Genomic DNA, 57,671 nt, shown 5'->3' on the forward strand with positions numbered 1-57,671 from the left:
GCTAGTATTTAGACCCCCAAGAACATCCTTAAAATCTTGGGACACAAAAAAAGCACCGGAAGTTGTCAAGAAAAAATCAGACTTAAGAGCACGAACCGTTTTATCCAAAATCACAGAAACCGACACGCCAATCAAGGAGAGACTCATCCCTACCTGATAATAATCAGATAGGGTTGGGTAGAACACTACATCTCCATCTGTATACCCACCTTTCACCACTTCATGACACATTGAATAATAGTTCATCTTTCTTCCTAGCATGTCAAGCGGGTGCCTTTTGGCCTAAGATCTGTATTTCGTAATCGTATCGGCAATCTCGCCAGGGCCAGTGTCAAAATAGAAAGCAATACATACGACCGCCTCAAAGCCAGCGGTCGTCACCTAGAATTTTCATTTTAATGACCGCCAAGCTCAGAACCTTCTGCCTAGTAAACTCCATCATCCAGCAAGAACAAAACCATTCAAAGCCTCGACCAATTTAGAATGCGTGAGCACTTCTTCATCTTTCCGGTTGCGAACTAGAGTAAACACATCTTTTTTTGGAGAAAGGACTTCTACCACCTGGCCCTTATAGTTTGTAACCTCAACAAACCCACTAACTACACCATTGAGATTCTCTATCTCCGATAGGAGTGTAGGATACTTCATCAACACGCCAGCCTCATCAGTGCCGGCTTCAGTCCCCGGATTATCAAAATACACTTTAATTTTAGGACAAACGCTCCTACTCCAATGAAAGATAGGAATCATACGCTGAATAATTTCTTTAAATTCACCCTCAGATTCGCTTCCCGAAAACTCACACCGATGTATAGGAATACAAAGATACAAGTTCTCTCGCTTACCGTCCAGTCGTCCTTTCAAGCTTCCGTGATAAGTATTGGGCACAACCAACACATGAGTAAAGCCATACTTATTCGGAGCAATATCGAATATTGTAGTCTTATCTTGGCTCAAAGAGTCAGGCGCCCGCTCAACAACCTCCACAGAAAACGCCCTGTCACTTACGCCCTCAGATATAACCAGCAAATCTTTCCTATCTGCACTTTTCAAACAATATTCATAAACCACTTTTGGAAGCTTGTGCTGAAAGAAATAGCAACCAGCGTATTCATCCACGCAAGCAAAGGACTGCAATAAGTCATCTTTAGAGAACATACCAACCTCATTCATCGTCTCGCCCTCATGCCCTATGGCGATCAGGTCGCGAAAGCGAAATCGACCGAAAATTGCTAGCCGAGAAATAGTCTTCGAATCATCATCTAGCCTGAAAGCTTCGCGCAAAGCCACTTCCCCTGGGCTCGCTGGCTTACGGCATGCACTGCCTGTATTCAATCTTCTCGCAAAAATTCATACCTGACAATACTCGTTAGAGTCAGAGCTCTCCAAAAAAATTGACATCCATGAGTCCATCACATTCCATAAATCGATTCCTTCTGTGGGACTTTCTGGCTTTTCATGCCACCAGATAAAAGCCTCGCCTTTGAATGAGCCATCACCCAAAGCCAAATAATCACCAGCCCCGCTAGAAAAAACTCCTAGCATATCAGGAAGCGCCGGATAATCTTCATCGCACAAATCCTTGATTGGAACAAAATCTTGCAACCTTGATGGCCCCATAGTACAACCAATATAAAACCCAAAGCCATTATGCAATCTTGAATAGAACTGCCTGAAGCTCGCAGGAAGGCTGGGATAACCATCGAGATCTGACCCTTCAACGCCTAGCGGAGCCCCCCCCATATAGAAATACAAATCACCACCCTCGCCATATACATACATGAGATACGGCCTATCACTCACTGCCAAAACAGTTCCTAACACACATTTGTCGAGCCACGCGCTTACCCAAGGCAAAAACTCAGAAAAATCAGCCCATTCCACAGGAATATGATTTTTTCCACTATCTAAAAAACCAAACCCAAGCCACTGCTCGGGAAAGTCGACTTCAAGAGGAACATCGTCAGCTGAAAAATACACATCATAACCCTTTAGCTCGCTTGCAATACGCAGCTTTAATGAATCAGACCAATCCATTTTCATATCACCTCAATACCCCAAAAGCAAACCATTGATATATTGCTGTAATTCCGGCTCCAATTTAGCGGCCTTATCCATCATGGCGGAACGAAACGCCGGATCAACAGATATATTCCCCTTCTTGTACAGCTCCACTCGCCCTTGGCATCCTGACGGCTGCTTACGATTGCCCAGTTCGATCAATTGGAAATGAGACGACTGAGGTACAGCAGGCAGCCATCACAAACCGAAATGTTAAAGAACCTTATGCTATTGAATAGTTTTTTGGCCAAGCACTAAAAACCGCAAGAAGCAAAATACAACCCAACCAAGAATCAGCCCCAAGGGGCATAAATGAAATCGCCATCAATTTTCGTGAACTCTAGCCCTGCAAGATTTCTCTCCAAGTAACCGCGTTTGAATTCTGAAGAGCAGACCATTTGTTTTATCTCCACACAATAAAAAAGATCCTCATCAACACCCCCCTTATAACAAACTTCTCGATCCTATCATAAACCACAGGCATGCCTTGGCGCTCGCTCTCAGGCCTCAACAGCCCCTCATCCATGAGAGCAAATTTGGATTTGCCCACATCTAGAATTGAACATCTGCTCTGGACAAAAAACAGACTATAACCCTTACTTGCCTCACGCCCTTTGCGCAACTCAATCGCCAAAGGCACACTAAAATATTTGCAATTATACAAATCACAAAGACTCACAAAATCTAAAGACACGATGTATTATTCAAAGAACGCATCGCCATAAAATACATCCAGATCAATTTTAGCTTGATATGCATCTCCAAACATATCTCTACTGGGATTCTCTGAAACCTGATTAAACTCCGGCAGTTTAGGAGTCCATTCAATATCAAAAAAAAGCGGAACCCCATGACCTTCATCAGCATTAATCATATAAAATTCTTTCATAACACCTCACAACAACCTACCCGAAACAGGATCGACTTTAAATAGACCATTCTGGAGACCTGACCTTGCCCAATCCTGAATATTTTTTATACCCAAAATTAGTTGCGCATCGCTCAATTGAGGAGCCAGTTTGTTAAGCTCAAGTAGCTTTTTACCCACTGCCGTTGTATACGCATCATGATTCGTCCAATGCCCAGGCAAATCAATATACTGAACGTTTTTCTTGTCTGGCAAAAAAATTCCGTTTGATGCGCCGTCACCATCAAAACCCAAACCCTTTAAACGCTTAAACATAGATCCAAATATAGGCTTATTCATCAATTGCTCAGGTATGAGATGGTGATTAGCCATCCCACCACCTGTTCTATGCCCCATATTTTGACCTAGCTTAGTAGAACACCACCCCAGCGGATCAATTTCTAAGGTAGGCTTTGCAGCGTACAAATAAATATTAATTCCACCTGCAAGTCCTATCGGATCTTGCAAAAGGAACCGTCCTACCTCTGCGTCGTAGAAACGGAACGTATTGTAGTGCAGCCCTGTTTCAGAATCGAAGTACTGCCCCTGGAAGCGCAGATTCTGCTCGACCTGATCGATTACCAGCCTTTCAATTGTCCCCCACGAGCGATACGTCGCCTGCCAAACAATCGTGCCATCACTGTCCGTCAGCTCCAGCGGCGTACCAATCTGGTCAGTATGGAAGTAGTAGACCTGCTGCTCTTCCCCTTCTGCCTGATCAACCCGCACCAACGGCGCATAGCTACCCGGCTCATACAGGTACAGAATGCTCTGCCCCGGCGTCTCCTCACGCAGCATCCGCAAGCCTTGCCAGAGGAAGCGCTTCTGTTCGACTTCGCCGTTGATTTCCGCCTGCTTGGCTATTCGCCGCCCCAGGCTGTCATAGCGATACTCGCCTCGGCTCTCCAGCTTGCCATTGACCAATGTCTCCGCCCGCACCAGCCGGTTCTCGCAGTCATAGCTAAAGCTCTGCAGCTTGCTGTGCCCCGAGCGCTTCTCGATCAGGTTGCCCCACGGATCGTAACGGTACTCCTGATCCCGCCACTGTTTGATCCGGTTGTCCTTGACCTTGTCGAACTGCCGCGCATTGAAGTCCAGCCGGTTGGCCGCCGCGTCGTAGCGGAATTCCTCGCTGCCCACCAGCGAGCCGGTATCGCGGCTGCGCAACTGCCCGTTGGCTTCGTACTCGTATTTGATCTCACCCCGCAGCTTGTCCAGCGTGCGCACCAGTTCACCCGCCGGGTCGTACTGATAGCGACGGTGGATCGGGTTATACGCATGCTCCACCAGCAACGAGGTATTGATCCCGGTGTTGTGCACCTGCGAGAGCTTGTCGGCCGGCAAGTTCGAGGCAAACTGCCAGGCCTTGCGCCCCATCGCGTCATAACCGAAGCAACTGGTGAGCTTGCCCTGAGTCCGGTACACCTCACGGTGAAGGTCATCACGCTCCATATCGCTGATCACCTGACCGTCCAGGTTCAGCTGGTGCAGATGCCCGCTGCCGTAGTACAGGTGGTTGACCTTGCGGCCATCCGGCAGGGTCAATGTGGTCAGATTGCTGAGTGGATCGTACTCGTAGCCGAGCGTGCCGTCGGGGGTAATTTCTTTGGTCAGCCGCCCCAGCAGATCGTAGGTGTACTCCAGCTTCTCTTCCGTGATCCCAAGCTGCTTGCCGATCCCGGTCGGTTGCCGCTCGATGCTCAGCAACCGGTCGCCGTCGTCGTACGCGAAGGTCTGGCTCGCATCGCGATTGATCTTGGCGACCAGACGGCCAATGGCATCGCGCTCGAACAGCGTATGACGTTCCGGGCGTTCGGCATTTTCACCGTAGCCAATCTCATCCAGTCGCATGAGATGGCCGCCGACGTTGTAGCTGAAACGCCGGGTCAGGTTATCCACCCGCACTTCTTCAGTCAGCCGGTCCGAGGCGTCGTAGGCAAAGCTGTACGTGGCGTTGTTCTCATTGACCAGCGCGATCAGGCGCACGGCCTTGTCGTACTCGTAGCGTACCCGCTGGCCCTTGGCATCCTGGCGGCTGCTCGGCAGGCCACGGGCCGTACGCATCAAACGGGTGGTCTGGCCTTTGCCGTCGGTGTGGCTGATTACCTGGCCGTAGACGTTGTAGGTGAAGGTTTCCGCAGTACCGTCCGGGTGCCTGATACGCAGCACTTCGCCGTCGGGCTTGCGCTCCAGGGTGGTGGTCTGGTTCAGCGCATCGGTCACCGCAACAAGGTGCTGACGCTCGTCGTAGCGGTACCAGGTGCTCTTGCCCGAGCAGTCCTGATAACGCTCGACCTGGGCCAGGGTATTCCACCACAGGTACTTGGACTTGTAAGTTGCATCGATGATGGTATGCGGCAGGCCGTCATCGCTGTTCAGGTACTCGGTCATCTGGCCGAGGGCATCGAATTCGGCGAGCAGGTTGCCCTTGTCGTCGTAGCGCGCTCGCCAGGTGCTGCCGTCCGGATAGCTGACCTGGGTCACCAGCGTGGTCAGGTGGTGATATTCGTAGGTGGTCTTGCGGCCCAGCGGGTCGGTTTCTTCTAGCAGGCGGGCGTATTCATCGTACTTGAAGGCGAGCCGGTTGCCGTCCGGCAAATCCAGGCCAACCATGTTGCCCTGCTCGTCCAACTCGATGGCGTAGCGTTCACCACCGTAGTCACGGCTGGCGAGTACGCGGTGGTCGGCGTTGTACTGCACTTCCAGCTCGCGGCCGAGCACGTCGGTGGCCCAGCTGGTGCGGGCGTCTAGGTCGTAGCGGAAGTGGTAGTGCTCGCCATCGCTGGTCCAGTGCTCGACCACGCGTGGCTTGTCGCCGAGGGTTTCCCAACGGTAGTGACAGCCCAGGCCCAGCGCGTTGCTGTGGGTCACCATCAGGCCTTCGGCGTAGCTGAAGCTGCGCACCGTGTCGCCGTTGCGGTTGATCACCGCGCTCAGTTGGCCGTGTTCGTCGTAGCGGTACTGGGTGAGCGTTTCCACCGCTTCGTTGTTCACCACGCGCTTGATGTCGGTCAGGCGACCCAGCGGGTTGTCGTAGTGCAGGTGCACGCGGGTGCCGCCGGTGGCGCTGATGTCGGTCAGCGTACCGTCGGGCGTGCGGGTGAAATGCAGGAAGTGGCCGAGGGCGTTCTCGATGCGTTGCAGCGGCACTTCGCTGTTGGTGTCTGGCACTTCGCCGAAGTAGAAGAACAGGTTGTCGAGGGTTTGCAGGATGTAGTGGCCGCCCTCGGTGCATACCAGGTACACCTGCTCGTGCGGGTTGTAGATGCGCTGGCCCGGTTGCAGGGTCACGAACGGCACTTCGCGGCCCTGGTTGTCGGTGAGGTAGATGAACGAGCCCTGGCGGCGCAGGCTCTGCTCCCAAGGCAGCACCCAGCCGCGACCGAGCACGCTATCGACAGTCAGGTCGCTGGCGTAGAAGCGTGACCACTCGATCGGCATCAGGCCAGGCAGGCTGAAGTCGATTTCGTCGGGGATCAGTTTGCGGCCGGTGGTGAGGTCGACCGGGTTGCCGACCAGGCCGCCGATGGCCCTGCGGGCGACGGGTTCTACCACGTAGCGGCTGGCCACCTCGCCGGCGACGAAGCCGGCGGTGAACTTCAGGGCGCAAGGCATGACGGCTTTCATGCCGGCCTGGGTACCCGCCTTGATCAACTGCGCGATACCACCCGCGGCACCGGCGATGGCCATCAGCACATCCACGGTGGTGCGCAGCCACTCCGGGATCTCGTCATCCACTGGCAGATAGCGAGGCCGGCCAGCAAGGCCACGCCGAACCCACAGGTGAAGGTGGCGATGGCCACCGTCGCCACCAGTGCGATGCCCAGGGCGGCCCCGATCAGGAAGCCCCCCAGCGCGCTGCTGTGCGATATCTCGTCGCCGAACCTGGCCGCTTCGAACATGAGGGATTACTCCTGTTCGCCGGACTCGGCGCTGGTTACGGACGGGGCTCGCGGCGTGAAGCTGGCCAGCAGAGTGGCCCAGTCCTGTTACACAGATGGCAAATTAAGGAATCTTTTTTGCCGACACCTTCGTAGCAGTTGCTTTCCAAGACAATAACAAACCTAATTTCCCAAACTTCTCATTAATGGCATTAAGGCTCTCCGCCTGAACCACCCAGACAAATATCGATTCGGAAACTCTCTCTAGCACACCGCTATTTCGATCTTGAAGAATCCAGTCCCCCAATTTCACTCCTGACACATCCAGCTCGATATGAGAAGCATTGAGAAGATTGACTTCATAAACCATGCGAAGAAGCCGCCCCTTATATCTCTCCTGACCACCATGTCGACCAGGCACCTCTTTTTTGAATACCCCGGAGTTCTCAAACGGATAAATCGAGATAAAATTCTCTCCCGCGGCATAATTAAAACCCTTGCTTACACTCGCGCACTGGTAAGCAATACCATAGAACGAAGACTCAGGCGACTCCCGAACAATCTCCTTGAGAAAATCGACATAGGAATCAAGCGAGGATCGCTCACTGCTTGATTGAGCATCTATATGAGGAAAATTTGAGAAGCTGTCGGTATTATAACCATAAGACGCATACCACGGAACTACACCATTACTCTCATTGTAAAGCCTGAAAGAAGACGCGGAGCCGGCAGCAATTTTTTCAGCTAGATCTCCCAGCGACACCTCGACTAAGTCATGATCACCAAGGTGGTCACCATCAGAAAGGTACTCGTAGTACGCAGCGCCCGTGATCGGCAAATTAATAAGTGAGAAATATGCCATTCCCAGCTTCAAAGCCAACTCAGGCGAAATATTTTCAGTACCGTATAAAGCCATTGCCAAGCACATAAAGCACCTATATACCCGAAATAAAATCGTCCAGTATAGCTTTCATGTCAGATGCACTATACAGGTGTTCAAGAACCACAACCTCCCCTCGTTTACTGCTCGGCAGATTGTTCATGGCAGAATTATTTCGAGAGGTCAGGGTGGGTAGTTTTTTCCCCATGTCCGTCTTCGATGCCAACTCTATCGCGTGAACCTTGCCATTGACATCAACAGCCATAACATCGGGCCTTCTTGCAGAAATGCCGCGACCGCTAGCGAAACTATAAGACCTATTTAGGTAAACATCTGTAAATTTTCCACTCATTGCCAGCTTATTTGTAATTGCTTCAGAAAACTGATCATGACCCGGTGTGCCATCTACTTGACCACGCCCATGAATTTTTGTGTTATTAACCACCCGTACCGGGCATGGCGCGAGGCCGGCAGGATCAATCCACATAATCGGATTGAGATTATACCTAAATAGGTTAAATCCACCTCGAAGCCCTATCGGATCGGGCGACATAAATCGACCAACATCAGGCGCATAATAACGGTATGTATTATAATGAAGCCCTGTTTCAGAATCGAAATATTGCCCCTGAAAGCGTAAACTCTGATCGACTTCACTAACGGCTACCTGCTCTACAGATCCCCACGAACGATACGTCGCCTGCCAAACGATCTTCCCATCACTGTCCGTCAGCTCCAGCGGCGTACCAATCTGGTCAGTATGGAAGTAGTAGACCTGCTGCTCTTCCCCTTCTGCCTGATCAACCCGCGCCAACGGCGCATAGCTACCCGGCTCATACAGGTACAGAATGCTCTGCCTCGGCGTCTCCTCCCGCAGCATCCGCAAGCCTTGCCAGAGGAAGCGCTTCTGTTCGACTTCGCCGTTGATCTCCGCCTGCTTGGCAACCCGTCGCCCCAGGCTGTCGTAACGGTAGTGCCCGGTACTCTCGAGCTTGCCATTGACCAATGTCTCCGCCCGCACCAGCCGGTTCTCGCAGTCATAGGCAAAGCTCTGCAGCTTGCTGTGCCCCGAGCGCTTTTCGATCAGGTTGCCCCACGGGTCGTAGCGGTACTCCTGATCCCGCCACTGCCTGATCCGGTTGTCCTTGACCTTGTCGAACTGCCGCGCATTGAAGTCCAGGCGGTTGGCCGCGGCGTCGTAGCGGAACTCCTCGCTGCCGATCAGCGAGCCGGTATCACGGCTGCGCAACTGCCCGTTGGCTTCGTATTCGTACTTGATCTCGCCACGCAGCTTGTCCAGCGTGCGCACCAGTTCACCCGCCGGGTCGTACTGATAGCGACGGTGGATCGGGTTGTAGGCATGCTCCACCAGCAGCGAGGTATTGATCCCGGTGTTGTGCACCTGCGAGAGCTTGTCAGCGGGCAGCATCGAGGCGTATTGCCACGCCTTGCGTCCCATCGCGTCATAACCGAAGCAACTGGTGAGCTTACCCTGGGTCCGGTAAACCTCGCGGTGCAGGTCGTCGCGCTCCATGTCGCTGATCACCCGGCCATCCAGGTTCAGCTGGTGCAGGTGCCCGCTGCCGTAGTACAGGTGGTTGACCTTGCGGCCATCCGGCAGGGTCAATGTGGTCAGGTTGCTGAGCGGGTCGTATTCATAGTCCAGTGCGCCACCCGGAGTCAGCTCCTGCGTCAGTCGTCCGAGCAGGTCGTAGCTGTAGCTCAATGTCTCTTCGGTGATGCCCAACTGCTTGCCCGCACTGCTCGGCTGGCGTTGAATGCACAGCAGCCGATCGGCATCGTCGTATTCGAAATCCTGTCGGGCATCGCGGTTGACCTTGGCCATCAGCCGGCCAATGGCATCACGTTCGAACAGCGTGTTGCGCTCTGGCCGCTCGCCGTTGTCGCCGTAGCCAATCTCGTCCATGCGCACCAGATGGCCGCCAGCGTCGTAGCCAAAGCGCCGGGTCAGGTTATCCACCCGCACTTCTTCGCTCAGCCGGTCCGAAGCGTCGTAGGCAAAGCGGTAGGCTGCACCGTTCTCGTTGACCAGTGCGGTCAGGCGCAAGGCCTTGTCGTACTCGTAACGGACCCACTCGCCCTTGGCGTCCTGGCGGCTGCTCGGCAAGCCGCGCGAGGTGCGCTGCAGGCAGGTGGTCTGGCCTTTGCCATCGGTATGCGTCAGCACCTGGCCGAGGGTGTTGTAGGTGAAGCGTTCGGCAGTGCCATCCGGGTGATGGATGCGCAGCACTTCACCGTCGGGTTTGCGTTCCAGCGAAGTGGTCTGGTTCAGCGCATCGGTCACCGCGATCAGGTGCTGGCGTTCGTCGTAGCGGTACCAGGTGCTCTTGCCCGAGCAGTCCTCGAAGCGCTCGACCTGGGCGTAGGCGTTCCACCACAGGTACTTGGACTTGAAGTTGGCATCGATGATCGTGTGCGGCAGGCCGTCATCGCTGTTGAGGTACTGAGTCTTGTTGCCCAGCGGGTCGATCTCGGTGATCAGGTTGCCTTTGTCGTCGTAGCGCGACTGCCACACGCTGCCGTCGGGGAATCGGGTTTCGGTGACCAGTGGCGTGGCGAGGTGATGTTTGTAGCTGATCTTGCGGCCCAGCGGGTCGGTTTCCTCGACCAGCCGAGAGAATTCATCGTATTTGAGCGCCAGGCGATTGCCGTCGGGCAACTTGATGCCAACGAGATTGCCGGAGGCGTCCAAGTCCATGCCATAGCGTTCACCGCCAAAGTCACGGCTGGCGATGACGCGATTGTCCTCGTTGTACTGGATCTCCAGTTCACGGCCCAGCACGTCAGTTGCCCAACTGGTGCGCTGGGCGAAGTCGTAACGGAAGTGATAGTGCTCGCCGTCGCTGGTCCAGTGCTCGACTACGCGCGGTTTACCGCCTTCGGATTCCCAGCGGTATTCGCAGATCAGGCCCAGGGCATTGCTGTGGCGGGTCATGAGGTTTTCGGCATAGCCGAAATGGCGTACCGAATCGCCGTTGCGGTTGATTACTTCAGTAAGCTGGCCGTTATCGTCGTACCGGTAACGCACCAGCGTTTCGACGGCGCTTTCACCGACCACCCGCTTGACGTCGGTAAGGCGACCGAGCGGATTGTCGTAGTGCAGGTGAACGCGAACGGCCCCTGGTGCAGTGATGTCCGTCAGGCGACCGTCAGCACTGCGGGTGAAGTGAAGATAGTGGCCCAATGCGTTTTCCAGGCGCTGCAAAGGCACACCCGTATTGTCATTCGGCACTTCGCCAAAGTAGAAAAAGACGTTGTCGAGCGTCTGCAGGATGTAATGCCCGCCCTCGGTGCGCACGAGGTGTATGTGCTCATGAGGGTTGTAGATGCTTTCGCCCGGTTCCAGGTCGATGAACGGAACGCTGCGGCCTTGATTGTCGGTGTGATAGACAAAGCCGCCACTACGGCGCAGGCTCTGCTCCCAAGGCAATATCCAGCCTTGCCCCAGAACACTCTCTACGGTGCGATAGGCATCAGGCCTGGCAGAACGAAGTCTGTTTCATTGTCCACAATCTTAGCGTATGGCCCAGGTCACTTCCAAAACACCTCAGCACATGCGCAAACCGACGATTTATTGGAAAAATAAAAAGCGCAACTTTAACATCAAAAGCTGCGCCCTTAATTATAATATTTTAAAGAGCAAAAACAGTAAGCACGCTATTCATTCCTCAATGTTGCTGCAGGAATTTTTCGATTAAAGCAAACCCCGAAACGCCCATCAATATATAATTTTGGTATTCTTCAATAGCCAAAACCCTAACTGGACTCCCTCGTCGATAAAGAGTGCCCGCCATATTAAATTCAAAATCTATCAGCGCCACATCAGAAACCACACCGCGCTGTAGAATAGGCCACTCACCCGCCTTCAGTTTATCCACAGCCGTAAACATTACCGTAAAGCTTCCTCTGTGATCTTTGAACACCAAATACTTGGCATCCTCAGACACCTCCTCATTACTGCTGATAGACAACACAGCGAAAGCAAATACCTTTTTAAATTTTTGTTCCTTGCTTTCTGATCCAAGCCAAATTATTTGGCTGATTGCAAATCTACCATCTTCCATCGGAATGGAAAAATAGTCACCCGCTTGCATACATTTTACTCTTGTCATAAGCCTAGCCCCTTCATCTTGGCCAAAGCATCAGATAATACATCACTCCCCCAACTAGGGCTATGTCCAGCCACATCATAAATTGAAGCATTAGGATTGGAGGGGCTATACGACCTGATTCTATTCAATAAGTTTGTAAACTCATTGGTCGACAACGCGCCCCCATTAAGATCCATAATTTTTTGCTCTAAGAATTTGGCCTCAGCCTTGGTCAAATTATTATCAAAAATTACATGCTGCTGCAAGTGAGACTTCCCTGGAGTCGCAGCATGCACACCTAAGCGGGCTGTCGCATCACCACGCCCGACATACTTGATAACTCCGTTATCTGTTAATACGTAAAGGCCTTGCCCATTTACAGGGTCGTATTTAGCCCCAGTGCCCCCAGCGCTACGCTGAGACGGTTTCCCCATACAAGGCGTCAATCCAGCGGGGTCTATCCAATTGGTTGGATTCAGCACATAGCCATAAAGATTAGTACCACCACTCAAGCCTACTGGGTCTTGAATAGTAAATCTTCCGACTTCGGGATCGTAATATCTGAAGGTGTTGTAGTGCAGCCCCGTCTCACTATCAAAATACTGACCTTGGAACCGTAGGTTTTGCTCGACATTCTTGAGCAGCAGACTATCTATCGCACCCCAAGAACGATACGTCGCCTGCCAAACGATCTTGCCATCACTGTCCGTCAGCTCTAGCGGCGTACCAATCTGATCCGTATGGAAGTAGTAGAGTTTCTGCTCTTCTCCCTCTGTCTGGTCAACCCGTGCCAACGGCGCATAGCTACCCGGCTCATACACATACAAGATGCTCTGCCCAGGCGTCTCTTCCCGCAGCATCCTCAGCCCTTGCCAAAGGAAGCGCTTCTGTTCGACCTGGCCATTGATCTCCGCCTGCTTGGCCACCCGCCGCCCCAGGCTGTCGTAGCGATACTCACCCCGGCTTTCCAGCTTGCCATTGACCAGTGTCTCGGCCCGTACCAGGCGGTTCTCGCAGTCATAAGCAAAGGTCTGCAGCTTGCTGTGCCCCGAGCGTTTCTCAATCAGGTTGCCCCACGGATCGTAGCGGTACTCCTGGTCCCGCCACTGCTTGATCCGATTGTCCTTGACCTTGGCAAACTGCCGCGCATTGAAGTCCAGCCGGTTGGCCGCCGCGTCGTAGCGGAATTCTTCGCTACCTACCAGCGAGCCGGTATCACGGCTGCGCAATTGGCCGTTGGCTTCGTACTCATACTTGATCTCACCACGCAGCTTGTCCAGCGTGCGTACCAGTTCACCCGCCGGGTCGTATTGGTAGCGTCGGTGAATCGGGTTGTAGGCATGTTCCACCAGCAGCGATGTATTCACGCCAGTGTTGTGCACCTGCGAGAGCTTGTCGGCGGGTAAGGTCGAGGCAAACTGCCAGGCCTTGCGCCCCATGGCGTCGTAGCCAAAACAACTGGTGAGCTTGCCCTGGGTGCGGTAGACCTCACGGTGCAGGTCGTCACGCTCCATGTCGCTGATCACCTGGCCGTCCAGGTTCAACTGGTGCAAATGGCCGCTGCCGTAGTACAGGTGGTTGAGCTTGCGGCCATCCGGCATGGTCAGTGTGGTCAGGTTGCTGAGAGCATCGTACTCATAGTCCAGCGCTCCGCTCGGGCTCAGTTCCTGTGTCAGTCGCCCCAGCAGGTCATATCTGTAGCAGAGCTTTTCATCGGTGATACCCAACTGTTTGCCAGTAGCTGTCGGCTGGCGCTGAATGCTCAGCAAGCGGTCAGCATCGTCGTAGGCGAAGTCTTGCCGCGCATCGCGGTTGACCTTGGCCAGTAAACGGCCAATTGCGTCGCGCTCGAACAGCGTGCTGCGCTCGGGGCGCTCACCGCTTTCGCCGTAGCCGATTTCGTCCAGCCGGACCAGATGCCCGCCCGCGTCGTAGCTGAAGCGTCGGGTCAAATTGTCGACCCGCACTTCTTCGCTCAAGCGGTCCGATGCGTCGTAGGCGAAGCGGTACGCCGCGCTGTTTTCGTTGACCAGTGCAGTCAGACGCAGCGCCTTGTCGTATTCATAGCGAACCCACTCGCCCTTGGCATCCTGACGGCTGCTCGGCAGGCCACGTGAAGTGCGTTGCAGGCGTGTGGTCTGGCCTTTGCCATCGGTGTGGGTCAACACCTGGCCGAGGGTATTGTAAGTAAAGGTCTCCGCAGTGCCGTCCGGGTGGTCGATGCGTAGCACTTCGCCATCCGGTTTACGTTCCAGCGTGGTGGTCTGGTTCAGTGCATCGGTCACTGCAATGAGGTGCTGACGCTCGTCATAACGGTAGTAAGTGCTTTTGCCGGAGCAGTCCTGGAAACGTTCGATCTGGGCATAGGCATTCCACCACAGATACTTGGACTTAAAGTTGGCATCGATGATCGTGTGCGGCAGGCCATCGTCACTGTTGAAGTACTGGGTCTTGTGGCCCAGCGGGTCGATCTCGGTGATCAGGTTGCCTTTGTCGTCGTAACGAGACTGCCAGACGCTGCCGTCGGGGAAGCGGGTTTCGGTGACCAGTGGCGTGGCGAGGTGATACTTGTAGCTGATCTTGCGGCCCAGTGGGTCGGTTTCCTCGATCAGCCGGGAGAATTCGTCGTACTTGAGCGCCAAGTGATTGCCATCGGGAAGATCGATGCCGATCAGATTTCCAGTGGCGTCGAAATCCATACCGTAGCGCTCACCACCGAAGTCGCAGCTGGCGATGACGCGGTTGTCCTCGTTGTACTGGATCTCCAGTTCACGGCCCAGCACGTCGGTTGCCCAACTGGTGCGTTTGGCAGGGTCGTAACGGAAGTGGTAATGCTCGCCGTCGCTGGTCCAGTGCTCGACCACGCGCGGCTTGCCATTCTGGGATTCCCAACGGTACTCGCAGATCAGGCCCAAGGCATTGCTGTGCCGGGTCATTAGGTGATCTGCGTAGCTGAAATGACGAACAGAATCGCCATTGCGGTTGATCACTTCAGTGAGCTGGCCGTTATCGTCATAGCGGTAACGCACCAGCGTTTCGACAGCGGTGTCATCGACCACGCGCTTGACGTCCGTCAAACGCCCGAGCGGGTTGTCATAGTGCAGGTGGACACGCACGGCTCCTGGCGCGGTGATGTCCGTGAGCCGCCCTTCGGCACTGTAGGTAAAGTGCAGGTAATGGCCCAGCGCATTTTCCAGACGCTGCAAAGGCACATGGGTATTGCCATCCGGCACTTCACCAAAGTAGAAGAACTGGTTGTCGAGCGTTTGCAGAAGGTAGTGGCCGCCCTCGGTACGCACGAGGTAGATACGCTCGTTGGGGTTGTAGATGCTTTCGCCAGGCTCCAGATCGACGAATGGGACGCTGCGGCCCTGGTTGTCAGTCAGATAGACGAACCCACCACTACGACGCAGGCTTTGCTCCCAAGGCAGTATCCAGCCCTGGCCCAGAGCACTTTCGGCGGTAAGGTCGCTGGCATAAAAACGCGACCACTCGATTGGCATCAGGCCAGGCAGTACAAAGTCTGTTTCATTGACCAGCAGCTTACGGCCGGTGGTCATGTCCACCGGGTTACCGGTAAAGCCTTCGATCGCTCGCCCTACAGCCGGGCCGATGATGAAGCGCCCGGCGAGGTAGCTTGCTGCAATGGTAGCGCCAGTCTGAAGTGCACACGGGCCAGCGGCTTTGAGGCCGGCCTGAAGCCCCAGGCGACCGACTGCCAGTACCGATCGCCCCATCGAGGCAACGATCATCAACACATCGACCGTGACGCGCAGCCATTCCGGTACCTCATCATCGACGGGCAAGTACCGCTGAGTACCGCCACCAATGTAGACGTTGTTCGAACCGCCCGAAATCTTTGCGCCACACGTCAGCTTGTCACCTTTGCGGGCCGCTGCAACGCCATTGATGAATACGTTGGTGGAGCCTTCTGCAACCAGTACCGGCGCCGGATGCTTGTCACATTTGGCGGTACTCAAAGTGGCGTGGGCCGCATTGCGATTGTTGATGAATACGTCTGTCGAACAACCGGGTAGCTCTATCTGTCCAGCGGGCGAACTGAACATCGAGCCTATCTTCTCCCCCAACATCGGCAGCATGCCGGCACCAATGCCGATCAATGCCCCCAGCAAGAAGCCGCCGAGGCCGGCGGTGCAGATAGTGAAGGCAGCAGCCGTAGCGATTGCCAGGCCAATCACTGCGCCAGCAAGAAAACCTGCCAGGGCACTGGTGTGTTCAATCTCGTCGTGCAGCCGCGCAGCCTCGAACATAGGTTCAACCCTGCGTGGTGTTTTCTGGGGAGCTTGGTTGGCGTGGTTCGAAGCTGTTCAACAGCCCAAGCCAACTGTCGTTCTGCTTGCCATTGAAGTCGGCCTGACTGGTTGTGGAGAAAACCAGAATGCGCCCAGGCGCGACCTCGAAAGCCGCCTGCCGTTGATAGACCGGCCTGCCATCCTTGAGGTAGTAGCCATCGACCTGAATACCTGCCTGGGGCTGGCTTGAAGACAGGCTGGCTGGCTTCTTGCCGAGGATGGTGTAGCCGCGCAATTTGGATGCGATCAACTTCACCTGTCGCTCGATATAGGCTTTGAGGTCCTCGCCAGGCATCAGGTTGTCACGCGAGAGCGTAATATTCAGCGGGGCTGGGATACTGTCCCCCAGGATAAACATATTGACCGTGCGATCCTGGAAGCCTTCCGGCAACGTGATAGATCCTTCCTGCAGCTGATAGTCCATTGTCTGAGTGTTCCATGAAAACGTGAAAAAGATATGAGCCTTACTGAGCGGTCACTCCGGCCAGCATGGCGTCGAATGCGATCAGCCAATCGGCCAGTTGCGATTGGTCCGGGTTGATTACCGTAGACACATTTAGCCATTGCCGTTTGTTGCCGTCCGCCGAAGCGATAATCATGCACACGGCACGGCCGTGACGGCGCTCCTGGCCTGCGTTGAACTGGTAGTCGAGACTGATTGCCGGGTGGCCAGCCAACAAGGCTTCGGCTTGACGCACCAAGGTCAATTCTGCATGGCGCTCACGCAGCTTTTTAATAAACAACTCGACCGCATTATCAATTTCAAGCCCCTCTGGGGCAGGGCGGCGGCGGGCGCTGAATTGTACATAGCAACCGGCAAACTCCAGCGTTGTCTCAATATCACGAAAAGCGAAACCTTGAGGCATCAACAAATTCAAGCCGGCAATACGCAGTGCGTTCTGCTCTACATCCATTGGTAGTTGCGGCGGCGGCGGTGCAACCTCTAGCGTAGCTTGCACTGCAATGCGTGCTTCCTCAGCCTGTTGCCGGGCAAGCGCCTCCGCGGCCTCTCGCCTCTGCGAAAGTCTGTCGTAGATATTTCCCCTGATCATCACGCTTCGCCCTACTCGTTGATGTCGACCCGGTCACCTTTGACAAAGGTGTTCTTGCCCAGAATGTCGATGCTGTCTGCTTCGATAGTGATGCCATCCGGTTTGAGGGTTATCTTGCTAGTGCCGACTTGCAGCAGGATGCTCTCTTTGGCGCTCACCTGGATGAACTTGTTATCCACCTGCAAGGTGTAAGCCCCCTCCTTGACGTTCACCACCGTATCTTTCTTGATAATTTCCGTGTGCGTGCCACCTACTGTAATCGTCCGGTTGTTCCCCACATCATGGGTCTCATCCAGCTCGATCTCGGTATCCATGTTGCGCTCGGCATGCATGATGATCTGCTCGGCGCCGGCCTTGTCCTCGAAGCGGAAGAAGTTGGCGGTACCGCCGTCGCCCTTCATCGACCGGGTCAGGAAGCCACTCTGGGTCTTGTTCGCCGGCAGCGACCATGGCGGGGTGTTGGTGCTGTTGTACAGGCTGCCCATGATCAGCGGCCGGTCGGGGTTGCCGTCGAGGAACACCACCACCACTTCGTCGCCTACACGTGGGATCTGGATGCTGCCGAAGCCACCGCTGGCACCGGACTGGGCGACGCGTACCCAGCACGAGCTGTGGTCGTTGTACTTGCCATTGCGGTCCCAGTGGAACTGGATCTTCACCCGGCCCAGTTCGTCGGTGAAGATCTCCTCACCCGGTGGGCCGACGATGATCGCGGTCTGCGGGCCGGCGATGGTCGGCTTGGGCGTGCTCAGCTGCGGGCGGAACGGGATCTTCTTGCGCACGCAACTGAAGGTGTTGAAGTAGCTGGCCTGCTGGCCGGTAAGGTAGTTGTTGTGGCCTTCGCTTTCCACGCTCATCAGCAGGAACTGGCGGTCTTCTACCGGGCCCTGGTCGTGGATGTAGTGCTGCAGCAGCTCGAAGGTGTAGCCCGGCTTCATGGCCCGACAGTTACTGGCACCTTCGAACTTCTTGCCGCGCAGCTCCAGCGCCTCGATGCGCAGGCGCAGCAGGGTTTCGCCCTCGTCGTAGGTGCCGTGGGTGTACTGGCCGGGGAAGTCGTAGATCTCGAAGTTCTCGACATCGCCCTGCTTGTTCACGCTGTTCAGCGCCACCGGCAGGCGGTTGTTGGGCTGGCGGTAGTCGAAGGTCTGCGTGGCCATCTTGCCGGACTGCAACTGGCGGTTGCCGCTCCACTGGGTGATGGAGTCGGCAGTCTCGGTGACCGAGGCGCTGTGGAAGCGGATTTGCGGTTGCTCGGGGATGTCCACCAGCGTGCTGGAGTCATCGCAGATGATCATGGTGTGGCCTTCGGCGGTGTGCTCGAAGTAGTAGAACATCCCCTCTTCCTCCAGCAGGCGCTGGACGAAGTTGAAGTCGGTTTCACGGTACTGGGTGATGTAGGTGTAGCGCTTCTGCGGACGGGTCAGGCGGAACTCGTGACGAGAGAACGCCGGGCACAGGGCGAACACTTCGGTAACCACTTCCTCGACCGTGTTGCCCTGGAAAATCCGCGTGTCGAAGCGGTTCTTCAGCATCGAGAACCACGGGTTGAGGGTTGCGGTATAGCGCGCCATGCCGCCGTCGCTGCCAATGCTGGCAAAGCGTGTGAGGTAGCCGGTTATGTAGCGCGGGCCGCCTTCGGCCAGTTCGATCTCGATGCTGACATGCTGGCCCATCATGGACTTGAGCGGCACGCCGGAGTCTTCGCAGACCAGCAGCAGTTCGTAGTTGAACGCCCGCGACAGGGCTTCGGTGCCCTTGAAGGTTTCCAGCAGCAGTTCCTGCTCGGGGTTGGCCAGGTTGTGAAACTTGAACAGGCGGCGGTTCTGCGGCGACAGCAGCGCGGAGGCCAGGTCCATGATCATGCGAAATCTCCTTGAAAACACGGCCAGCACGCGCTTGCGATGCTCAGCTGCAACCCTGATCTTGCGGGCGTATTCTGCATGCGCGCATAACGCGCGTGCTCTGCGGAATCATGCGACTGCCTGCAGAAAGGAAAGTGCCATCATGCATTGAAATTAATGCGACATGGTTCACATTCCCGAATGCCAGGCAAGCAGAAAGGCCCAAAGGAAACACCGGCAAAAGCTGCCCTGTCAACTCACTACAGGCCTAGAAAACCGGGCAATACCGCCCTGCAAGGCAATGTCATATCGCCATCTTTGATATTCCTCACTGGCGCCCGGAAGCGCCCCGGCTATCGCCGAACGGCCCGTCGCAGAAGGTACTTGAGGTGTCGATCAGAGCCCATGCCTGACAGCTCCAACTCGAACTGTCTCGCTACCTGACGCATCAGCTCCACTGGCGGAGAAAAATGTTTCATAACGTGGATTGGTTCAAATTTTTCGCCACTGGCCAATTCCGGCAAATGGCCATCGCGAACGCGGCCGTAATGGCACTTGCGGGACGCGGTCAATGATGACCGGGTGTGCTTCAAGCCGGATCACTACATTCAAGTTGGTAAGCCCAGGTGATTAACATGAAACCTACTACACCACTCGAGTATGTAGACAAAGCGCTCGCACTCGCCATTGACCGCCAAAATCGCACCCCTGGCTTTACTGTCTACGCCACCGTCATCGATCAGCTGAAGTACATCAGGGCCGTGTTCGACGGTACGGAGAAGGATAAATCGAAGCTGCACAGACTGACGATTGGTGCTATCGCGGCTAAAGAATTTGAACCCACGGACGAAGCCCTCGCCGAGGCATTGCTTCATGTTTATTACATTGCAGAGCAATCCGCCAACGGCCTGAAGATTCGCCTGCCTGGAGAAAAATAACTACCGAGGGGACGCGGACCGCCAAAAGCATTCAGGCTTCGTGTTTTTCTCAATCCATCAGCGCAGCGCTAATACTCCTCACTCGCCGTTCGCTCTGACAGCAAAAAGCCTGCTGCTGAACCGGTTGCTCACTGACAACGCCCCGTGCAGGCAGCAGCAGAGACTAGACCGATGCAGAAAGGAACGCAGAGGCTACCGTGAAGAATCATGCCGAACTCCATGTACGATCCCCATTCCTTTTCAAACTGGCGGGCATTGGCCTGGCCCTTTGCCTACTGGCCGTAGGGGCACTTGGCGTCTACGTGCTCTGGACTGAAATCGTCCCGCTATACGGTCGTATCTGGAGGCATGCACCGGTCGTGGAAACGCCCCTGATGTCATTCTTCTCGATCGCGGCATTGCCGTTCACGCCGATAATGGTGGCGGGATGCTTGATCGCCGCCTGGACCGGTCAGAAATTCGACCCGCCCAAAAAGTCCTGGCTCTACGCGTTCCAACTACGCTCGATGCAATTGACGGTTGCACTCATGGTCGTAGCGCCTGTCATGATCGCGCTGACCACTGCCACACTCTCCGCCAAAGGCTACTGGTCGTGCCCCAAGCTGCGCATCTCGGGTTCTGGATGGCAAATGTTCTGGGTTAACGATGAGCGCGTGTGCTTCACGCCAGACAGCTACATCAACGATAACTGGCCATGCAAGATCGTGGGCAAGCAGAACATCTGCGTCCAGGTGGATGGCCGCTAGCTGCTTACCTCGAAGGCGCTTCCCAGCATGAAATTCAACGACACCTACACCAGCCGCGAGCACCGCTTTTCGCTAGGGATAGAACTGACTTCACAGCAGTGCTACCTGTCGATCCCGGTCAGCAACGCACTGGCCGATTACGAAGAGTATTACTGTATCGACAAGGCCCGATACACGGCATGGCTACAGGATCCATCGGCAGCACTGCCCATGGTCGTCCGATGCCGCCGCCGCGAACTGGACCACCTCTTGATGATGCAACCTGGCACCCAGCGAGGCACGGCTGCCCCCTGCACCGGGGATCTGACCGAAATCTCGGCGGTACTGGCACGAGCAGCAACCTTGCTGCTGCGCGATGGTGGTTACTCAAGCTGGGCCAACACGCTCCTAGGCTACCACTCACGGGTGCACAGCGACCCCGAGCAGGTTCGTTTGAGCGTGTTCGAAATGCCCTACGGCATGGGCACGCTCAGCGATGCCGTCCTGTATGAAAACGGCTCGCTTTTGATCGAGGCCACCGATGAATTGCACGCCTTGCTCGGGTGGTTGCGGGAGTGGGGAATCGAGGGTCGCATGGCCGCTGCAAAGCCGCTGTAGCAACCCATGCCAAACCGCTTTGGCGCGGCATATTCCGTCGCATTGCCATCATTGAAACGTGTCGCGATGACAGTCGAATGCCATCACCTCGACGCCAAAAAATGAGACCCGCTTCACTTTTTGAAAAAAACTTTTTACGCCAATTTTTACCGACCTTTTAGTACTTCCGCCCCCTGACTTTAGGGGCCAAAGTCCCATTTCCCGTACTCGAAACCCTTCACCAATGGCATGGCGCCATCATTGCGTCACATCACAAAACAGGGAAAAAATCGCCCCCCTCGCGGGAACTTCTTCCGCAGCGAGGTGCCCTACTCGGCATTGCTGGCAACACGATATTCATGTGCCAGCACTCAAGTTTGCCGCCGTCGAGAGGCGCAATTTCAGGTCCACGCCATTGGCGTTTCAGGACGATCAAGCAGGCACATGGACGATGCACCGATGACACAGACATTCGATGTCGAAGCACTGATCAAGCTGCGTAGCCAGACGCGGGCGATCTCCGATGCGCTGAAGGCGCAGGCGGCGGATTACCTCGCCACCGTGGCACCGCTGATCCGTCCGCAAACCCTGTTTGGCGAATACCTGCAAGGCGCCCAGCGCAGCAGCGGGCGCGAAACCCAGGGCCACTTCCAGGCCCTGGTCGAACTCTACGAACGTATCGGCTCGGCCGCGCCGTTCCAGCTGGTCACCGAGCTGGAAGTACCGCTGAACCTGATCAGCACCACCCCCGAACTGTTCCCGCTGGAATACGACAAGGCCCTGGAGCACAGCGGCCAGGTCATCCGCATCACCAGCCCGACCCGCTGGGTGGTGGGCTTCCACGCCTTCGACCTGGCGCGGTTTCGCAACGTCATCAAAGACCCCAACCGCAGCAGCGCCGAGCTGTACCGCTTCGTGGTGCACTACCTGGTGCTGTTCTACTGCCTGAGCAAGTCGCCTGGCCTTGGCCGGCTGTTCGAGGGCCTGCGCTACAACCTCAGCTTCGAGCGCCTGAAGGGCTTTGGCGACCTGCCGTTCTGCGTCATCAGCTCGCCGGTGCGCTCTGAACTGCCCGACGACTCGGTCATCCGCAGCAGCACGCAGATTGCCGGCAACACCAGCTTCGAAGAGCTGGTGGGCCGCGACAACATCCTGGAAATGAACGACGAAATCCGTCAGCGCCTGCTGCTGACGATCGAAGGACTGTAACGCGCAGCGCCCGGCAACGGGCCGCGCAATGATTCGCAGCGAATTGCTCGCACTGGAGAACACGATGGCGAAGAAGGAAAGCACTCAGCACAAACTCGACCGCGTTCGCGCGCCTCGGGTCCATATCACCTACGACGTGGACATCGGCGATGCCATCGAGAAAAAGGAGCTGCCCTTCGTCGTCGGCGTACTGGGCGACTTTTCCGGCAACCCGCTGGAGCCGCTGCCAAAACTCAAGGACCGCAAGTTCGTCTACATCGACCGCGACAACTTCAACGGCGTGCTCAAGGGCATCAAGCCGCGCCTGACCTACCGCGTCGACAACACCCTGGCCAAGAACGGCACCCAGCTGGGCGTGGAGCTGAACTTCAACAGCCTCGAAGACTTCGAGCCACAGAACGTGGTCAAGCAGGTGGAGCCGCTGCGCAAGCTGCTGGAAGTGCGCAACAAGCTGGCCGACCTGCGCAACAAGATGGGCGGCAACGACAAGCTCGAAGAGCTGCTGATGGACGTGCTGCAGAACACCGAGAAGCTCAAGACCCTGGGCAAGGAATTCGGCCGTGAAGCCGAAGTGAAAGACCCATCCAGCAGCGATCGCGCCTGAGCAGGAGCCCGAACATGACCGACAAGCAAACCGCACCGCAACAGGCCGGCGACCTGGTCGAAGTGGAAAACTTCGCGCCACAGGCATCGTTGCTCGACAGCATCATTTCGCAAAGCCGCGTGGCCCGCTCCGACACCGAGCGCAACCGCACCCGCGACCTGATTGGCGAACTGGTGAACCAGGTGCTCGAGGGCGAGATGACCCCGAGCAAGGACCTGATCGCCGTGCTCGATTCGCGTATCGCGGAGATCGATTCGATGCTTTCCGAGCAGATGAACGAAATCATGCACGCCCGTGAGTTCCAGCAGCTGGAAGCCTCCTGGCGCGGCCTGAAATACCAGGTAGACCAGACCGAGACCAGCACCACGCTGAAGATCCACCTGCTCAATGCCTCGAAGAAAGACCTGGTGCGCGACCTTAAGGCCGCCAGCGAATTCGACCAGAGTGCGCTGTTCAAGAAAGTCTACGAAGAAGAGTACGGCACCTTCGGCGGCGCGCCTTTCGGCATGCTGATCGGTGACTACGAGTTCAACCGCAACCCCGAAGACATGTACCTGCTGGAGGAGATCTCGCACGTCGCCGCAGCAGCCCATGCCCCGTTCATTTCGGCCGCCTCCCCCGAGCTGTTCGGCTGGGACTCCTTCACCGAGATGTCCGGCCCGCGTGACCTGGCGAAGATCTTCGACACCGTGGAATACGCCAAGTGGAAGTCGTTCCGCGCTTCGGAAGACTCGCGCTACGTCGGCCTTACCCTGCCGCACGTGCTCGGTCGCCTGCCGTATGGCCCGGACACCACCCCGGTGGAGGAATTCAACTTCGTCGAAAGCGTCGATGGCCGCGACCACAACAAGTACCTGTGGATGAACGCTGCCTATGCCCTCGGCACCCGCGTTACCGATGCCTTCGCCCGCTACGGCTGGTGCGTGGCCATCCGCGGCGTGGAAGGTGGCGGCCTGGTCGAAGGTTTGCCAACCCACACCTTCAAGACCGACGACGGCGAAATCGCCCTCAAGTGCCCGACCGAAATCGCCATCACCGACCGCCGCGAAAAAGAGCTGTCGGACCTGGGCTTCATTCCCCTGGTGCACTGCAAGGGCACCGACTATGCCGCGTTCTTCGGCACCCAGTCGGCGCAGAAGCAGAAGCAGTACAACACCGACATCGCCAACGCCAACGCGCGCCTGTCGGCCCAACTGCAGTACATCTTCGCCACTTCGCGCATCGCCCACTACATGAAGGCCATCATGCGCGACAAGATCGGTAGCTTCGCCTCGCGCATGGATGTCGAGCGCTTCCTCAACCAGTGGCTGGCCAGCTACGTGCTGCTCGACGACACCGCCAGCCAGGAAGCCAAGGCCAAGTTCCCGCTGCGCGAAGCCCGCGCCGAGGTGTTCGAAGTGCCGGGCAAGCCAGGTGTGTACAAGGCCGTGACCTACCTGCGCCCGCACTACCAGCTGGATGAGCTGACCGCTTCGCTGCGCCTGGTTGCCGAGCTGCCACAGGGCGCGCGCGGCTGACAGGCCGGTGTGTACAGGGATGACACATGAGTAACCAGGCCCGCCTGCTGCCCTCGCTGCTCGACCGACTGCTGGACGACCGTCCGTACCAGTCGGCCGAGCCAGCCGTGCAACGCACCTGCTCGTTGAGCGAGTACAAGGCCAGCATCGTCCGTGACCTGGAGGTACTGGTGAACACTCGCCAGAGCCTGGTCGCCGAAGAGCTGGAGGGCTACAGCCAGCTCGGTGGCTCCATCCTCGAATACGGCATGCCCGACTTCATCAGCCGCAGCGTGCTCGACCCGCATGATCGGCGCCTGATCCAGCAGCAACTGGAGCGGGCGATCAGCACAGGGGACCGGCGCTTTCGCCGTGTCCGCGTGCAGCTGCTGGCCCAGCAGAACGGCCACCGCATGTTGACCTTCCGCGTGGACGCCGTGTTGCGTCTGCAGGACATCAGCCGCCAGGTGTCATTCGACGCCGTGCTGCAGGTCAACACCCAGGAATACAAAGTGCAGAACCTCAACTGATGCTCGACGAACTGCTGCCCTACTACGAAAAGGAACTGTCGCACCTGCGCTTCCTCGGCCAGGAGTTTGCCGCGCAGTACCCGAAAATCGCTTCGCGGCTGTTGATCGAGGGTGACAACTGCGAAGACCCGCACACCGAGCGCCTGATCGAAGCGTTCTCGTTCCTGTCTGCGCGGGTGCACAAGAAGCTCGATGACGAGTTTCCGGAAATCGTCGAATCCTTCCTTGAGGTGCTGTACCCACACTACCTGCGCCCTACCCCATCGATGTCGATTGCCGAGCTGAGCCTGGGCAAGCACGAGAAAGTCACCGAAGCCTACCGGGTGGCGCGCCATACCGAGATGCATGCCAATGCCGTGGAAGGTGTGGTGTGCAAGTTCCGCACCTGCTACCCGGTAGAGCTGTGGCCGATTGCCGTGCAGCAGGCCTCGTTCGCCGAACTGGAGCGTTCGGCCTTCAACGGCCACAGCGCCGACCTGGTCGCACGCCTGCGCATCCGCCTGGCAGCCACCGGCGATGCCCTGTTCGGGCAGATGGAACTGGACCGCCTGCGGTTCTTCCTCGACGGCGAGGCGACCCTGATGCTGCAGCTGTACGAGCTGCTGTTCAACAACCTGGCCAAGGCCACCCTGAGCTTCCAGGACCAGGGCCGCAGCCGCGAAGTGGCCTTGCCGGCCGATGCCCTGAAAGCCGTGGGCTACGCCCGTGACGAAGGCCTGGTGGACTACTCCGAGCGCTCGTTCCTGGGCTACCGCCTGCTGCACGAGTACTTCACCTTCCCCGACAAGTTCATGTTCTTCGACCTGAACGGCTTTGCCCGCATTCTTCAGGGCAAGGCCATCGAGCAGGTCGAGATCAACTTCTATTTTTCCGACTACGACCTCAGCGAGCGCCTGGCGCGGCTGACCCAGAACATCGGGCGCAACAACTTCAAGCTCAACTGCACACCGATCATCAACCTGTTCCGCCAGCAAGCCGAGCCGATCAAGCTGACCCACACCCAGCACGAATACCCGGTCACTCCCGATACACGGCTGCACAACGCTGCCGAAGTCGTCTCGATCGACCGCGTACGGCGGGTGCGCAAACTCGGCGGCATCGACCAGGTCGCCACCTGCCACCCGTTTTTCGAACCCCGTGGCGAGCAGGATCCGCACAGCAGCTTCTGGGTGGCGCGCCGGCGCATCCAGGGTGACGCCACCGCCATGAGCATCCGCGTGGTCGACCGCGACCTGGAGCTGATCGACGCCAGCAGCGACACCCTCAGCATCGGCCTTACCTGCAGCAACCGCGATGTACCGCTGATGCTGCCGTTCGGGGGCGAACGTGGTGACTTCAACATTCCCGCCAACTCGGTGATCAAGGATATCCGCTGCCTGCGCAAGCCCACCGCCACGGTGCGTGTGCCCCTGGGCAAGGGCCTGATCTGGCGGTTGATCGCCCACCTGTCGCTGAACCATATGTCGCTGGTCAGCCAGGGCCGCGAAGTGCTGCTGGAGCTGTTGTCGCTGTACAACTACCGCAATGTTTCCGCCATTCGCAAACAGATCAACGGCATCAAGGCGATCAGCAGCGAGCCGGTGGTCGCACGCATCGGCCACCCGCGGCCGAACTTCGTACGTGGCGTCGGCATCACGCTGACCCTGGATGAAAGCCAGTTCATCGGCAGTGGCGTGTACCTGTTCGGCATGGTGCTGGACCACTTCTTCGGCCAGTACTGCTCGATGAACAGCTTCACCCAACTGACCCTGCGCACCCAACAACGAGAAAAGAGAGTCGTCCAATGGCCAGCACGCACCGGCGATCAGCCCCTGGTCTGATCGATCAGGCCCGAGCCGAGCCGCACCGATTCGAATTCTTTCAATTGGTGCGCCTGCTCCGCCTGCACTACAGCCGTACCGGGCGCATGGACCTGGCAACCCGGCCGCACGAAGACCCGCTGCGTTTTCGTACCCAGCTGTCGCTGGCGTTCCCGGCCAGCGAGGTCAGCGACCTGCACTTCGAGCGCGAAGGCAAGGTGTCGCCGGCCGGCTTGCCGCTGTCGGAAGTGCAGGTCACCTTCATGGGCCTGGTCGGGCCGTCGGGCGTACTGCCGCGCCCGTATACCGAGCTGCTGCTGGAGCGCCACGTGCAGTATCGCGACGATGCCGCCCACGCGTTTCTCGACATCTTCTCGCACCGCATGACCACGCTGTTCTACGAGGCCTGGCAGAAGTACAAATTTCATATCGAGCACGAGCGCAATGGCACTTCGGGCTTCGATGGCTACCTGCTCAACCTGGTCGGCCTCGGCCCGCGCGCGCAGCAACTCAAGTTCGAGCAGCAACCAACCGCGCTGCGCCGCGAGCTGTTCAGCTACTTTGCCGGCCTGCTCAGCCAGAAGCCGCGCAACGCGCTGAACCTCGAACGCATGCTCGGCTTCTATTTCTCGCTGCCGATCAAGGTCCGCCAGTTCGCCGGGCGCTGGCTGCACCTGCAGCCCGAACAATGCACCCAGCTTGGCCGCCGCAATGCCCAGCTCGGCCACAGCGCCGTAGCCGGCAACCGGGTCTGGGACTACCAGTCGTGCATCCGCATCGAGCTGGGGCCGCTGAGCCTGGCCGATTACCAGCGCTTCCAGCCGGGCACCGCGTGCTACCGCAAGCTGGTCGAGCTGGTGCGCTTCTATATAGGCGCCGAACTGGATTTCGAAATTGCCCCGCGCCTCAAGCGCGAGGCGGTGCCACGCGCCCAGCTGGGCCGCAGTGGCAATGTCGCCCTGGGCTGGCTGGGCTGGCTCAAACGCCCTGGTCGTGACGCGGAGCCTTCGCGTTGCGCCGTCTTCCACATTCCTTACGATGGGGTCGCCTTGTGAACCTGAAGTCTCTGTTCGCCAAGCTCAACGAAACCAGCCGCACGGCCACGGAAAGCGCGGCGGCCCTGTGCCTGTCGGAGCACCATTACGACGTGGAGGTGGAGCACCTGCTGCTGCAGTTGCTCGACAACAGCGACAGCGACCTGGCGCCGATCCTGCGCCACTACGAAGTAGTCGCCGAGCGCCTGCAGGCGCAGCTGGTCACGGCCCTGGGCACCTTCAAGAAAGGTAATACCCGCACCCCGGCGCTGTCGCCGCACATCACCCGCATGATCGAACAGGCCTGGTTGCTGGCATCGATCGAATACGGCGTCGGCCAGGTGCGCAGCGCTCACCTGCTGCAGGCCCTGCTCGATGATGCCGAACTGCGTCGCGTGGTGATCGCCTCGGCGCCGGAGCTGGAGAAAATCAACGCCGATGACCTGCGCCTGAACCTTGCCGCGCTGGTGGAAGGCAGCGCCGAGTCCCGGCAGGCCAGCCCGCTGGCCAGCCCGGCAGCGCCAGTGAACAGTGCGAGCAAGGCCGGCGGCAAGACCCCGGCGCTGGACCAGTACACGGTCAACCTCACCCAGAGCGCCCGCGAAGGCCGCATCGACCCGGTGCTGGGCCGCGAGTTCGAAGTAAGGCAGATGGTCGATATCCTTACCCGTCGCCGCCAGAACAACCCGATCCTCACGGGCGAGGCCGGGGTCGGCAAAACCGCCGTGGTCGAAGGCCTGGCCCTGCGCATCGCCCAAGGTGACGTGCCGGCGGTGCTCAAGGATGTGGCCCTGCACACCCTCGACCTGGGCCTGCTGCAGGCCGGCGCCGGGGTCAAGGGCGAGTTCGAGAACCGCCTCAAGGCAGTGATCGAAGAGGTCAAACGCAGCCTGCACCCGATCATCCTGTTCATCGACGAAGCCCACACTTTGATCGGTTCCGGTGGCCAAGCCGGGCAGAACGACGCCGCCAACCTGCTCAAACCGGCCCTTGCCCGTGGCGAGCTGCGCACCATCGCCGCCACTACCTGGGCCGAATACAAGAAGTACTTCGAGAAGGACGCCGCCCTCGCCCGCCGCTTCCAGGTGGTCAAGGTGGAAGAACCCGACGAAGACAAGGCCATCCACATGCTGCGCGGCCTGCTCGGCAAGATGCGCGAACACCACAAGGTAGCGGTGATGGACGAAGCGCTGGTGCAGGCCGTGCGCCTGTCCAACCGCTACATCACCGGCCGCCAGCTGCCCGACAAGGCGGTCAGCGTGCTCGATACCGCCTGCGCGCGCATTGCCCTGGCGCAATCGTCGCAACCTGGTGCCCTGGAAGACTGCCGCCGCCAGATTGACAACCTGCAGGCCGAAATCGCCGTGCTCGGCCACGAAGCCGGCAAAGGCCACGACCACACTCGCCGCCTGGGCGAGCTGCAGGCTGCCCTGCAGGCCGAGCAGCAGCGGGAGCAGCAGTTGAACACGCAGTGGCAACAGGAGCAGGAACTGGTCGAACAGCTCAAGGCGCTGGACGCCGCCAGCGAGGCCGATGCCAAGCAGCTCAACGCCCTGCGTGCCGAACTGGCCCGCGTGCAAGGCGACCAGCCTCTGGTCCATGCCCTGGTCGACAGCGGCGCCATCGCCCAGGTCATCAGCGGCTGGACCGGTATCCCGCTGGGCAAGATGCTGCGTGACGAGATCGACACCGTGCAGCGCCTGCCGGCCCTGCTTGGTGAGCGCGTGCTGGGCCAGGACCACGCCCTGCACGAAATCGGCAAGCGCATCAAGATTTCCCGCGCACGCATGGAAGACCCGAACAAACCGATCGGTGTGTTCCTGCTGCTCGGCCCCAGCGGCGTCGGCAAGACCGAAACCGCCCTGGCCCTGGCCGATACCCTGTACGGCGGTGAACGCAACCTCATCACCATCAACATGTCCGAGTACCAGGAAGCCCACACCGTTTCGAGCCTCAAGGGCTCGCCTCCGGGCTATGTCGGCTACGGCGAAGGCGGCGTGCTGACCGAGGCGGTGCGTCGCAAGCCGTACAGCGTGGTGTTGCTCGACGAGGTGGAAAAAGCCCACCCCGACGTGCTCGAACTGTTCTTCCAGGTGTTCGACAAGGGCGTGCTGGACGATGGCGAAGGCCGCGAGATCAATTTCCGCAACACGGTGATCATCCTCACTTCCAATACCGGTACCGAGCGCATCATGCAGACCTGCCTGAACGCCACCGAGCTGCCGACGCCCGCAGCGATCGTCGAAGACCTGCGTGACCAGCTCAACCATGTGTTCAAGCCGGCCTTCCTCGGCCGCCTGAGCATCGTGCCGTTCTACCCGGTGCAGGACCAGATCCTCGAGCGCATCGTCGCCCTCAAGCTCGAACGCATCGCCAAGCGCTTCGCCCGCAACCACCAGGCCGAGCTCAGCTACGACCAGGCGTTGGTCAAGGCCATCGCCGCGCGCTGCACCGAGGTCGACAGCGGTGCCCGCAACATCGACAACATCCTGTCCCAGACCCTGATGCCCGAGCTCGCCCAGCGCGTGCTCGAGCGCATGGCCCAGGACACGCCGATCCAGCGTCTTGCGATCGAGCTGGGCAGCGATGGCGATTTCGCCTATCGCGTGGCCTGACCAGTACACGGAGGTTTTGCCGTCATGCAACACAAGCACACCGCCCTCAAACGCCTGACCACAGCTGCCTTGCTGGTGGCGCTGGCCGGCTGCGGGGTCACCGACCGTATCGGCAAGCGCATGGAAGACAGCTGGGCGGCCGACATGCTGGCCGACAGCGAAAAGGTCATCCTGACCTCCGACGGCGGCAACCAGCTCAACCCCGATGCCGAGGGCAAGCCGCTGTCGGTGGTGATGCGCGTGTACCAGCTGACCGACCTCGAACGCTTCGCCGCGACCGATGCCGAGACCCTGTGGGACACCCCGGAAAAGGCCTTGGGCAACACCCTGGTGGAAGCCCGCGAAATCACCCTGCTGCCGGGCATCGGCCAGATCGACCAATGGCCACTGGCCAAAAGCGCTCGCTACGTCGGCGTGGCAGCTTTCTTCCGCAACGAACAGGACGCGCGCTGGAAGGTCGCCTTCGACGCCAACTCGCTGCGCAAGGACGGTATCTGGTTCTCTTCCGACGGCCTGCGGGTGCTGGTGGACAACACCGAAATCAGCGCCATGCGTGGCGTCGACGTACTGAACAAACCGCCGACTGCCGACCAGCTGGCAGCCGCGCAGAAGGCCCGGGACAACGCACCGACGCTCACCGACAAGGTGCAGGACGCCGTGCTCGACAAGGCCAGCGATGCCGCCAGCAAATCGGCACAGAACACCATGGATTCAACCTTCAACTCTTTAGTGGATAGCGTCAAATGAGCAAGCAGAGCCGGGTGATGTGGTCGGAAGGCATGTTCCTGCTGCCCCAGCACTTCCAGTACCAGGATGAGTTCCACCAGCACCAGCTGGCCGAGGCGACCCTGCGCACCACCCCATTCCATTGGGGTGTGCAGGTACTGCAGGTGGATGAGGACGCCCTGGCCAACGGTTCGCTGCAGCTCAAGCGCCTCAAGCTGGTGTTCCCCGATGGCAGCCTGTACGACGCGCCGCAGCATGACCCGCTGCCGGCTGCCCGCGACCTCAAGGACCTGCTCAAGGCCAACGACCTCAAGGTCCATGCTGCCTTGAAACTGCCCGAGCCATTCGGCCTGAACTATGTCGAGGACGGCCAGGAACACAAGGCCGCGCGGCGTTTCCGCAAGCAGTTCGATACCCTGCCCGACCTCAATGAAGGCGAGCTGGAAAACGAAATCACCAGCCTGCGCCTGAACGTGGTGCTGCTGGTGGACGGTGACAGCCTGGACGGCTACAGCCACTGCCCGCTGGCCAGGCTGACCCGCAACAGCATGGGCGGTTTCAATCTCGACCCGCATTTCGTCCACCCCACTCTGCATCTGGGCAGCCACGAGACCCTGGCCGGCATCGGCAAGCGCCTGCTCGGCGCCCTGCAGGCCAAGAGCAAGGCCCTGTCCGGCCGACGCCGCGAACGCGCCGACCAGATCGCCGAGTTCGGCTCCAGCGACGTAACCCTGTTCTGGCTGCTGAACACCGTCAACCGCGCCCACCCGCAGCTGGCCCATCTGCTGGCGCACCCGCGCCTGCACCCCGAGCGCCTGTACCTGTTCCTCGCCGACCTGGCGGGTGGCCTGCTGACGTTCACCCTGGACACCCAGCTCAGCGACATCCCCGAATACGACCATCACGACCCGGCCGCGTCGCTGGTCAAGCTCGACGAGATGATCCGGGTGATGCTCGACAACGTGGTGCCCAACCAGTGCATCGTCATCAACCTCAACCAGACCAAGCCGTCGTACTGGCAGGGCCAGTTGCACGATCCACGCCTGACCGAGGCCGACTTCTATATCTCGGTCCATGCCGACATGCCTGGTGCCAGCCTGCTGGAGCTGGTACCGCGGGCATTCAAGGTCGGCTCGCCGGAAGACATCGAGGTGGTGGTCAACAGCGCGATGCCCGGCGTCACGCTCAACCATGCCGCACGGCTGCCCAACGCAATACCGGTGCGCCTGGACAACCAGTACTTCGCCATCGAGCCGCATGGCCATGTCTACGAGCGAATGATGAATGCCCAGACCATCTGCTTCTACGCGCCCAGCGCCTTTACCAACCTCAAGCTTGAACTGATGGCGGTGCTCAAATGACCGAAGCCGTATTGCAACAGGGCGCCGTCGCGGCCGCCAACGACAAACCGACGCTCAAGGACCTGGTCCAGGACTTCATCAGCATGGCCCTGATCGTGCGGCGTGGTCGTCAGGTCACCTCGGTGCCGGCCTTCGAAGCCAGCGTGGAACGCTTCTTCGCCAACCTGGAACGCGAAGCCCGCGCTGCCAACTACAGCGCCGAACAGGTCAAGGACACCCAGTACGCGCTGTGTGCCTTCCTCGACGAGAGCGTGCTGCGCGCGAGCGACAACCAGCTGCGCCAGCACTTCGAGCTGCAGCCGCTGCAGTTCCGCTACTTCGGCGTGCACCTGGCGGGTGAAGGCTTCTTCGAGAAGGTCGATGCGCTGCGTGCCGACGTCAAGCAGAACATCGATGTGCTCGAGGTCTACCACCTGTGCCTGGCCTTGGGCTTCGAGGGCAAGTTCAGCCTCGGCCAGAAAGACCAGCTGCGCTACCTGGCCAATACCCTGGGCCAGGATATTGCCCGCTACCGCAAGGCGCCCAAAGCACTGTCACCGGACTGGGCACTGCCCGACCAGGTGTCGCAGATGCTGCGCCACGAGGTGCCGCTGTGGGTTTACCTGGCGCTGATCGCGCTGGTCTGCGTCGCCGTGTACCTGACGCTGGACTGGTTGCTGGACAAGGACGTCGCCGCCCTTTCCGAACAAATCCGCCAGCTGTTCAGTGCCTGAGCAAACGTCAGGTAGCCGAGTCAGGAAGACATGAAAACATTACTGCGCCTTTTGAAGAATTTCTGGTTTCTCCTGCTGCTGCTGTGGCTGGCGAGCCTGTTGACCTGCTGGTTGGTCGCCCCGTTGCTGCCATGGCTGCAACAGCACCTGCCCGAAGCACTGGCAATCATCAGCGCCTGCTTCCTGCTGGTGATCGTGCTGCGCCAATACCAGCGCATTCGCGCCGAGCACAACCTGGAGAACCTGCTGCAGATCGAGGTTGATCGCTCGTGGAATGCCACTGGCGAGTTCCGTGACCAGCAGGTGCTGCGCGAACGCCTCAAGCATGCCATTGCCATGTTGCGCACCGACCGCTCCGCTGGAGGCGGTGGCAAGGCGGCACTGTCCGACTTGCCCTGGTACCTGGTGGTTGGCATGTCGGCAGCCGGCAAGACCTCGCTGCTGACCCATTCCGGCCTGTCGGCCAGCATTGCCACGGCCAACGACAGCGAAAGCGGCACCCAGCACTGCGACTGGTACTTCAGCCCCGACGCGGTAATGATCGACACCGCCGGCCGCTATTTGCGTGATGACCAGTCGGCCAGCGAGTTCTCGGCCTTCCTGCGCATGCTGCGCAAGCAGCGCGGCAAGGCGGCGATCAATGGCCTGGTAATGGTGGTCAGCCTGCCCGAGCTGCTGGCGGCCAACAGCGACGAACGCAATGCCCTGGCGGCCCAGCTGGTGGCGCGGGTGGAAGAATACGCCGAGTGCCTCGACGCCAACCCGCCGGTCTACCTGATGCTGAGCAAGACCGACCAGTTGCCGGGCTTCAGCCAGGCGTTCGACGGCCTTGACCTGCATGAACGCCAGCAACCGCTGGGCATGACCTTCGGCCTGTCGGAAATCCGCAACAACGGCCTGCACGCCGTGCTGCAGACGCGCCTGGGCAACCTGCAGAACCACATTCGCCAGCATGTCGACGCGCAGGTGATCGCCCTCGGTGCCGAAGCCGACAGCACCCTGCTGAACTTCCCGCAATACTTCGCCGCACTCAGCGGTGTCCTCGAGCAGTTCCTGGAGCACTTCACCCGCGGCCATCGCGGCGGTGCCCCGCTGCTGCTGCGCGGCCTGTACTTCACCAGCGCCCTGCAGACCGGGCAGCAGCTGGGGCAGGTATACGAAGACGTCATCGCCGACGAATTCGCCCTGCAAGCCGCCTACGATGAGCACACCGAGAACGTCGGCAAGGCCGCGGGCAACCGCAGCTACTTCATCACCGACACCTTCCGCCAGGTGATCTTCCCCGATCGCGACCTGACCCTGTACCAGTCGCGCCTGGGCCGCCAGGCCGCGTTCAGCCCGCTGCTGCTGGGCCTGGCCGCCGCCACCGGGTTGCTGTTCATCGGTTGGCAGGCACTGTCGTTCACCAATAACCGCCAATGGCTGGACAGCCTGCGCGGGCAGCTGGCGCAGATCGAACAGGCAGAAGACCGCGAGCAGCAGCTGGCCGCTGGCAAGGGCCTGGAAGTGCTGCGCGAACAGATGGCCCGCGTCGAAAACCATCGCCTGCAGGGTGTACCACTGCAGTTGGGGGGTGGCCTGTACCATGGCGAAGCCATCCACCAGGTGACTCGCACCGCCTACCTGGCGCAACTGCGCAGCCAGGCGCTGGAGCCGATCGCACGCAGCCTGCAAGTGCAGATGCGGGCCTTCAACACCTTCGCCAACGGTATCAACCAGGAGCTGGAATTCACCCCGGCCCCGACACCGAAAAAACGCAATGGCAAGCCGCTGGCCCCGGCCATTGCAGCCAAGGCCCAGGCTGCGCTGGGCAACAGCCGCGCCGGTGCCTATGCCGCCAAGGTCAACCTGGCCACCGCCAGCGATGCCGCCGAGCTGTCTGCCACCACCGGTGGCCTGTCACTGTCCGAAGAAATGCTCGGGCGCCTCGACGAACAGCAGGTGGCCTCGATCATCGATGCCTACAACACCCTCAAGCTGTACCTGTTGCTGACCGAGCCCCAAGGCCATCCGGACCCGGCCTTCGTCGCTGCCAACCTGCCCCAGGCCTGGGCCAGCGCCGCCACCGAAGGCACTCCGGCCGACGCAGCCGTGATCGCAGAAAATGCCCCGCTTTACGTACAGTTGCTGGAACAAGGCCAGGCGCCGTCGTTGCCGCGTAACGAACAGCTGATCAACGAAACCCGGCAAAACCTCAAGTCGTTCATGATCTCCAGCTCGCTGGTCGATCGCGAGTACCTGCGCCTGCAACTCGAGTCGAGCCGCCAGTTCCCGGCCCTGAGCCTGAACGACCTGGTGCCGCAACCGGGCCGCGCGTTGCTGTATGGCTCTGCTGGCGTACCGGCAATCTATACCCGCCAGGGCTGGGACACCTTCGTCAAGCCCGAACTGATCAAGCTGGTGTCGGGCAACCTGCGCAACGAGTCTGACTGGGTGCTGGACGGTGAAGGCGGCGATGCCATCGTGCAGAAGGCCAACTTCGTGCGCGAGTTCATGACCCGCTACAAGCGCGACTACACCCAGGCCTGGTACAAGATGGTCAGCAGCGTGGGGGTACGCCACTTCGCCGACCTGGCCTCGGCCACCCAGCAGCTGGGGCTGCTCAGCGATGTGCAGAACTCGCCGGTAAAGAACCTGCTGGCGGCGGTCAATGACAACACCCAGTGGGACCTGCCGGTCAAGCACGCCATCCCGGCCCCCGGTAGTACCCGCGAAGACGGCTTCTGGAGCAAGGTCTCCGGCCTGCTCGACACCAAGGACGCCCTGCCCGCCAACGTCGCCCCGGCCCTGCCGGCGGTGGACGACGGCAGCCTGGCCAAGCGCTTCGAACCGGTGGCGCGGGTATTTGCCGAAAACAACGCCGAAGGCGCCGACAGCACCATCATGGACCGCTACCTGGCCGCCTTGCGCAAGCTCAAGGTGCGCATGAACAACATCCAGCGTTCGCAGGATGTGGGCAAGAGCAGCAAGCAGCTGATCAGCGAGACCCTGGAAGGCCAGCCGAGCGAAGTCACCACCGTGCGCAACTATGTGGAAAGCAGCGTCGACACCAGCCAGGACGGCCTGTCGCGCTCGCTGCAGGGGCTGTTCAGCCTGCCTATCCAGTATGCCTGGGCGACCCTGCGCGACCCGGCCGGCCAGCAGATCGCCAAGGCCTGGGCGCAGCAGATCGCCAAGCCTTGGGAACAGGTCATGGCGCACCGCTACCCGATTGCCGGCAGCAGCCGCAACGAGGCGTCGGTAAAGGACCTGCAGCGCTTCGTCGACCCCGACAGCGGCCTGCTGCCGGCCTTCAAGCGCAACGAAATCGGCAACCTGGCCGGGGGTGAAGGCCTGGGTGTGGGCGACGGCAAGGCACCGGCGCTGGTCAACCCAGGCATGCTCAACAGCATCGACAAGGCCAGCTCCGTGGGCCAGGTGATCGCCAGCCTGTCGGACCGTGACAACGGCTTCGAAATCATGCTGGAACCTTCTGCCAACTTCACCGACATCGTGTTCACCCTCGATGGCCAGGAACAGCACTACCGCAACGGCCGCAGTAGCTGGAACCGCTTCGCCTGGCCGGGCACCAGCAACGCTCCGGGTGCCCGCCTGGATGTGGTCACCCTCAGTGGCGCGCGGGTCACCGTGTTCGACTTCCCCGGGCGCTGGGGCCTGCTGCGCATGAACGAAAGCGCCCGGGTCGAAGACCTGGACGGCATTCAGCAACGCTTCAGCTGGAACACCGCCAGCGGCCGCGTGAGCCTTGTAGTGCGCAACTTCGGTGGGGTGAAACTGACCGACCTGGGTGATGTCAAGGCGCTGAGCGCCCTCAACGACAGGGGCGCCCAATGATCGGTTGCTTCGGCAAGCTGCCGTCGAGCGCAGACTTCGTCAGCCTGCATGGCGCGGCGGAAGAAGTCTGCGAGTTCGACGCCTGGCTGCAGTCTGCGCTGGCGGCCATGCGCCACCGCGAAGACTGGCAGGCATTGTTCGACGCACTGCCGATGTGCTTCTTCAATTACCGCGCGAGCAACGGCAACTGGCTGCTGGGTGGCCTGCTCAGCTCGCGGGATGCCAGCCAGCGACGCTACCCGTTCTTCATCTTCCAGTTGCTCAAGGGCGAGGGAGCCACGATGCTGGTGAACCCGTTCACCCTCGGCGAGCTGTTCAGCGCGCAGATCAAGCCGATGCTGCACCAGGCGGTGCAGGGCGCTGACTGCGCCAGCCTGTTCGAACGCATCAAGGCCCTGCGGCCGCTGCAGGCCCAGGACCTCGACCTGTTTCGCCAGGTGCACGCCAAATTCCTCAAGGATTTCAGCTTGGCCGATGTCGCCCGCGCCCTGCTGCGCTCCTGGCCGGACTTCAAAAGTGACAAGGCGCTTGCGCTGCTGCAGGCAAGCCGAGCCGTGCTGCACAACGATTTCGCCGGTGGCATCGAGCTGCCCTTGCCGGCCGAACGCGGCCTGAAAAACCCTACCGCCGACCTCTGGCTGACCTGGCTGACCCGCATGAGCCGGCAGCCCGGCGTGCCGGCGGTGAGCCTGCTGGCCGACGACTTCATGAAACCACGGCTGTACTGCCTGCCGTCGCGCCACGCCAACTGTGCCTACCGCCTGCTCAGTGGTTGCGCCGAAGCAGGTCAGCATCTGGAGCCGCTCGACCCGCTGACGGTACCGCCACGGCTGCACGATTACGACCGATCTCTTGAACATGTCATCGACCAGTTCGTCGATGCGCTGGATGCGACACCTGTATGAACAAGATCAAGTACTACTGCCTGCGCTACCAACCCTACCTGCTGGGAGTGGCGTTCTTCCTGGCGATCTTCCTGGTCTGGGCCATCGGTTGCGCCCTGGGCTTCGCCTCGCTGCATAGCCTGCTGGCCGGTATCGGCGTGTTTCTGCTGCTGTCGGCGGGCTATGTACTGCTGCTGTACCGCGGCGCCGGCCAGCACCACAACCTCGAAGGGTTGCTGCGCGACGATGCCGACCAGGCGGTACTCAACGCCACCCCCGCCGACCGCGAAGAAGTAAGCCTGCTGCGCGAACGCCTGCTGCAGAGCATCGAGCGCCTGCGCAGCAACACACCTCGCGGCACCTCGGCCAAGGACGCGCTGTACGCCCTGCCCTGGTACCTGGTGATCGGCCAGCCGGCCGCCGGCAAGAGCACGATGATCCTGCAGTCGGGCCTGAACTTCCCCTATGCCGAACGCGAAGGCGCACGGGTTGCGGGGCTTGGCGGCACGCGCAACTGCGACTGGTTCTTCAGCTCCGAAGCCGTGCTGCTGGATACCGCCGGGCGCTACATGAACAGCCCCGAAGAAGCCGGCAAGTGGCGCGGCTTCCTGCAGCTGTTGCGCCAGCATCGCCAACGCCGCCCTCTCAACGGCTTGATCGTCAGCGTCAGCATCGCCGACATCCTGCATGGCTCGGCCGAGGACCAGGACCGCGTGGCCAAGCGCCTGCGTGAACGGATCCAGGAAAGCTGCGCGCTGCTGGAAGTGCGCCTGCCGATCTACCTGGTGTTTACCAAGTGTGACCTGATCCCCGGCTTCACCCCGTTCTACCGCCAGCTGGATGACGCTGCGCGTGGTGAAGTGATGGGCAAGACCTTCTCGCACAAGGGTTACGCGCAGGCCGACTGGGGCCAGCGCTTCGGCAAGGCGATGGACGAACTGACCGGTTACTGGCAGCAGGTGGCGAGCCAGCACCTGGTGCAGCAGGACATTCAGGTCACCCGGCAGAACAACGCTGCCTACCGCTTCCCGCTGGAGCTGGCCGCGCTCAAGCCGCGCCTGCAGCAGTTCGTCGACAGCCTGTTGCGTGCCAACCCGTACCAGAATGCCGAAATGCTGCGCGGGTTCTATTTCACTGCCGCACTGCAGGCCGACGAAGCCCTGTGGGGCAGCCACGGCCAGCATGTGGCCGAACGCTTCGCCCTCGAACATGCCGAAGGCACCGCCACTGCCGTCAGCCAGCCGGCGCCGCTGTTCATCAACAGCCTGTTCCGCAAGGTGATCATCCCTGACCAGCACCTGGTGGCGCTGTACACCAGCAACACGCGGGAGCGCCGGCGCAAGGCGGGCTGGGTTGCCGCCACCGGCCTGGCAGCCCTGGTGCTGTGCAGCCTGTGGGGCTGGTCGTACCTGAACAACCGCGCCACCCTGGCCAGCATCGCCGACGAACTGGCCCAGGCCAAGGCCGACGACCAGGCTGCCCGCGGCCAGTACGCCGCCTGGCATAGCCTTGACCGCTTGCGCTTCTGGGCCGAGCACTACTATCAGCAGCACCGCGAACAGGGCGTGCCGCTGGGCATGCGCCTAGGCCTGTACCAGGGCCATGAGGTCGAGCCGCTGCTGCGCAGCCGTTACTTCGCCACGCTGCAGAACGTGATGCTCAAGCCCACGGCAGACAACCTGACCCGCACCCTGTACCTGCTGACCACGATCAAGGTGTACCAGCGCAACACCCGCGAACTGCAGCCTGTGAGCGGCGTGGACAGCGTCGAGGCCGAGGCGCTGCCACATGACAACCGCGCGCAGTCGATCGCCGACTTCGGCAAGGCGGCGCTGGATACCTACGTGATGCTCTCGCCGGCCCGACGCGAAAACGCCGACCCGGCGTTTCTCAAGGCGCACCTGCCCGACTACTGGTACCCGGCCATCGCTCGCCATACCGGCAAGAGCATGGCCGCGGCCGCCAGCGAGGCCGGCGGCAACCAGGACTACCTGTACGCCAGCCGCCAGATCACCTTCTACAGCGACCAGATTCGTGAGCCGGATGTGCCGCGTATCCTCGACAACGCCTTCCTGATGTCCAGTTCGCGCAATTACATCGACAGCCTGCGCGCCCAGTCGCTGCGTTCGATCGAGACCATCACGCTGGAGTCCGACACCCTGTTCGCCTTCGGCCGCGCAGACTTCCAGAGCCTGAAGAGCGAAGGCCAGAGCCAGCTGAGCGCGATCGCCAGCAAACTGCTGAACACGCCCAACATCGGCAAGATTATCATTTCCGGCCACGCCGACCAGCTCGGCGACAGCCAAGGCAACCTGCAGGTTTCGAAACAGCGGGCGCAGACCATTCGCACCTACCTGGTCGGCAAGGGCGTACCTGCCGAACTGGTGGTCGCCCAGGGCGAAGGCAGCCGCAAGCCGCTGGTCAACTGCGACCTGCAGCAACCGCGGGCGCAACTGATCAAGTGCCTGGAGCCCAACCGCCGGGTGGAAATCGAAGTACGCGGGCTCAACTGAAGCCCGCTGCAAGAACCGGCTACCCGGGCCTCACAGGAGGAGGCCCGGGTAGCGGAAAGCTACCTCTGCCGACAGGTTCGGCGAGGTCAAAACCAAGGGGCGCATGAGCAACCCTTTAAATGTTGTTAATGGAGAGTTTCACAATGGCATTTGACGCGTATATCCAAATCGACGGCATCCCGGGCGAAGTACTGGATGCAAAGCACAAGGACTGGATCGAAGTGCTGGGCTACGAGTACGGCGCCACCCAGGCCACCTCGGCTACCGCCAGCTCCTCGGGCGGTGCGTCGTCCGAGCGTGTTGCCCTGAGCGACTTCAAGATCCGCAAGGCGGTCGACAAGGCTTCGGCCAAGCTGTTCGAACACTGCTGCACCGGCAAGCACATCGCCAAGCTGAAGCTGAACGTGAACCGCGCCGGTGGTGACAAGGTCACCTACCTGACCATCGACATGGAAGAAGTCGTGGTCTCCTCGGTGCGCTTCATCGCCGGTGGCAACCAGAACGGTGAAGACAAGGCTGTGAGCGACCTGCCGGTCGAAGAAATCAGCTTCAACTTCGCCCGCATCAAAACTACCTACACCCAGCAGAACCGCACCGACGGCCAGGCTGGCGGCAACATCGTCGGCGGCTGGGACCGCACCGCGAACAAAGTGTTTGCCTGATAACCTGCGTACCCGGGGGCCGCTACGGCGGCCCACATCCCACAGCGTGCCAGGTGACCTGGCACGCTGTTCATCTGCCATGACCAGAGTGTTTTATGCCTGAAATCCTCAATGACCTTTCGCTGGCAACGCTGACCGCACCCATCGAGGGTGGCAGTGGCGAAGACTTGAGCTTCTCTGCCTTGTTCGACCAGATCAAGGAGGCGCGCCGGGCAGACCCTGACTACCTGACCCAGGGCGACTGGCAAACCGACCTGAAGACCGCCGACTGGGAGCAGGTGGTCAACCTGTCGGCCCAAGGGCTGGCGCAGCAAAGCAAGGACCTGATGCTGGTAGCCTGGCTCAGCGAAGGGTTGGCCCAGCGTGAACATTTCGAAGGCATCACCTTTGGCCTTCGGCTGACCGAACAGGTACTGGAAGCATTCTGGGACACGCTGTACCCAACACTCGAAGATGGCCTGGACGAACGCGCTGCGCGGCTGTCCTGGCTGAAGACCACGCTCACCGACATTGCCGGTGGCTTGCCCATTACCCAAGGGCAGAATTTTGGCGTGTTGCGCTATGACGAATCACGCTACGTAGAAAACCTTGCCTTGCAGAACCCCAAGGCAATGCAGACCGCGCTGAACGAAGGCAAGATCAACGCCGAAATCTTCCAGCGCTCGGTGGCGCTTAGCGACACCGAACACCTGCGCACCAAGGCCCTGCAGATCGCCGCCAGCCTGGAGGCCTGCAAAGCCCTGCAAGCCAGTGCCGACCGCCTGTTCGGCCATGAGGCGCCCAGCTTTGCCAGCCTTGCCGACATGCTGTCGCGCGCCAGCCAGCTGGCTGAAAAACTGCTCAAGGACCGCGGTGTCGAACTGCACCCCGCCACTGTGGCAGCGGCAGAACCCGAAGCCACTGTTGCCCCCACCAGCGAAGCAGGTGAACCGATGAACACACCCGTCCAGGCCACCACGCCTGCGCCGATGCGCACGACGCCCCTGACCCGCGACGAAGCCTTCACCATGCTTGCGGGTATCGCCCAGTTCTTCAAGCAGAGCGAACCGCAGAGCCCGGTGCCTTACCTGATCGAACGCGCCATCAAGTGGGGCAACATGCCGCTGGAAGGCTGGCTGAGCGATGTGATCAAGGACAGCAACGTGGTGGACAACATTCGCGACGTGCTGGGCACCCGCGAGCCAAGATCCTGATGCTGTATCGGCTACCCGCGAAGAGGCCGGTACAGGCACCACAAATACTGCTAACGTGAGTGCTCTCAACCGCCAAGGACCGCTCAGATGCCGCCACGTTCACCCGCCCCCACCGGCTTCATTCGCGTTCGTGGCGCCCGCGAGCACAACCTGAAGAACATCGATGTGGATATCCCTCGCGACGCGCTGGTGGTATTCACGGGGGTGTCCGGCTCGGGCAAGTCCTCGCTGGCCTTCTCCACCCTCTACGCCGAAGCCCAGCGCCGCTACTTCGAATCGGTGGCGCCCTATGCCCGGCGCCTGATCGATCAGGTCGGCGTGCCGGACGTCGACGCCATCGAAGGCCTGCCGCCGGCCGTGGCCCTGCAGCAGCAACGCGGCACGCCGAGTGCACGTTCCTCGGTGGGCAGCGTGACTACACTGTCCAATTCGATCCGCATGCTCTACTCCCGCGCCGGCAGCTACCCGGCCGGGCAACCGATGTTGCATGCCGAGGACTTCTCGCCCAACACCCCGCAAGGTGCCTGCCCGGAGTGCCATGGGCTGGGGCGGGTCTATGAAGTGAGTGAAGCGACCATGGTCCCCGACCCGTCGCTGACCATCCGCGAACGGGCCGTAGCGGCCTGGCCGATGGCCTGGCAGGGGCAGAACCTGCGGGACATTCTGGTGACCCTGGGCTATGACGTCGATACCCCCTGGCGCGACCTGCCCCAGCAGCAACGCGACTGGATTCTCTACACCGAAGAAACACCCACGGTGCCGGTGTATGCCGGCCTGACCCCGGCGCAGACCCGCGCTGCGCTCAAGCGCAAGCTCGAGCCGAGTTACCAGGGCACCTTCAGCGGTGCCCGGCGCTACGTGCTGCACACCTTCATGCACTCGCAGAGCGCGCAGATGCGCAAGCGTGTGTCGCAGTACATGCGCCCCAGCCCATGCCCGCAGTGCCAGGGCAAGCGCCTCAAGCGTGAGGCGCTGGACGTAACCTTCGCCGGCTGCGACATAGGCGAGCTGTCGCGGTTGTCGTTGCAGGCGCTGGCCGAGGTGTTCCGTCAGGTTGCTGCGCCAGGCTATCTGGAGCAGCACGACGGCAACCTGACCCTGGAAAAACGCCTCGCCGCGCAACGCATCGCCAACGAACTGCTCGAACGCATCGGCCCCCTGCTCGACCTGGGCCTGGGCTACCTGGCCCTGGAACGCAGCACCCCTACCCTGTCCTCTGGGGAGCTGCAACGCCTGCGCCTGGCCACCCAGCTGAACTCGCAATTGTTCGGCGTGATCTACGTGCTGGACGAGCCGTCGGCCGGCTTGCACCCGGCCGACAGCGAAGCCCTGTTTGAAGCGCTGCAGCGCCTGAAGCAGGCTGGCAATTCGGTATATGTGGTGGAGCACGACCTGGATACCATGCGTCGTGCCGACTGGCTGGTGGATGTAGGGCCTGCCGCTGGCGAGCATGGCGGCACCATTCTCTACAGCGGGCCGCCCGCCGGCCTGGCCCGGGTCGAGCAGTCATGCACCCGGGCCTACCTGTTCAGTACATTGGCCCAGGCCACGCGCACACCTCGCCAGGCCCGCGACTGGCTGAAGCTCGAAGGCATCAGCCGCAACAACCTGCACGACCTCAGTGCCGCATTCCCGCTGGGTTGCTTTACCGCCGTCACCGGTATTTCCGGCTCGGGCAAGTCGAGCCTGGTCAGCCAGGCTCTGCTGGAGCTGGTGGGGGCGCACCTGGGCCATGCCGACCTGCGCAGCGAGCCTGAGGAGCAGAGCCTGGAAGATGAACCCGAACAGGCCAGCGGCGGGTTTGTCAGCGCCGGCCTTGGCAGCATCAAGCGCCTGGTGCAGGTCGACCAGAAACCGATCGGCCGCACGCCTCGTTCCAACCTGGCCACCTACACCGGCCTGTTCGACCATGTACGCAAGCTGTTCGCTGCCACCGAACAGGCCAAGGCACAAGGCTTCGATGCCGGGCGTTTCTCCTTCAACGTTGCCAAGGGGCGCTGCGAGAACTGCGAGGGCGAAGGCTTCGTCAGTGTCGAGTTGCTGTTCATGCCCAGCGTCTACGCGCCCTGCCCGACCTGCCATGGCGCTCGCTACAACCCGGAAACCCTGGCGGTGAGCTGGCAAGGCATGAACATCGCGCAGGTGCTGCAATTGACCGTCGACCAGGCCCTGCAAGTGTTCGCCGAGCAGCCAGCGGCGCGCCGCTGCCTGCAGGTGCTGCAGGACATCGGCCTGGGCTATTTGCGCCTGGGGCAGCCGGCCACCGAACTGTCCGGCGGCGAGGCGCAGCGCATCAAGCTGGCCACCGAGCTGCAGCGCATGGCCCGCGGGGCGACGCTGTATGTACTGGACGAACCTACCAACGGTTTGCACCCGCAGGACATCGACCGGCTGCTGGTGCAGCTCAACCGCCTGGTCGATGGCGGGCACAGCGTGGTGGTGGTCGAGCATGACATGCGGGTGGTCGCGCAGAGCGACTGGGTGATCGACATCGGGCCTGGGGCCGGGGATGCCGGGGGCCAGGTGGTGGTCAGCGGCACGCCACAGGTGGTGGCCGGGTGTGCTGAAAGCCGCACTGCGGCGTTTCTGGCCAAGGCCTTGTAGCGCCTGCACCGGCCTCTTCGCGGGTAAACCCGCTCCTACAGGTACTACACAGCTTGCAAGATCTGTGGTGACCCTGTGGGAGCGGGTTTACCCGCGAAGAGGCCGGTGCAGGCTGTAGACTGTTTTTTTGCAACGACCGCTCCAGTACAGTCTGCCCCATGGACAAATACGCCCCACGCCAGTGGCTCCCCCACGAAAAACCCAGCCTGCCGGGCTCCCCCTCCACGCCCCTGCACACACCCGCCAAACGCCTGGCCTACGGCGTGGTCGGGCTGCTGGTGGCGATCACTGGTGGCCTGGGCAACGCGCTGGTCACCGCCAACCTGGTATTCCTGCAGGGTGCGCTGGGAGCAACCACAGCGGAGATGGCCTGGCTGCCGGCCGCCTACGTAATGACCAACGTGTCCATCAACCTGCTGCTGGTGAAGTTTCGCCAGCAGTTCGGCCTGCGCGCGTTCACCGAGGTGTTCCTGGTGCTCTATGCCTTGGTCACCTTCGCCCATCTGCTGGTCAACGACCTCAACTCGGCCATCGCCGTGCGGGCGGCCCATGGCATGGTCGGTGCCGCGCTCAGCTCGCTGGGGCTGTACTACATGATCCAGGCGTTCCCGGCGCAATGGCGGTTGAAGGCTATGGTGCTGGGCCTGGGCGCCTCGCAGCTGGCGTTGCCGCTGGCGCGGATATTTTCCGAAGACCTGCTGCAGATCGCCGAATGGCGCGGCCTGTACCTGTTCGAGCTGGGCCTGGCGCTGGCCGCGCTGGGCTGCGTGCTGATGCTCAAGCTGCCCCCCGGTGACCGCTTCAAGACCTTCGAGCCGCTGGACTTTCTCACCTTCTCGCTGATGGCCAGCGGCACCGCCCTGCTTTGCGCCGTACTGTCACTCGGGCGTATCGACTGGTGGCTGGAGGCTCCCTGGATCGGCATGGCCCTGGCGGCCTCGATCGCGCTGATCTTCAGCGGCCTGGCCATCGAGCACAACCGCCAGAACCCGCTGCTGATGACCCGCTGGCTGGGCAGCGGCGCAATCATTCGCCTGGCCCTGTGCGTGGTGCTGATCCGCATGGTCACCTCGGAGCAGTCCACCGGGGCGGTCGGCTTCCTGCAGGCGCTGAACCTGGGCAGCGAGCAGATGCGCACGCTATACGCGGTCATGCTGCTGGGCGCGGTGGCAGGCCTGGTCAGCAGTGCCCTCACCATCAACCCCAACCACCTGGTGATCCCGCTGTTCATCTCGCTGCTGGCCATGGCCACCGGCGCCTTCATGGACAGCAGCTCGAGCAACCTCACCCGCCCGGCACAGATGTACCTCAGCCAGTTCCTGCTGGCATTCGGCAGCACCTTCTTCCTCGGCCCATCCATGGCCCTTGGCATCAGCCATGTGCGCGCCAACCCGCGCAACCTGGTGAGTTTCTCGGTGCTGTTCGGCATCTGCAACAACCTCGGCGGCCTGATTGGCGCGGCGCTGCTGGGAACCTTCCAGACCTGGCGGGAGAAATTCCATTCCAGCCACCTGATGGACCGCCTCAGCTACCTGGAACCGTTGGTTACGGCCCGCGTGCAAAGTGGCGGTGCCGGCTACGGCGGCATCATTGCCGACCCGGCCCTGCGCAGCGAAGCCGGCATGCGCCTGCTGGCCAGTGCCGCCACCCGCGAGGCGAACATCATGGCCTACAACGATGTGTTCGTGCTGATCGGCAGCATCGCTATCCTGACCATGATCTGGATCTGTATCCGTAGCACCTGGCTCTGGCACACCAAACGCCGGGCCCTTTCCCCTGACTCCACCCCCGGCGCGCCCACCCGATGACCGACAACACCCGCACCACGACCACCACCGCCATCGCCGAAACCCCGGAAGGCGCCACGCCGCCCAGCGAGCCGACCAGCCCGGTGCGTTCGCGGCGGGTGCGTATCCTGTCGTCGATCAGCTTCGCCTGTGTGGCCCTGGCCGGCATTCTGCTGGTGCTGTATGCCTGGCGCCTGCCGCCATTCAGCAGCGCCATCGAAAGCACCGAGAACGCCCTGGTGCGCGGCCAGGTAACCATCATCGGGCCGCAGTTGAGCGGCTATATCGTCGATGTGCCGGTGCATGACTTCCAGTTCGTCAAGGCCGGCGACCTGCTGGTGCAACTGGACGACCGCATCTACAAGCAACGCCTGGCCCAGGCCATCGCCCAGCTGCAGCAACAACAGGCGGCCCTGGCCAACAATCTGCAGCAGCGCAACAGTGCCGAAGCCACCATTGCCCAGCGCCAGGCCGCCATCGGCGATGCCGCCGCCCAGGCAACCAAGGCCAGGGCCGACCTCGGCCGCAACCAGGCGTTGGTCAGCGATGGCTCGGTGTCGCGGCGCGACCTGGACCTGGCCCGAGCCAGCGAAGCTGCAGCGGTCGCCAGCCTGGCCCAGGCCAAGGCAGCACTGGAGATCGCCCGCCAGGACCGCGAAACGGTGGTGGTCAACCGGGCCGCGCTGGAGGCCTCGGTGGAAAACGCCAAGGCCGCCGTGGAACTGGCCCGCATCGACCTCGACAACACCCGCGTCACCGCCCCGCGCGACGGCCAGCTGGGGCAGATCGGCACACGACTGGGGGCCTATGTCAATTCCGGTGCGCAGTTGATGGCGCTGGTGCCCGACACCTTGTGGGTGATCGCAAACATGAAGGAAACCCAGATGGCCAATGTGCGCATTGGCCAGCCGGTGAGTTTCACCGTGGATGCGCTGAACCATCTGAAGCTGCATGGGCATGTGCAGCAGATCTCACCGGCCACTGGCTCGGAGTTCGCCTTGCTGCAGGCGGACAATGCCACCGGCAACTTCGTCAAGATTGCCCAGCGCATACCGGTGCGGATTACCGTGGATGCCGACCAGCCGGAGGCTCGGCGCTTGCGGCCGGGGATGTCGGTGGTGGTCAGTATCGATACCCGTGGCGAACAGTGATGTTGCCTTTACCGGCCCAATCGCCGGCAAGCCAGCTCCCACAGTTACGGTGCAGCTCTCAAGGCCTGTGGTGTACCTGTGGGAGATTGCCCAGCCCTTTGGGCTGCGCTTTCGCGCAGAGAACCAATATCGCTCGTCTGACGCGTCCTTTGTAGGAGCAGCCTTGTGCTGCGAAGAGGCCGGTACAGCCAATAGACAGGCTTTGTCAGTACCGGCCTCTTCGCAGCACAAGGCTGCTCCTATAGAACCTCGCCGAACCAATGAGTCATGTGTTGTTCTATGAGAGCTGGCTTGCCGGCGATTGGGCCACAGCAGCCCACACAGAGATGCCGTCTTGCCATGATTGCGCCGCTCTAGCCCGTAGGTTCTAATCGCGCACGACCCGTTTGCCTTTGTCACTCAAGGAAGTGTCACCATGTACAGGAAGATCGTGCCGCTGGCGCTGTTGGCAACGCTGGCCGGTTGCTCGAACAGCGAGGAAACCAGCGAGGCCAGTTTCCAGAAGGCCGCCCAGGCCTACCTCGATACCCAGTACCCACACTGCTTCGTCATCAGTTCATTCCCGACCAAGACCCAGGACTTCGACCTCCATGGCACCAACAAGGCGTTGCATGCCCTGGCCCAGGTAGGTGTGGTCAGCGAAAAGGAGATCTCGCGCACCGAGGTGCCCGCCCGCCTGTGGCAAGCGGCACGCACGGACATCTACTACGCCTATGACCTCACCGACGAAGGCCGCAAGTATTACAAGGCGGATAACGGGCTGTGCTTCGGCAAGGCTCAGGTCACCGCGATCGAGCAGTTCAGTGAGCCGAGCGAGGTGACTGGGCAGAAGATGTCGAATGTGACCTATGCCTACAAGATCACCGGGTTACCGGCTTGGGCCGGGGATGACGGGGTCAAGGCCAGCATTGCCGAACTGGGCAAGGCGGTGGCCAGCAATGACGCACCGCTCAAGGAAACCCGGGCGATGGTGCTGACCAGCCAGGGGTGGCGGTTGCAGGAGAAATAGCCGTGTGCTTTACCGGCCTCTTCGCGGGCTCGCCCGCTCCCACAGGTGCACCACTGGTTTTGAGAGCTGCGCTGTACCTGTGGGAGCGGGCATGCCCGCGAAGAGGCCGGTACAAGCGGCTTACATCCACCAGGCCAGCACCACCGGCAACCAGGCAAACGACAGCACCGTGGAACACATCACCAGGTTCGCTACCTGCTCCGGCTCGCGGTTGGCGCGCACCGCCATCAGGTAATTGAACACCGCCACCGGCATCGCCGACTGCACCACCAGCACCGCACGCTCCAGGTTGCCCATGCCCAGCGCCGCACCTACCGCCCAGCCCACGGCAGCCCCCAGGCCAATGCGCAAGCCGCCCAGCAGCATGCCGCTGCCCACATGGCGCAGGCGAATGCTGGCCAGCGACACGCCCAGTGTCAGCAACATCAGCGGGATGGTCATGCCGCCCAGCAGGTCTGCGGTATTGGCCAGCCAGCGCGGCAACTCGAAATCGAGAAAGATGATCGGCATGGCGCCGGCCAGGCTGATCACGATAGGGTTGCGCAGCAGTGCCTTGAACGAAGCCGCAGTACCGGAAATGGCCATGCCGAGGGTGAACTGCACGATCGACAGGGTCAGGAAGAACGCCACGGCCAAGGCCAGCCCGTGTTCGCCAAAGGCATAAAGGCTGATCGGCAGGCCCATGTTGCCGGTGTTGGGGAACATGAACGCCGGCAACAGCACACGCCAGTGCATGCCCGAAGCGCGGCACACCAGCAAGCCGGCCAGGGCCATGCCCAAGGTGCACAGCAGGCAGGCCATGGCCATGCTGGTGAAGGCGTTCGGGTCCAGCTCGGTGCGGCTGAGCGTGGAGAGCACCAGCGACGGGGTGCCGACGGTCATCACCACCCGGGCGATGAATTCGGTGGGGTAGTCCAGGCCCTTGCGGGCCCAGGCATAGCCGATGCCGGCGACGATGAAAACCGGGGCCAGGACGGCGAACAGCGAAGCGAACATGGGGGCCTTCCTTGGGGGTGGGCCCCGCATTATGCCGCAGTCTTCGGGATTGCCGGGGCTGCTTTGCAGCCCAATCGCCGGCAAGCCGGCTCCCACAGGTACAGCGCCAAGCCTTGAGGTATCACCACCATGCGGGAGTAGCTGTCTTGTGTTGCCTGTTCTGGCCTCATCGCCGGCAAGCCGGCCCCCATAGGTACTGCACAATGCTTGAGGGCGATGCAGTCGAGGTGGGAGCTGGCTTGCCGGCGATTGGGCCGCAAAGCGGCCCCGGGATGTCCGCCCAAGACGCATTCGTGTCGCCCACAGACTGCGGCGTCTCGTCGCACACCCAAGCCCCTTGGGCAAAACCGCGCAAGCCCGTAGAATCGCGCTTCCTTTTCGCCCGTCGCCTTGAACGGTGGCAACCGGCAACGTCGCATCCAGCCCAGGCACATCCGTGCAGCCACTCGGCCCCGTTCGGGTCGAGCCGGTGTGCGCGTCCGAAAAGGCGCTCATTCCGCTCATCCAACTAGAGGTACCTATGTCTCCGCGTTTGCTGGCCATGGCGCTGGCGCCCCTGCTCGGGCTGTTCATCATTGCCCTGGGCAACGGCTTCATGTCTTCCCTTACCACCCTGCGCCTGGGCGCTGCCGGCGAATCAGCCACCACCATCGGTGTGGTCTCCTCGACCTACTTCATCGGCCTGACCCTGGGTGCCATCTTCAACGACCGGCTGATCCTGCGCATCGGCCATATCCGCGCCTATACCAGCTTCGCCTCGCTGATCGCCGTAACCATCCTGCTGCAAGGCCTGTTCTACGACGTCACCTGGTGGTCGGTGCTGCGCCTGATCAACGGCTGGGCGGCAGTGGGCGTGTTCCTGGTGATCGAAAGCTGGCTGCTGCTGGCCGGTGACGCCAAGATCCGCGGCCGCCTGCTGGCGCTGTACATGATCGCCTTCTACGGCGCCGGGGTCATCGCCCAGGCCGGCCTTGGCGAAATCACCCAGATGGGTGACACCGCACCGTTCATGCTGGCCGGCGTGCTCGCCGCCCTGTCGGTACTGCCCATCGTGATCCTGCCGCGGGTGTCGCCACTGCTGGACCAGGTCGAACCGCTCAAGCCGCGCCAGTTGCTGGGCGTTGCGCCGTCGGGCCTGGTCGGCTGCTTCGGTTCGGGTGTGGCCATTGCCGGCATCTATGCCCTGCTGCCGCTGTACCTGCAGCGCATCGGCCTGGATGTGGGCGAGGTCGGCAACATGATGGCCTGGGTAATTCTGGGTGCCATGCTGCTGCAATACCCGGTCGGGCGCTGGTCTGACCGCAAGGACCGCCAGGATGTGCTGATCGCCCTGGCCGGGCTGTGCGTGCTGCTGTCGCTGGTGACGGTGTTCCTGCCGCCTGACTCGATCCTGCTGCCGGCGATGCTGTTCCTGCTGGGTGGTGGCGTGTTCACCCTGTACCCGGTGGCGGTCAGCCATGCGGCCGACCGCGCGCCATCGGATGCACTGGTGCCGATGATCCAGGGCCTGCTGCTGATCAACTCGCTGGGTTCGGCCATGGCGCCGGTGGCGATTTCGCCGATGATGACCGAGTTTGGCGAGGCCGGATTGTTCTGGGCCTTTGCCGTGGTCAACCTGGCCATGGTGTGCTTCTTCATGTGGCGCCGAGGCAAGCGCCCGGCGGCAGAACACCCGGCTCCGTTTACAGCTTCGACCACCTTCTCGCCGACCGGTGCCGAGCTGCGGGTGACCGAAGATCTGATGCACGCGGCGCAGGAGCACCCACCGCTGGAGCCGGTGGAGAGTGCTGCGCCAGCGCAGGCGCAGCGTTCAGAATCGCATTGACTCCGGGGCTGCCTTGCAGCCCTTTCGCAACACAAGGCCGCTCCCACAGGGGCCGCGCAGGTTTGTGGATCTGGCTTTAGCCATTCACCAGGTTGGCCGGGCGCTCACCAGCCAGGGCACTGAGCAGGTTGTCCACCGCACAGCGCGCCATGGCCTGGCGGGTTTCCTCGGTCGCCGAGCCGATATGCGGGGTCGCCACCACGTTGTCCAGCTGCAACAACGGCGACTGCGCCGACAGCGGCTCCTGCACGAACACGTCCAGGCCGGCGCCGCGTATGCGCCGGGCACGCAACGCTTCGATAAGCGCTTGCTCATCCACCACGCGCCCGCGGGAAATGTTCACCAGGATTGCCTGGGGCTTCATCAGCGCCAGCTCCCGCGCGCCGATCAGGCCTTCGGTGCTGGCACTCAGCGGCACGGTCAGGCAAACGAAATCCGCCTGCTGCAACAGCTCGTCCAGGCTGCATTGACGCGCAGCATGGCGCGCCTCCACCTCTGGCTTTGCACGCTGACTGTGATACAGCACACGCATGCCAAAGCCGGCCGCGGCGCGCCGGGCCAGGGCCTCGCCGATGCGGCCCATGCCGACGATGCCCAGCGTCTTGCCGTGCACATCACTGCCGAAATGCGCCGGGCCGAGGTTGGCCTGCCAGTTCCCGTCTCGCACCCAGTTCGCCAGCTCCACCACCCGCCTGGCGGTGGCCAGGATCAAGGCGAAGCCCGTGTCGGCGGTGGTTTCGGTCAGCACGTCGGGCGTGTTGGTCAACATCACGCCACGCCGGCTGAGTTCGGCGATGTCGTAGTTGTCGACACCGACCGAAACGCTGGACACCACTTCAAGCTGTGGCGCCAGGTCGAGCAGGCTGGCGTCCAGGCGCAGGCTGGCCCCCAGCAGCCCGTGCGCACCCGGCAAGGCATCGCGCAGACGGGCCAGGCCATCGGGCTGGGAGGTATCCACCCAGGTCACCTCGACGCGCTCTTGCAGGCGTGCCATCAAGTCGTCGGACAGGCGTTTGTACAGGACGATTCGCTTCTTCATTGCACAGGTTCCTAATGGTTCATGGCCAGACGCGAGTTGCCGCGCTTGGCCCGGCCAGATGTCTGGGAAGTATTGAGCGCGGCGGTAAGCGCCACTGCGGCCAGCAGCGCACCGCACATGAACAGGTAGGAGGCACCAGGCCCGCCGGTGACGCCATTGAGGTAACCCACCAGCCACGAGCCACCGAACGAGCCCAGCGCGCCCATGCTGTTGATCAGTGCCATGGCACCACCGGCGACGTTGGCCGGCAGGATCTCGGGCACGATTGCGAAGAACGGGCCATAGGGTGCGTACATGCAGGCGCCGGCGACCACCAGCAACGCGTACGACAGCCAGAAGTGCTCGCTGCCCAGGGCGTACGAGCCATAGAACGCAACGGCGGCGATCAGCAGTGGCGGCCAAACGAAGCGCTTGCGCTTCTGCAAGCGGTCGGACGCCCACGACACACCGACCATGCCCAGCACCGCCGCCAGGTAAGGTACCGACGACAGCCAGCCGGCCTGCACGATGTCGAGGTTGGCCGCCTGCTTGAGGATCGACGGCAACCACAGCACGAAGCCATACACACCGATGCTCCAGCAGAAGTACTGCAGCGAAAGGATGATCACCTGCGGCGAGCGGAACGCCTCGCGGTAGTTCTTCACCGGCTTGATACCTTGCTGCTCGGCAGCCAGCGCCTGCTCAAGGGCGGCCTTTTCCTGCGCGCTCAGCCAGTTCACCTGGGCCGGGCGGTCATCCACCAGGCGCCACCAGAAGAACGCCCAGACGACGGCGGGCAGGCCTTCGATGATGAACATCCAGCGCCAGTCGTAATGCTTGACCAGGTAGCCCGACACCACCGACATCCACAGGATGGTCACCGGGTTGCCGAGGATCAGGAAGGTATTGGCGCGCGAACGCTCGGCGCGGGTGAACCAGTGGCACAGGTACACCAGCATGGCCGGCATCACCGCCGCCTCCACCACCCCGAGCAGGAAGCGGATGCCGATCAGCATGTAGACGTGGCTGACCACGCCGGTGAGCGTGGCAAGGCCGCCCCAGAGTATCAGGCAGACAAAGATCAGCTTCTTCACACTGCGCTTTTCGGCATAGATGGCACCGGGCACCTGGAAGAAGAAGTAACCAAGGAAGAACAGTGCCCCCAGCAGCGAAGACAGTGCGGGGGTGATATGCAGGTCTTCAGCCATGCCGGAAGCGGCGGCGAACCCGTAGTTGGCGCGGTCCAGGTACGCCAGGCTATAGGTGAAGAACACGATCGGGATGATGTACCACCAGCGGCGAGGTGCCAGGCTTTGGCTTTGCATGGTTCGTTTCTCCTGAGCTTTTTGTTTTTGTTGCAACAGGTGTTTCGGGTCAAGTGTTCAGGCGCTTCTGCGCAGGTCGTGGGCTTGCAGCTCATGGCGCAGCGGCAGCCCTTCCATGTCGCCACGCGACTGCACGGCGCGGCTGCCGCACCAGTTGCCACGCGCCACTGCCTCGGCTACCGGGTGGCCGTCCAGCAGCGCACTGAGCACGCCGACGGCAAAGGCATCGCCGGCGCCAACGGTGTCTACCACCTGGCTGACCGGCACTGGCGCCACCTGGCCTTCGCCCTTGGCGCTGCGGAAGTAGGCACCGGCGTCGCCCAGCTTGATCACCACCAGTTCCACCCCTTGGTCGAGGTAGAAAGCGGCGATGTCTGCCGGGGTGTGCTGCCCGGTCAGCAGGCGGCCCTCTTCCAGGCCTGGCAGCACCCAGTCGGCCTTGGCCGCCAGGGCATTGACTTCGCGCACCATGCTGCTTTGGTCAGGCCACAGCGAGGGGCGCAGGTTGGGGTCGAACGAGATGCTGCGCCCGGCGGCACGCATGGCGTCCATCAACGCATGCGACAGCGCCCGGCAGCCGTCCGACAGCGCCGGCGGGATGCCGGTGGCGTGCAAGTGGCGGGCCTGCAGAGAACCCGGGCGCAGCAGCGCCGGCGACAGCCGGCTGGCTGCCGAACCACGGCGGAAGTACTCCACCGCCGGATCGCTGCCGTCATCGCAGCGGGCCTTGAGCTGGAAGCCGGTGGGGTAGCTGGCATCCACCTCGACGCCGGAGCAGTCCAGCCCTTCGCGGCGCAGGCTGTCGAGCACGAAACGGCCCAGCGAATCGTCACCCACCCGGCTCAGCCAGCGGACCTTGAAGCCCAGCCGCGCCAGGCCGATGGCCACGTTGCTGTCGGCGCCGGCAATGCGCTTGCCGAACTGGCCGACACTGGCCAGGTCGCCGGCCTGCTCGGCGACGAACATGGCCATGGTCTCGCCGAAACACAACACGTCATGCTCATGCATGGCTCAGCTCCTCACTCGATACGCCCTGCCCCAGCGCCGCCAGGTCGCGCACCTGGGCACGGGTCAGCGCCAGCAGATCGTCGCTCACCAGCGGGTACTCGACAGCACGCACCACGCCGGGGGTGAACTCGGCCATCAGCTCGGCCCACTCCTGCAGGTCCGCAGTCTCTGGCGGGACGGCTACCAGGCGGCCATCGGCCCGGCGCTGCACGGCCTTGCAGTGCACATAGCGCACCCAGCGGCCAAGCTGCCGTGCGGCGTGCCGGGCAGGCTCGCCCTGCCACTGCCAGTTACCGATGTCGAAGGTCATGCCCAGGGTCAGCCCGAGCTCGTCGGCGCGCTGGAAAAACTGCTGCAGGGGTTCGATCCGTCCACCTTGCGCGGTCTGGTCGTTCTCCACCAGCAGCAATGGCCCGTGCGCCGGCAACAGCGTCGTCAAGGCCGCGACGTCACAGCCCGCATGGTAGTGGCCCAGGGAAACCTTGAGCGCGACCGCGCCAAGGGCGCGGGCAGTTTCCAGCTTTTGCGCCAATTGCGGGTCAAGTTCGCCTTGTGCGGTCCACAGTTCCAGGGGTGTGGAGTACAGGCACTCCAGGCGTAGCGCGGCAATGGCTGCAGCCAGCGCTGCAGTGTCCGGCGCACGAGTGAACAGTTCTTCGCGCAGCTCCACGCGGGTAACGCCGGCGGCAGCCAGCAGGTCAAGGAACTGCTGCTGGCCACGTTGCCGGACAAAGTCGGCACCGTAGCTGGAGAGGCTGATGGAAACGGGGTTCGAGTGCATTGTTTTTGTCCTTATGAAACCGGTTTCATTTTTTGATGACAGCAGGCGCGCAGGTGCCTGCCTGTGATTACTGTGGCTGGGTTGAACCTCGGATGATCAGCTCGGCCTTGAAGTCGATGCGCCGGGCTGCCCCGCTGTCGCCGCGCAGGCGGCCAAGCAGGCTCTCGAATGCCGCCACGCCGATTCGCTCGGTGGGCTGGGCCAGTGCAGTGATGCCGCTGCCGACCAAGGGGTACCAGTCGAGGTCGTCGAGGGCGATCAGCCCGACGTCCACGAACAGATTGCGCCCTGCTTCGTGCAGGGCCCGGGTCACGGCCAGGGTGGCGACACCGTTGAAGGTGAAGATGGCCTGCGGGCCATGGCCGTTGCCGGCGAGGAACGCAGCCAACTGCTCATCAAGCCCGGTGCCGGTCTCCAGCACCTGTTGGCGCATGCCGGGCCGACGGCTGACCGAGGATCCGAACGCCTGTACTCGCTCCAGGCGCGAGCTGGTGCCATCGAGGGGTTCGGTTACCGCCAGGATATCGCGGTAGCCTTGAGCTTGCAGGTGGTCGAGGGCCTGCTCGACCGCATCGGCATTGTCCAGGCCCACCAGGTCGACATTCAGTTCGGGCAACTGGCGGTCGACCAGCACCATGGGAATGTCGCGCTGCAGGTTGAGCAATTCGCCGGGGTGATGGCCAAGCGTGTTCACGATCAGCCCTTCGACGTTGTAGGACTGCAGGGCCACAAGATGGTGACGCTCCTGCTCGTCGTCGCGGTTGGTGTTGCACACCACCAGGCTGTAGCCGTGCTGGCGGCAGGCAGTTTCCACGCCATGCATCACGGCCACTGAATAGGGGTTGAGGATATCGGCCACCAGCATGCCGATCAGGCGCGTCTGGCCGCGCTTCAGGCCACGGGCCATCTGGTTGGGGCGGTAACCGAGGCGCTCGATGACCTCTTCCAGGCGCTTGGCGGTGGCTTCGGCGAGCAACTGGCGGTCACCGCCGATGTAACGGGAGACGGTGGCCTTGGAAACGCCAGCGACACGCGCTACTTCGCTGATGGTGACCCGTTCGCGGGCATGGGCAGGCGCGTCGGTCATGGGCTGTCCTTATGATTGTTGTGATAGCGATGAAACCGGTTTCAATACAGCAAAATCGCACGCGCTCGTCAACATGCCGTTGGTCGGGAGTGCGATATCCATGCATAGTAAATGCAATAAGAATGCCCTTTAACTAACTGATAAATATAGAAAAGTAAATGCAAAACCCTGTGGGAGCGGGTTCACCCGCGAATGCGATTTTGAATGTGCCGACGCATTCGCGGGTAAACCCGCTCCCACAGTGGATTGGGGGTGCAGACAGAGGGATGCAGTTAACGGAGGGATTTCACGTCACTGGCAGTGACGGCACTGCCCTGGTTACCCCAACTGGTGCGAATGAAGTTCACCACCTCGGCAACCTCCTGGTCACTCAGGCGCCAGCCGAACGCCGGCATGGTGAAGTTCGACGGTGCCGCGTGCGTCGCCGGCACCGTGCCCCCCGCCAATACCACGTGGATCAGCGATGTGGCATCCGCCGTCTGCACCACCGGGTTGCCGGCCAAGGCCGGGAACACGCGGGTATAGCCCTGGCCATCGGTACGGTGGCAGGCCGCGCAATTGTCGATGTACACCGCCGCCCCGGGCTTGCTGTCGTCA

40 protein-coding genes and 2 pseudogenes (2 of these 42 only partly in view) are annotated in these 57,671 nt (G+C 61.0%); 23 read left to right on the plus strand and 19 right to left on the minus strand.

What is annotated here, in order from left to right; all coding sequences use genetic code 11:
• The 12 genes and pseudogenes from ACK56M_RS15380 to tssI form a co-directional block, all read right to left on the minus strand.
• Positions 1 to 246, minus strand: the 5' portion of a protein-coding gene (locus ACK56M_RS15380; protein WP_137138408.1) for an imm11 family protein. 339 nt of this gene lie to the left of the window's left edge; the window shows 246 of its 585 coding nt (coding positions 1–246); its start codon is at positions 244 to 246; its stop codon lies beyond the left edge, outside the window.
• 192 nt (positions 247 to 438) lie between these two features.
• On the minus strand, positions 439 to 1,284 hold the full coding sequence (locus ACK56M_RS15385) for a hypothetical protein (protein WP_411958768.1): 846 nt from the start codon (positions 1,282 to 1,284) through the stop codon (positions 439 to 441).
• 66 nt (positions 1,285 to 1,350) lie between these two features.
• A complete protein-coding gene (locus ACK56M_RS15390) occupies positions 1,351 to 2,037 on the minus strand; it encodes an SMI1/KNR4 family protein (RefSeq protein WP_145994174.1) in 687 nt (228 codons plus the stop codon).
• Positions 2,038 to 2,761: 724 nt separating this feature from the next.
• Entirely contained in the window at positions 2,762 to 2,935 is a 174-nt protein-coding gene (locus ACK56M_RS15395; protein ID WP_411958769.1) for a hypothetical protein, read from the minus strand.
• 21 nt (positions 2,936 to 2,956) lie between these two features.
• Positions 2,957 to 6,870, minus strand: a pseudogene (locus ACK56M_RS15400) (RHS repeat-associated core domain-containing protein).
• 103 nt (positions 6,871 to 6,973) lie between these two features.
• The gene (locus ACK56M_RS15405; protein ID WP_223997961.1) at positions 6,974 to 7,765 is read right to left on the minus strand and encodes a hypothetical protein; all 792 of its coding nucleotides are present in this window, start codon (positions 7,763 to 7,765) and stop codon (positions 6,974 to 6,976) included.
• A gap of 19 nt (positions 7,766 to 7,784) precedes the next feature.
• A pseudogene (locus ACK56M_RS15410) lies at positions 7,785 to 11,251 on the minus strand (RHS repeat-associated core domain-containing protein); the annotation flags it as partial.
• Between the two features lie 167 nt (positions 11,252 to 11,418).
• Positions 11,419 to 11,844 (minus strand): Imm26 family immunity protein, encoded by a 426-nt coding sequence (locus ACK56M_RS15415; protein ID WP_085720303.1) that lies wholly within the window; start codon positions 11,842 to 11,844, stop codon positions 11,419 to 11,421.
• 14 nt (positions 11,845 to 11,858) lie between these two features.
• Entirely contained in the window at positions 11,859 to 16,112 is a 4,254-nt protein-coding gene (locus tag ACK56M_RS15420; protein ID WP_085720305.1) for an RHS repeat-associated core domain-containing protein, read from the minus strand.
• Between the two features lie 4 nt (positions 16,113 to 16,116).
• Positions 16,117 to 16,578: a DcrB-related protein gene (locus ACK56M_RS15425; RefSeq protein ID WP_015270485.1), complete on the minus strand. Its 462-nt coding sequence runs from the start codon at positions 16,576 to 16,578 to the stop codon at positions 16,117 to 16,119.
• A 40-nt stretch (positions 16,579 to 16,618) separates the two neighbouring features.
• A complete protein-coding gene (locus ACK56M_RS15430; RefSeq protein WP_043935662.1) occupies positions 16,619 to 17,206 on the minus strand; it encodes a DcrB-related protein in 588 nt (195 codons plus the stop codon).
• An 11-nt stretch (positions 17,207 to 17,217) separates the two neighbouring features.
• The gene (gene tssI / locus ACK56M_RS15435) at positions 17,218 to 19,071 is read right to left on the minus strand and encodes a type VI secretion system tip protein TssI/VgrG (RefSeq protein WP_015270487.1); all 1,854 of its coding nucleotides are present in this window, start codon (positions 19,069 to 19,071) and stop codon (positions 17,218 to 17,220) included.
• A gap of 614 nt (positions 19,072 to 19,685) precedes the next feature.
• Between tssI and ACK56M_RS15440 the strand changes: the two genes are divergently transcribed.
• The 22 genes from ACK56M_RS15440 to ACK56M_RS15545 all read left to right on the plus strand — a co-directional run bounded on the left by ACK56M_RS15440 (position 19,686) and on the right by ACK56M_RS15545 (position 49,034).
• Positions 19,686 to 19,988 (plus strand): immunity protein Tsi6 family protein, encoded by a 303-nt coding sequence (locus ACK56M_RS15440; protein ID WP_253230570.1) that lies wholly within the window; start codon positions 19,686 to 19,688, stop codon positions 19,986 to 19,988.
• Positions 19,989 to 20,185: 197 nt separating this feature from the next.
• Positions 20,186 to 20,734 carry a hypothetical protein gene (locus ACK56M_RS15445; protein WP_054573238.1) on the plus strand — a complete coding sequence of 183 codons (549 nt, stop codon included), beginning with the start codon at positions 20,186 to 20,188 and terminating at the stop codon, positions 20,732 to 20,734.
• A 27-nt stretch (positions 20,735 to 20,761) separates the two neighbouring features.
• A complete protein-coding gene (locus ACK56M_RS15450) occupies positions 20,762 to 21,331 on the plus strand; it encodes a hypothetical protein (RefSeq protein WP_139657692.1) in 570 nt (189 codons plus the stop codon).
• Between the two features lie 438 nt (positions 21,332 to 21,769).
• On the plus strand, positions 21,770 to 22,519 hold the full coding sequence (locus tag ACK56M_RS15455) for a hypothetical protein (RefSeq protein ID WP_043936170.1): 750 nt from the start codon (positions 21,770 to 21,772) through the stop codon (positions 22,517 to 22,519).
• 64 nt (positions 22,520 to 22,583) lie between these two features.
• A complete protein-coding gene (tssB, locus tag ACK56M_RS15460) occupies positions 22,584 to 23,123 on the plus strand; it encodes a type VI secretion system contractile sheath small subunit (RefSeq protein ID WP_024087179.1) in 540 nt (179 codons plus the stop codon).
• A 14-nt stretch (positions 23,124 to 23,137) separates the two neighbouring features.
• Entirely contained in the window at positions 23,138 to 24,640 is a 1,503-nt protein-coding gene (gene tssC / locus ACK56M_RS15465) for a type VI secretion system contractile sheath large subunit (RefSeq protein ID WP_015270492.1), read from the plus strand.
• A 26-nt stretch (positions 24,641 to 24,666) separates the two neighbouring features.
• Positions 24,667 to 25,149: a type VI secretion system baseplate subunit TssE gene (gene tssE, locus ACK56M_RS15470; protein WP_013972749.1), complete on the plus strand. Its 483-nt coding sequence runs from the start codon at positions 24,667 to 24,669 to the stop codon at positions 25,147 to 25,149.
• Positions 25,149 to 26,969, plus strand: coding sequence for a type VI secretion system baseplate subunit TssF (gene tssF / locus ACK56M_RS15475; protein WP_013972750.1), 1,821 nt, complete (start codon positions 25,149 to 25,151; stop codon positions 26,967 to 26,969). The genes tssE and tssF overlap by 1 nt, the downstream gene beginning before the upstream one ends.
• A complete protein-coding gene (tssG, locus tag ACK56M_RS15480; protein ID WP_015270493.1) occupies positions 26,933 to 28,003 on the plus strand; it encodes a type VI secretion system baseplate subunit TssG in 1,071 nt (356 codons plus the stop codon). Before tssF ends, tssG begins: the two co-directional genes overlap by 37 nt.
• On the plus strand, positions 28,000 to 30,597 hold the full coding sequence (gene tssH, locus ACK56M_RS15485) for a type VI secretion system ATPase TssH (RefSeq protein ID WP_137137514.1): 2,598 nt from the start codon (positions 28,000 to 28,002) through the stop codon (positions 30,595 to 30,597). The genes tssG and tssH overlap by 4 nt, the downstream gene beginning before the upstream one ends.
• 24 nt (positions 30,598 to 30,621) lie before the next feature.
• Entirely contained in the window at positions 30,622 to 31,344 is a 723-nt protein-coding gene (gene tssJ, locus ACK56M_RS15490; protein ID WP_015270495.1) for a type VI secretion system lipoprotein TssJ, read from the plus strand.
• Complete coding sequence (gene tssK / locus ACK56M_RS15495; protein ID WP_013972754.1) at positions 31,341 to 32,684, plus strand: type VI secretion system baseplate subunit TssK; 1,344 nt, start codon at positions 31,341 to 31,343, stop codon at positions 32,682 to 32,684. Before tssJ ends, tssK begins: the two co-directional genes overlap by 4 nt.
• The gene (gene icmH / locus ACK56M_RS15500) at positions 32,681 to 33,397 is read left to right on the plus strand and encodes a type IVB secretion system protein IcmH/DotU (protein WP_013972755.1); all 717 of its coding nucleotides are present in this window, start codon (positions 32,681 to 32,683) and stop codon (positions 33,395 to 33,397) included. Before tssK ends, icmH begins: the two co-directional genes overlap by 4 nt.
• A gap of 30 nt (positions 33,398 to 33,427) precedes the next feature.
• Positions 33,428 to 37,231, plus strand: a complete 3,804-nt coding sequence (locus tag ACK56M_RS15505) for a type VI secretion protein IcmF/TssM N-terminal domain-containing protein (protein ID WP_411958770.1) — start codon at positions 33,428 to 33,430, stop codon at positions 37,229 to 37,231.
• The gene (gene tagF / locus ACK56M_RS15510; protein WP_015270497.1) at positions 37,228 to 38,136 is read left to right on the plus strand and encodes a type VI secretion system-associated protein TagF; all 909 of its coding nucleotides are present in this window, start codon (positions 37,228 to 37,230) and stop codon (positions 38,134 to 38,136) included. The genes ACK56M_RS15505 and tagF overlap by 4 nt, the downstream gene beginning before the upstream one ends.
• Positions 38,133 to 40,628: a type VI secretion system membrane subunit TssM gene (gene tssM / locus ACK56M_RS15515; protein WP_085720313.1), complete on the plus strand. Its 2,496-nt coding sequence runs from the start codon at positions 38,133 to 38,135 to the stop codon at positions 40,626 to 40,628. The genes tagF and tssM overlap by 4 nt, the downstream gene beginning before the upstream one ends.
• 143 nt (positions 40,629 to 40,771) lie before the next feature.
• A complete protein-coding gene (locus tag ACK56M_RS15520) occupies positions 40,772 to 41,290 on the plus strand; it encodes an Hcp family type VI secretion system effector (RefSeq protein WP_013972759.1) in 519 nt (172 codons plus the stop codon).
• A gap of 95 nt (positions 41,291 to 41,385) precedes the next feature.
• Positions 41,386 to 42,483, plus strand: coding sequence for a type VI secretion system protein TssA (gene tssA, locus ACK56M_RS15525; RefSeq protein ID WP_003260519.1), 1,098 nt, complete (start codon positions 41,386 to 41,388; stop codon positions 42,481 to 42,483).
• An 87-nt stretch (positions 42,484 to 42,570) separates the two neighbouring features.
• Positions 42,571 to 45,087 (plus strand): excinuclease ABC subunit UvrA, encoded by a 2,517-nt coding sequence (gene uvrA, locus ACK56M_RS15530; RefSeq protein ID WP_217191354.1) that lies wholly within the window; start codon positions 42,571 to 42,573, stop codon positions 45,085 to 45,087.
• 158 nt (positions 45,088 to 45,245) lie between these two features.
• The gene (locus tag ACK56M_RS15535) at positions 45,246 to 46,895 is read left to right on the plus strand and encodes an MFS transporter (protein WP_015270501.1); all 1,650 of its coding nucleotides are present in this window, start codon (positions 45,246 to 45,248) and stop codon (positions 46,893 to 46,895) included.
• The gene (locus ACK56M_RS15540; protein ID WP_015270502.1) at positions 46,892 to 48,025 is read left to right on the plus strand and encodes an HlyD family secretion protein; all 1,134 of its coding nucleotides are present in this window, start codon (positions 46,892 to 46,894) and stop codon (positions 48,023 to 48,025) included. The genes ACK56M_RS15535 and ACK56M_RS15540 overlap by 4 nt, the downstream gene beginning before the upstream one ends.
• 415 nt (positions 48,026 to 48,440) lie before the next feature.
• The gene (locus ACK56M_RS15545) at positions 48,441 to 49,034 is read left to right on the plus strand and encodes a hypothetical protein (RefSeq protein WP_015270503.1); all 594 of its coding nucleotides are present in this window, start codon (positions 48,441 to 48,443) and stop codon (positions 49,032 to 49,034) included.
• Between the two features lie 120 nt (positions 49,035 to 49,154).
• On the opposite strand, the gene ACK56M_RS15550 is transcribed toward ACK56M_RS15545, so the two are convergent.
• On the minus strand, positions 49,155 to 50,030 hold the full coding sequence (locus tag ACK56M_RS15550) for an AEC family transporter (protein ID WP_013972763.1): 876 nt from the start codon (positions 50,028 to 50,030) through the stop codon (positions 49,155 to 49,157).
• A 520-nt stretch (positions 50,031 to 50,550) separates the two neighbouring features.
• Between ACK56M_RS15550 and ACK56M_RS15555 the strand changes: the two genes are divergently transcribed.
• Positions 50,551 to 51,855, plus strand: a complete 1,305-nt coding sequence (locus ACK56M_RS15555) for an MFS transporter (protein ID WP_015270504.1) — start codon at positions 50,551 to 50,553, stop codon at positions 51,853 to 51,855.
• Positions 51,856 to 51,931: 76 nt separating this feature from the next.
• Here the strand turns inward: ACK56M_RS15555 and ACK56M_RS15560 are convergent, their stop codons facing one another.
• The 6 genes from ACK56M_RS15560 to ACK56M_RS15585 all read right to left on the minus strand — a co-directional run.
• Positions 51,932 to 52,894 carry a 2-hydroxyacid dehydrogenase gene (locus ACK56M_RS15560; protein WP_015270505.1) on the minus strand — a complete coding sequence of 321 codons (963 nt, stop codon included), beginning with the start codon at positions 52,892 to 52,894 and terminating at the stop codon, positions 51,932 to 51,934.
• A gap of 11 nt (positions 52,895 to 52,905) precedes the next feature.
• Complete coding sequence (locus ACK56M_RS15565; RefSeq protein ID WP_411958771.1) at positions 52,906 to 54,198, minus strand: MFS transporter; 1,293 nt, start codon at positions 54,196 to 54,198, stop codon at positions 52,906 to 52,908.
• A gap of 57 nt (positions 54,199 to 54,255) precedes the next feature.
• Positions 54,256 to 55,206, minus strand: a complete 951-nt coding sequence (locus tag ACK56M_RS15570; protein ID WP_015270507.1) for a sugar kinase — start codon at positions 55,204 to 55,206, stop codon at positions 54,256 to 54,258.
• Complete coding sequence (locus tag ACK56M_RS15575; RefSeq protein ID WP_015270508.1) at positions 55,199 to 55,987, minus strand: TIM barrel protein; 789 nt, start codon at positions 55,985 to 55,987, stop codon at positions 55,199 to 55,201. Before ACK56M_RS15575 ends, ACK56M_RS15570 begins: the two co-directional genes overlap by 8 nt.
• Before the next feature lie 67 nt (positions 55,988 to 56,054).
• Positions 56,055 to 57,074, minus strand: a complete 1,020-nt coding sequence (gene ptxS / locus ACK56M_RS15580; protein WP_013972769.1) for a transcriptional regulator PtxS — start codon at positions 57,072 to 57,074, stop codon at positions 56,055 to 56,057.
• A 272-nt stretch (positions 57,075 to 57,346) separates the two neighbouring features.
• On the minus strand, positions 57,347 to 57,671 hold the 3' end of the coding sequence (locus tag ACK56M_RS15585) for a cytochrome c (protein WP_015270509.1). The gene runs 920 nt beyond the window's last position; 325 of the gene's 1,245 nt are visible here — the last part of the coding sequence; its start codon lies off the right edge, out of view — the gene reads right to left on this strand; its stop codon occupies positions 57,347 to 57,349.

Source organism: Pseudomonas sp. s4, from assembly GCF_046764235.1.
GTDB classification, from domain to species: Bacteria; Pseudomonadota; Gammaproteobacteria; order Pseudomonadales; family Pseudomonadaceae; genus Aquipseudomonas; species Aquipseudomonas asiatica.

What these genes read in the sequence shown, in the direction of transcription:
- ACK56M_RS15415 (WP_085720303.1), bottom strand. Translation starts at nt 11,844, where the DNA reads ATGCAAGCGGGTGACTATTTTTCCATTCCGATGGAAGATGGTAGATTT.
- tssB (WP_024087179.1), top strand. Translation starts at nt 22,584, where the DNA reads ATGGCGAAGAAGGAAAGCACTCAGCACAAACTCGACCGCGTTCGCGCG.
- ACK56M_RS15405 (WP_223997961.1), bottom strand. Translation starts at nt 7,765, where the DNA reads ATGGCTTTATACGGTACTGAAAATATTTCGCCTGAGTTGGCTTTGAAG.
- ACK56M_RS15535 (WP_015270501.1), top strand. Translation starts at nt 45,246, where the DNA reads ATGGACAAATACGCCCCACGCCAGTGGCTCCCCCACGAAAAACCCAGC.
- uvrA (WP_217191354.1), top strand. Translation starts at nt 42,571, where the DNA reads ATGCCGCCACGTTCACCCGCCCCCACCGGCTTCATTCGCGTTCGTGGC.
- ptxS (WP_013972769.1), bottom strand. Translation starts at nt 57,074, where the DNA reads ATGACCGACGCGCCTGCCCATGCCCGCGAACGGGTCACCATCAGCGAA.
- tssF (WP_013972750.1), top strand. Translation starts at nt 25,149, where the DNA reads ATGCTCGACGAACTGCTGCCCTACTACGAAAAGGAACTGTCGCACCTG.
- ACK56M_RS15570 (WP_015270507.1), bottom strand. Translation starts at nt 55,206, where the DNA reads ATGCATGAGCATGACGTGTTGTGTTTCGGCGAGACCATGGCCATGTTC.
- icmH (WP_013972755.1), top strand. Translation starts at nt 32,681, where the DNA reads ATGACCGAAGCCGTATTGCAACAGGGCGCCGTCGCGGCCGCCAACGAC.
- ACK56M_RS15395 (WP_411958769.1), bottom strand. Translation starts at nt 2,935, where the DNA reads ATGATTAATGCTGATGAAGGTCATGGGGTTCCGCTTTTTTTTGATATT.
- ACK56M_RS15390 (WP_145994174.1), bottom strand. Translation starts at nt 2,037, where the DNA reads ATGGATTGGTCTGATTCATTAAAGCTGCGTATTGCAAGCGAGCTAAAG.
- ACK56M_RS15520 (WP_013972759.1), top strand. Translation starts at nt 40,772, where the DNA reads ATGGCATTTGACGCGTATATCCAAATCGACGGCATCCCGGGCGAAGTA.
- tssE (WP_013972749.1), top strand. Translation starts at nt 24,667, where the DNA reads ATGAGTAACCAGGCCCGCCTGCTGCCCTCGCTGCTCGACCGACTGCTG.
- ACK56M_RS15565 (WP_411958771.1), bottom strand. Translation starts at nt 54,198, where the DNA reads ATGCAAAGCCAAAGCCTGGCACCTCGCCGCTGGTGGTACATCATCCCG.
- ACK56M_RS15560 (WP_015270505.1), bottom strand. Translation starts at nt 52,894, where the DNA reads ATGAAGAAGCGAATCGTCCTGTACAAACGCCTGTCCGACGACTTGATG.
- tssM (WP_085720313.1), top strand. Translation starts at nt 38,133, where the DNA reads ATGAACAAGATCAAGTACTACTGCCTGCGCTACCAACCCTACCTGCTG.
- ACK56M_RS15575 (WP_015270508.1), bottom strand. Translation starts at nt 55,987, where the DNA reads ATGCACTCGAACCCCGTTTCCATCAGCCTCTCCAGCTACGGTGCCGAC.
- ACK56M_RS15430 (WP_043935662.1), bottom strand. Translation starts at nt 17,206, where the DNA reads ATGATCAGGGGAAATATCTACGACAGACTTTCGCAGAGGCGAGAGGCC.
- tssI (WP_015270487.1), bottom strand. Translation starts at nt 19,071, where the DNA reads ATGATCATGGACCTGGCCTCCGCGCTGCTGTCGCCGCAGAACCGCCGC.
- ACK56M_RS15545 (WP_015270503.1), top strand. Translation starts at nt 48,441, where the DNA reads ATGTACAGGAAGATCGTGCCGCTGGCGCTGTTGGCAACGCTGGCCGGT.
- tssG (WP_015270493.1), top strand. Translation starts at nt 26,933, where the DNA reads ATGGCCAGCACGCACCGGCGATCAGCCCCTGGTCTGATCGATCAGGCC.
- ACK56M_RS15555 (WP_015270504.1), top strand. Translation starts at nt 50,551, where the DNA reads ATGTCTCCGCGTTTGCTGGCCATGGCGCTGGCGCCCCTGCTCGGGCTG.
- tssJ (WP_015270495.1), top strand. Translation starts at nt 30,622, where the DNA reads ATGCAACACAAGCACACCGCCCTCAAACGCCTGACCACAGCTGCCTTG.
- tagF (WP_015270497.1), top strand. Translation starts at nt 37,228, where the DNA reads ATGATCGGTTGCTTCGGCAAGCTGCCGTCGAGCGCAGACTTCGTCAGC.
- tssA (WP_003260519.1), top strand. Translation starts at nt 41,386, where the DNA reads ATGCCTGAAATCCTCAATGACCTTTCGCTGGCAACGCTGACCGCACCC.
- ACK56M_RS15425 (WP_015270485.1), bottom strand. Translation starts at nt 16,578, where the DNA reads ATGGACTATCAGCTGCAGGAAGGATCTATCACGTTGCCGGAAGGCTTC.
- tssC (WP_015270492.1), top strand. Translation starts at nt 23,138, where the DNA reads ATGACCGACAAGCAAACCGCACCGCAACAGGCCGGCGACCTGGTCGAA.
- ACK56M_RS15450 (WP_139657692.1), top strand. Translation starts at nt 20,762, where the DNA reads ATGAAATTCAACGACACCTACACCAGCCGCGAGCACCGCTTTTCGCTA.
- ACK56M_RS15505 (WP_411958770.1), top strand. Translation starts at nt 33,428, where the DNA reads ATGAAAACATTACTGCGCCTTTTGAAGAATTTCTGGTTTCTCCTGCTG.
- ACK56M_RS15540 (WP_015270502.1), top strand. Translation starts at nt 46,892, where the DNA reads ATGACCGACAACACCCGCACCACGACCACCACCGCCATCGCCGAAACC.
- tssK (WP_013972754.1), top strand. Translation starts at nt 31,341, where the DNA reads ATGAGCAAGCAGAGCCGGGTGATGTGGTCGGAAGGCATGTTCCTGCTG.
- ACK56M_RS15455 (WP_043936170.1), top strand. Translation starts at nt 21,770, where the DNA reads ATGACACAGACATTCGATGTCGAAGCACTGATCAAGCTGCGTAGCCAG.
- ACK56M_RS15550 (WP_013972763.1), bottom strand. Translation starts at nt 50,030, where the DNA reads ATGTTCGCTTCGCTGTTCGCCGTCCTGGCCCCGGTTTTCATCGTCGCC.
- ACK56M_RS15420 (WP_085720305.1), bottom strand. Translation starts at nt 16,112, where the DNA reads ATGTTCGAGGCTGCGCGGCTGCACGACGAGATTGAACACACCAGTGCC.
- ACK56M_RS15440 (WP_253230570.1), top strand. Translation starts at nt 19,686, where the DNA reads ATGAAACCTACTACACCACTCGAGTATGTAGACAAAGCGCTCGCACTC.